The organism is Pseudomonas sp. BF-R-19 (genome assembly GCF_019956445.1).
GTDB classification, from domain to species: domain Bacteria; phylum Pseudomonadota; class Gammaproteobacteria; order Pseudomonadales; family Pseudomonadaceae; genus Aquipseudomonas; species Aquipseudomonas fluorescens_BH.
This window is the reverse complement of sequence record NZ_JAHBDN010000081.1, coordinates 1-56,083: the sequence shown is the minus strand read 5'-3', so window position 1 is coordinate 56,083 and position 56,083 is coordinate 1. Positions and strand designations below refer to the sequence as shown.

Below are 56,083 nucleotides of genomic sequence, written 5' to 3'. Positions count from 1 at the left end.
ATTGGCGGCGGTTTGTGCGTCCATTTTTCCATCGAAGTTATCCGGGCGAAAATGCATCTGGAATGCCCGCACCAACTGTTGAAAACCGCCTTCCGTTGACGCCTCCGAAACATCGTATCCATAGGATTTGAACAACCCCAGCAATTCGCTTCGGGCTGGAGCGCCCGAGGTGGTGTATTGGCGCAGATACTCGTCCCGAGTGGTTTCATCGAACCAGGCGCCGACGCCTTTCAAGTAAAGCGCCTGCCAGGGAAACATCGGACCCGGGTCACTTTTGCGGCCGATTGAAACATCGGAGTGGCCCAAAACCTGCGTCGGTGTGATATCCGGGTAGCGCTTGAGGATGTTCAGCGCCAGTTGTTCAATCGCAGCAATCTGTTCGGGGTGATACGGCGGGAAGGTGAATTCGCCTTTGTTGTCGGTCGCCAGGTTGACGACTTCAATGCCGATGGACGTGTCATTCAGATTGCTGCGGTTACTCCACTGACTGATACCTGCGTGCCACGCGCGATAGGTTTCATCCACCAGGCTGAATACTTCCTGCCCGGTATGGCCGGCTTTCAGGTAACTGGGGTCAGTGATATCTGGAACCAGATAGTGCGCGCTGACATTCGGGCCGGTGAGGGCACTGACAGAACTTGAAAAGTTAGCGGCCGTGTAGTGAAGAATCAGAAAGCGTATTCGACTGTTGAAACTTCGGGTTGAGCGATACTGGTTGTAGATGATGGGTTTCATGGTTGCACTCGCAATAAGTAAGTTTGAAGCCGGACGAAGATAAAAGTCGTTCGCCGACTTGCTGTTCAACTTAATGGCTCGAGTGCTATTGGTGTTTACCTATGCTTGTAGGCGCTTTCTGAAAGAAATGTAGGCATGCGAAGTTTTGCCTGGCAGCTGTTACTCATCAAAAACCTCGCCCATAAAAAAGGCCGCTGCAAACGCAGCGGCCAAGGTAAGACGTTGGATCAGGAGCTACAAATCAACGTCAGTGAACACGGGGCGATGAACCGAATCCTCAATTCATCTGAAATCTTTCAGTCAAGGCGCAGGCCGGTACAGGGTGCCTGCGGTGGTTTACTGTGACAGCGAGGTAAGAATAAGCCCTTGGTGTCGTAGGAAAAATACCAATTACGGACATGCACTGTTGCAGCCGCGGCAACAGTCAGGAATCGGGTGCTCGTCGTCTGTGCCAGTCATCCTTAAGAGGTACACCACGAATACCTCCTTGGTGCGCTTATCGACCCCGATGCCCGGCAGTAGGGTGAGGCCTTCTGTCACTCACCGGGGAAGACGCATGACAAAAACAACAATGCGCGCCATCTTCACACCGCAGGCACTGGCGGCTGCGGTCGCCTTGGGTTGCTGCGCCCAGGCACAGGCCATTTCGTTCAACATCGGGGAACTCGAGGGGACGTTCGACTCCTCGCTGTCGGTCGGCGCGAGCTGGGGCATGCGTGATGCGGATGACGCCCTGGTGGGCACCGTCAATGGCGGTTCCGGCCAGTCTTCGACCGGTGACGACGGGCGACTGAACTTCAAGAAGGGTGAAACCTTCTCGAAGATCTTCAAGGGGATTCATGACCTCGAACTGAAGTACGGCGACACCGGTGTGTTCGTGCGTGGCAAGTATTGGTACGACTTTGAACTGAAGGATGAAAGCCGCCCGTTCAAGGACATCAGCGATCACAATCGCAAAGAAGGCGCCAAGTCTTCAGGCGGGCAAATTCTCGACGCCTTCGTTTATCACAACTATTCCCTCGCCGATTTGCCGGGCACTTTGCGCGCCGGCAAGCAGGTGGTCAGTTGGGGCGAGAGCACCTTCATCGGCAATTCGATCAACAGCATCAATCCGGTCGACGTGTCCGCGTTCCGCCGTCCTGGCGCCGAGATCAAGGAGGGGCTGATCCCGGTCAACATGCTGTTCGCCTCCCAGGGTCTGACGGAGAAGTTGACCGTGGAAGGCTTCTATCAACTTGAATGGGACCAGACGGTCGTCGATAACTGCGGCACGTTCTTTGGTGTCGATGTGGTGGCGGACGGCTGCAACAAGGGCTACACCGTCGCCAACCCGGCCATTGCACCCTTGCAGCCGATTGCGGCTGCCTTTGGCCAGGGCTTCGAAGTCAGCAAGGAGGGGGTGATCGTTCCCCGTGGCGGCGACCGCGATGCCCGGGATTCCGGGCAGTGGGGTACGGCGTTGCGCTGGCTGGGGGACGACACCGAGTACGGCCTGTACTTCATGAACTACCACAGCCGTTCGCCGAATGTCGGGACCACCACCGCCGGCCTCAGTACGCTGGCAAGCATTCCGGGGATCGTTGCCACCGCCAACCGTATCGTGCCCGGCAGCGGTTCGGGCCTGGCCCAAAGCGTGATGCTCGGTCGCGGCCAGTATTACCTCGAATACCCGGAGGACATCCGCCTCTACGGCGCGAGCTTCTCCACCACCTTATCCACCGGCACCGCGTGGAGCGGGGAAATCAGCTACCGCCCCAACCTCCCGGTGCAGGTCAACACCAATGACCTGACCCTGGCCATGCTCAATCCGATTGCGGGCGGTGCGGCATCGCCCATTGCCACGTCACCCGGGGCTGACAACAAAGGTTATCGCCGCAAGGAAGTGACGCAAATCCAGAGCACCCTGACGCACTTCATCGATCAGGTCGCAGGTGCGGATCGCCTGACCCTGGTGGGCGAGGCCGCGGTGGTTCGGGTCGGTGGACTGGAGCCTCGCAGCAAACTGCGCTACGGCCGCGACTCGGTGTATGGCCAGTATGGATTCGGCGGTGATACCGGCGGCTTCGTGACCTCGACTTCATGGGGTTATCGCGGCCGGGCCATCCTCGACTACAACAACCTCATCGCCGGGATCAACGTCAGGCCCAACCTTTCGTGGTCCCACGATGTCTCCGGCTATGGCCCCAACGGTCTGTTCAACGAAGGCGCCAAGGCCGTCAGCCTCGGTGTCGATGCGGACTATCGCAACACCTACACCGCGAGCCTCAGTTACACCGACTTTTTCGGCGGGGACTACAACGTCCTCACTGACCGTGACTTCGTGGCGTTGAGCTTTGGTGTGAACTTCTGATCTGGCTGAAAAGGATGAATTCAATGCGCAAGATGATTCTGCAATTGGGCACCGTTCTGGCCCTGAGTCTGCTGGCCGCCAACGTGATGGCCGCGGTGTCGCCGGAAGAAGCCAACAAACTCGGCACCAGCCTGACCCCACTCGGTGCCGAGAAGGCCGGCAATGCCGATGGCTCGATTCCGGCCTGGACCGGCGGCATCCCGAAAAACGCTGGCGCGGTGGACAGCAAAGGTTTCCTGGCCGATCCCTTCGCCAACGAAAAGCCGTTGTTCGTGATCACCGCGGCGACCGTCGACAAGTACAAGGACAAACTCTCCGATGGCCAGATCGCGATGTTCAAACGCTATCCCGAGACTTACAAGATTCCGGTCTATCCGAGCCACCGCACCGTGGCGTTACCGGCAGAAATCTATGAGTCGGCCAAGCGCAGCGCACTGAACGTAACACCGATCAATGACGGTAACGGTCTGGCCAACTTCACCGGCAATCGCTACTACGCGTTCCCGATTCCGAAGAATGGCGTGGAAGTGATCTGGAACCACGTCACGCGTTACCACGGCGGCAATCTGCGCCGCACCATCACCCAGGCGACACCGCAGTCCAATGGTGACTTCACCGTGATCCGCTTCAAGGACGAGGTCGCCGTGCCGTCGTTGCTCGGTGATCTGAAACCGGGCAGCGACGATAACGTCCTCAACTACTTCAAGCAGGAAGTGACCGCCCCGGCGCGGCTGGCGGGCAACGTGTTGCTGGTTCACGAGACCCTCGACCAGGTCAAGGAGTCGCGCAAGGCCTGGATCTACAACGCAGGCCAACGCCGGGTACGGCGTGCGCCACAGGTCGCTTATGACGGCGTCGGCACCTCATCCGACGGCCTGCGCACCACCGACAACTTCGACATGTTTTCCGGCGCGCCGGATCGCTACGACTGGAAACTGATCGGCAAGAAGGAGATGTACATCCCCTACAACAGCTACAAGCTCGACTCGCCAGACCTCAAGTACACCGATGTGATCAAGGCCGGGCACATCAACCAGGACCTGACCCGCTATGAGTTGCACCGGGTCTGGGAAGTCGTCGCCACGGTCAAGCCGAGCGAGCGGCATGTGTACGCCAAGCGCCACATGTACATCGATGAAGACAGCTGGCAAGTGGCGCTGGCCGACCACTACGACGGGCGTGGCCAGCTCTGGCGCGTCGCCGAAGGGCATGCCCAGTTCTACTACGATCACCAGGTGCCGGCCTACACCGTCGAAGCGCTGTATGACCTGATCGCCGGCCGCTATATCGCCCTGGGAATGAAGAACGAAGAGAAGCGCAGCTTCGAATTCAACATCGATGCAAAAGCGGGGGACTACACGCCGGCAGCCTTGCGTAGCACGGGGGTTAGGTAGGTTTCCTACAGGCTCCTACACAAAGGGGTGACTTTGCGGTCACCTTTTTTATAACGCTCGATCAGTGTGTTGAATACTTCTTCAACAAGCGCTTGGGAGGGGGCTAGGGTGGCGCCAGAATTATAAAAAAGGCGCACCACAAATGACCGCAATGACGCACTGTCTGGACCGCCCTGGCTTCCTGCCCCGACTGTCGTCCCATCATCTGTCCCGCGAGCGGCTGATCGAGCCCATGCTGGTCTCGACCGCGCGGGTGAAGTTGCTTTGCGCACCGGCCGGTAGTGGCAAGAGCGCATTGCTCACCGAATGCCTGCAGCGGGCACCGGAGCACTCCCAGGTGTGTTGGCTGCCGCTGGCGGGGGAGTCGTTGAGTGCAGCCGATTTTCTGTTGCGCCTGACGCAAGCGCTGGGCCTGCCCTCGACGGACGAGCCCGGGCTGCTGGTGCATCTGGCCCGATTACAGGCGCCGACCTGGCTGTTTCTCGATGATTACTGCCGAGTACCCAATCCGGAACTCGACCGGATGCTCGATCGCCTGTTGGCCGTCGCCAGCCCGGCGCTGACCTGGTGGCTGAGCTCCCGTCGACGACCACCCTGCAACTGGCCGCGGCTGCTGCTCGATGATGAGTTGTACGAGTGCGAAGGCCGGGCGCTGGCGTTTACCGAGGTCGAGGTCGGGCAGTTGCTCGGTCATGCCGAGCCGACCCTGGCGGCACAAACCGCCAAAAGGGTAGTTGAGCGCAGCGGTGGCTGGTGCGCTGGCGTGCGGATCGCGTTGCTCAATGGTTGTCCGTGGTCGGGTGAGCAGGGGCGTTCGGCGACATTGCTCGATTATCTGCAGCACGAATTGTTCAACACCTTGCCGCCGGAACTGGTTGAGGTCTGGCAAGTGTTGGTTTATCTGCCACGCTTCAACGCCAGCTTGTGCGAGCATCTTTTTGGTACGGGTGAGGGCGCGCAGTGGCTGCACGCGTTGCAGGACATGGGCTGCTTCATTGAACCCTGGGAAGACTCCGTCGAGTGGTTGCGGATCTTCGAGCCATTGGCCCGGGAGATGCGTGAAGAACCGACCCCGGCCGGGCGATCCTGGCATCGCCGTGCGTGCCAATGGTTCAGCGCCGAAGAAGACTGGCAGGGCGCCTTCGAGCAGGCGTTGCTGGCGCAAGAGCACGAGGTCGCGGTCAGCCTGTTGCAACACTTCAGCATTGAGCATCTGTTCAAGCGTCAGAACGTCAGCTGGTTACTCAAACTGCACGAGCAGCTGGGTGAACAGTTGACCTTGGGCACGCCGCAACGGGTGGGGTTGATTACCGCAGCGTTGCTGTTTGCCGGGCGTTTCGAGCAGGCGGCTGCCTGCATTGGGCAGCTGTCGCGATTTGCCCCACAACCGACGGCATCCTTGCAACGGCAACTGCTGGCGCGTTGGCAGGCGCAACAGGGTTGGTTGTTGCATTTGCAGGGACGCCTGCCGGCGGCACGGGCGCATTTTATCGAGGCACTGGACGATCTGGCGGCCGAGGGGTGGTCCGCGCGGTTGTTGTGTCTGTCCGGGTTGACCCAGCAAGCGCTACTCAACGCCGACCTCGATGCCGCCCAGGCCTTCAATCGTGACGCACTGTGCCTGGCGCGGGCACAAGGCTCGTTGTTGTTTGAAGGCTTGCTCGAACTCGATCATGCGCAGCTGCTGGAGCAGCGTGGTGCACCGCGGCGAGCAAGCCATTTGCTGGCCGACATCCATGAAATGCTCGGACGACAGGCTGATCGACCGACGCCGCTGCTGGGACGAATCGCCCTGCGGCGAGGACGATTGGCCCTCTGTCAGGGGCAAGATGAGTTGGCCGCTGGTTTCCTCCAGACCGGCCTGGAGGACTGCCTGCACAGTCAGGACAAGCACGTGTTGTACGGGTTTCTCGGACAGGCGCAAATGGCGGCCAATCAACGCGAATACGCCCATGCGTTTGATCGTCTGCGCGAGGCCGAACGGTTGATGCAGCAACGGCAGATCCCCGATACGGTTTATCGCGGCGTGCTGCTGCAAATCAGCAGTCATTTCTGGCTGCAACAAGGGCGCCCGGAGTTGGCCCGGGAAGCGCTGACCCGGGTCTTGCGTCATTACCGTGGGGCCCACGCGCGCCAGGCACCGCCAGCCACGCTGCAGCTGATTGCACGTATCGAATACCAGTTGGTGTTGGCCGAGACTCATTTGCAACAGGCGCAACGTCCATTGGATCGGCTCAAGGCGTTACTCGAGCATGCGCAACAACACGCCATGCAGGCGCTGGAAACGGAGTTGCAACTGGCGATCTGCGAAGTGGCGGACCTGACGGGCGAGCCGGAGATGGCCCACGCAGCACTGGAGGCCGGTCTGGCGTTGGTGAAGCGTTGTCAGGGGCAACAGGCATTGCGTGATTTGAACTTGCGCCAGCCGAACCTGATCTGTCGTTTACAAGGCGAGGAGACGGTGACCGCGCTGGCCGTGGATGCCAGCCTGCTGAGCAGTCGGGAGCTGGAAGTGCTCGGCCTGATCGCCCAAGGCAACTCCAATCAGCAAATTGCCGAGCAGCTGTTCATTTCGTTGCATACGGTGAAAACCCATGCCCGGCGCATTCACAGCAAGTTGGGTGTGGAGCGGCGTACGCAGGCAGTTGCCATGGCGAAGAAGTTGGGGTTGATAATGCAGAGTTGGTAGTTGTTTGTTTTTCGTTTTGAAATGAATTAAAACATACTGTTGGGTGCATAAATAACTGTGTCGATTAATATGCTCGTCGGCGCTGATAAACAAGCAATTAGTTGTGTTGTCAGTACATTGGTCGAGAGGTCGAGCAGGATGTTCGGCTCTTTAACGTGACAGGAAGTCTGTATGAGTGAGAGTTTTTTTTCTAACAGTAAGATTGTGCTATTGAAGCGTATTCGTGCGGATTTCGCCGTCGAGGTGCTGTTGGTTGAGCGCTTGGGGAAACTCGGAATCAACCCGTTCACAACCTATCTGAATACGCTGGATGATAGTGTTGGCGCTGACGTCATTGAGTCCAGGACGTTATTCGATGAGACGCTGGAGTGGGTTGAGAAAGAGTCACTGCCTACTTATGTTCGGGGTATCAATGGAATCTTCAATCTGCGGTATTCTTTCAAGCCGGAGCATAAGGTTATAGGGCTGGATCTGATAGAGTTTGAAAGAATAGTAATGGATATCGTCCGTTGGCTGACCGATGCGCCCTCAATCAACCTTTCAAAGCGCTCGATCAAGGTTTCTGGTATCGAGCAGGTCCACGCAGCGTTAAAGTATCAGATCCCGGAAATCAATATTGATAACGTGTACTTGACCAGTTATGTGACGGAAGCGGACGGGCGAAAGATACTTCAATCCCGAAGTCTGGCCGAAGATGTCTTTGCTTATTTTCAACATAATGAAATTCCTTATTATCACGGCGAAGGACAGGGCGTTTATTCGATCGCCTACAGTTCCCGGGAATCTGATTTGCACCCGCAACTCACGATCAAGGACATCAGTGACCTAGTGATCGAAATTGCTCCGGATTTCCTGATCTGATATTCAGGGACTTTCGTAGCCCATTCAATTATGGAGTTTTAAGATATGGAACAACTGACAAAGGAATTGGTGCGGGCCAAGCTGCACGCAAGGCTCGGTGGTCGCGGTATTGATGTCGATAAGGTATATATCAATGCAATTGCGTCGGCTAACGATTCGACGGTTATTTACTCTCAGTCACTGGTATGGGCATTTTTCCTTAAGTTGCAGGATGGTGAAGTTCCAAAATTCGTCAGTGAGAATTTGGGGATCTTTTCCGAGCCGTACACGTTTGACCAGAAATATCGTTTCGATGGTGTAAAACTTGATGAACTCAATGAAATGGGGGCAGCAATTGCCCGGGATTTACTGAGCTGATTGGTGGTTCTATCAAAGTAGTTGTGCCAACCCCTTGGTTGGCACGGCTGCCGCAATCAGGTTGCGGATACGGCGGGTTCAAAACCCATGCGCCAGCTGACTGCATGGCTGGCGGATAACAGGCGCTGCGCCGCCGGACCGTTTTCATCGGCATGGAACAACGATGTCGGCCCCACCACCGTCAGCACGGCAACCACTCTGCCCATCGCGTTGAACACCGGTGCCGACAAGGCATCGACCCCTGGCAGCAGCAAACCATGTACATGGTGCAAACCGCGTGCGCGGATTTGTTCGCACTGGGCCGCATAGGCCTGATCGTCTGCCAGCGCGTGGGCTGCGTGGGACTGCAACTCCTGCACGCGCAGATCCTCGGTTTCGCGTTTCGGCAGGTAGGCGCCAAACACCAGTCCCGTCGAAGAACTGAGCAATGGCAACACCGAGCCCAGTTGGGTCACCACCGTCACAGCACGCACCGCCGGTTCGATATGCACCACGGTCGCGCCCTGATTGCCCCACACCGCCAGAAAACAGGTTTCGTTCAAGTCATCGCGCAATTCGGCCAGGGGCAGGGCGGCGACTTTCAGCACGTCCATACTGTTGAGTGCCGCCAACCCTACGCGCAAGGCTTCGCGGCCCAGGCCGTAATGGTTGGTGGCGGCGTTCTGTTCGGCGAATCCGCTGGCGATCAGGGCCTGTAAATAGCGGTGAACCTTACTCGCCGGCATCTGCACGTGTTCGGCCAGGCGCGACAGCGAAGTCGAAGGCGACAACTCGGCCAGAGCCTTGAGGATGTCGGTGCCAACCTCGGCCGAGCGGACTTTCTGTTTACCGTTGTTGTCGCTGGTTTTTTCCATGGTGGCTGGGCTCCCGGGACGAATGGGCGTCTTTATAGCTTGACGGTCAATACCAATCAAATTACGTTATGCGTAATCAAATTACGATAAAAACAACCCGGACGTGCCTCGACCTCTGCAACAGAGCGAGCGGCCACTGTCGACTCCCTGTTCAGGAGGCTCCATGAACCTCGATTCAACGACGCCAGCGCTGGCCTACCTGTCAGGCTTCGGCAACGAATTCAGCAGCGAAGCGTTGCCCGGCGCACTGCCTGTCGGCCAGAACTCCCCGCAAAAAGCCCCGTACGGCCTTTACACCGAACTGTTCTCCGGCACGGCATTCACCATGGCGCGCAGCGAGGCGCGGCGAACCTGGATGTACCGCATTCAGCCGTCGGCCAATCATCCGGCATTCATCAAACTGGACCGGCAACTGGCCGGCGGCCCGCTGGGTGACGTGACCCCCAACCGCCTGCGCTGGAACCCGCTGGAAGTTCCCGCCGAGCCGACCGATTTCATTGACGGCCTGGTAAGCATGGCCGCCAACTCGGGAGCAGAAAAACCGGCCGGGATCAGCATCTACAACTACCGCGCCAACCGTTCCATGGAGCGCGTGTTCTTCAATGCTGACGGCGAAATGTTGCTGGTGCCTGAACTGGGGCGCCTGCGCATTGCCACCGAACTGGGCATGCTTGAACTGGAACCGCTGGAAATTGCCGTACTGCCTCGCGGCCTTAAATTCCGCATTGAACTGCTCGACCCGCAAGCCCGCGGTTACGTCGCCGAAAACCATGGTGCGCCGCTGCGTCTGCCGGACCTGGGGCCGATTGGCAGCAATGGCCTGGCCAATCCGCGGGACTTCCTGAGCCCGGTGGCGGCCTACGAAAACCTGCAACAACCCACCACGCTGGTGCAGAAGTTCCTCGGCGAGTTGTGGGCCTGCGAGCTCAATCATTCGCCGCTCAACGTGGTTGCCTGGCACGGTAACAACGTGCCGTACAAATATGACCTGCGCCGTTTCAACACCATCGGCACCGTCAGTTTCGATCACCCCGATCCGTCGATCTTCACCGTGCTGACCTCGCCGACCAGCGTTCATGGCCTGGCCAACCTCGACTTCGTGATCTTCCCGCCGCGCTGGATGGTGGCCGAGAAAACCTTCCGTCCACCTTGGTTCCATCGCAACCTGATGAACGAATTCATGGGTTTGATCCAGGGCGAATACGACGCCAAGGCCGAAGGCTTTGTGCCCGGCGGTGCTTCGTTGCACAGTTGCATGAGCGCCCACGGTCCCGACGGAGAGACTTGCACCAAAGCGATCAACGCTGACCTCAAGCCGGCGAAAATCGACAACACCATGGCGTTCATGTTCGAGACCAGCCAAGTGTTGCGCCCAAGCCGTTTCGCCCTCGATTGCCCGCAACTGCAAAACACTTACGACACCTGCTGGGCTACGCTGCCCGCCACTTTCGACCCGACCCGGAGATAACCCATGACGCAGACTTCCATCACTCGCAGCTGGGTTGCATCCGCCAACGAGCACGCGGATTTCCCCCTGCAAAACCTGCCGCTGGGCGTGTTCAGCCTCAACGGCTCGGCACCGCGCAGTGGCGTTGCCATTGGCGAACATGTCTTTGACCTGCAAGCCGCCCTTGAGGCCGGATTGTTCGATGGCGCCGCGAAGGCTGCCGTCGAGGCCACCCGTGGCGGTCAGCTGAACGCGTTCTTCGAGCTGGGCCGCGAGGCTCGCGTCGCTTTGCGCGAGCGTTTGCTGGAACTGTTCGCCGAGGGCAGCACCCTGCACGGCAAGATCGAGGCCCAGGGCGCAAAACTGCTGCCGCTGGCGGCGGATTGCCAGATGCACCTGCCGGCGAAAATCAACGATTACACAGACTTCTACGTCGGCATCGAGCACGCACAGAACGTCGGCAAACTGTTCCGACCGGACAACCCGTTGTTGCCGAACTACAAGTACGTGCCAATCGGCTACCACGGTCGCGCGTCGACCATTCGCCCGTCCGGTACCGATGTACGCCGTCCGAAAGGCCAGACGCTGCCGGCCGGTCAGAGCGAACCGACGTTCGGCCCTTGCGCTCGCCTGGACTACGAACTGGAGCTGGGCATCTGGATCGGCCAGGGCAACGACATGGGCGACTCGATTGCCATTGGCGACGCCGCCGACCACATCGCCGGTTTCTGCCTGCTCAACGACTGGTCGGCACGGGACATCCAGGCCTGGGAATACCAGCCGCTGGGGCCGTTCCTGTCGAAAAGCTTCATCACCAGCATCTCCCCGTGGGTGGTCACCGCCGAAGCGCTGGAGCCGTTCCGTCGTGCCCAGCCTGCGCGTCCCCAAGGCGATCCGCAGCCGCTGCCGTACCTGCTCGACAAACGCGACCAGGCCGCTGGCGCGTTCGACATCGAACTGGAAGTGTTGCTGCTCACCGAGGCCATGCGCGAACAGAACCTGCCAGCCCATCGCCTGACCCTGAGCAACACCGGGCACATGTACTGGACCGTGGCGCAAATGGTCGCGCACCACAGCGTCAATGGTTGCCAATTGCAGGCCGGTGACTTGTTCGGCTCGGGCACGTTGTCGGGGCCGGAGAACGGTCAGTTCGGCAGCCTGCTGGAAATTACCGAGGGTGGTAAAAAGCCGATCGAACTGGCCTCGGGCGAGGTGCGTAAATTCCTCGAGGACGGTGACGAAATCATCCTGCGCGGCCGTTGCCGCCGCGACGGTTTCGCTTCCATCGGTTTCGGCGAATGCCGCGGCAAAGTGCTGCCGGCGCGCTAACAGGAGCGGGGCATGGAACTCTATACCTACTACCGTTCGACATCTTCGTACCGGGTGCGTATCGCGTTGGCGCTCAAGGGCCTGGATTATCAATCCTTGCCAGTCAACCTGATCGCCCCGCAGGGCGGCGAGCATCGACAGCCGCCTTATCTGGGCATCAACCCGCAGGGCCGCGTGCCGGCCTTGCGCACCGATGAAGGCGAATTGCTGATCCAGTCTCCCGCGATCATCGAGTACCTGGAGGAACGTTATCCACAGGTGCCACTGCTGTCCGGGGACCTGGCTGCCCGTGCTCACGAGCGCGGCGTGGCGGCCGTGATCGGCTGCGATGTGCACCCGCTGCACAACGTCAGCGTGCTCAATCGGCTGCGCCAGTCGGGTCACGACGAACCGCAGGTGGTGGAGTGGATCGGTCACTGGATCGGCCAGGGGCTGGCCACGGTGGAGCAGTTGATCGGTGATGACGGTTACTGCTTTGGTCCCGAGCCTGGGCTGGCGGACGTCTACCTGATCCCGCAGCTGTACGCGGCCGAGCGGTTCAATGTTTCTCTTGAGGCTTATCCGCGAATCCGGCGAGTGGCGGCATTGGCGGATAAGCACCCGGCGTTCATCAAGGCGCATCCGGCGAATCAGCCAGACACGCCTTGAGGCCTCACACCGCTCCCACAGGTTTCAGTGGTGCACACAAATACTCGTCACAGCGCAAAATAAAGGTGGGAGCGGGCTTGCTCGCGAAGAGGGCGTGCCAGTCAACAATTATGTGGCTGACACACCGCTTTCGCGAGCAAGCCCGCTCCCACAAGGTTTTTGTGATCAGTGAACGATGGAGTTCGGCGGCAGGTGCCCCAGCCGTTCCGTCAGGCGAATCCGCTGGATCGGATCGTCGCTGAGCAGCAGTGCGTGCTCCAGGTCAAAACGCTCGGCGTTCGGGCAGTCCAACCGTTGGTACAGGCTGGCCCGGGCCAGATAGTCGGCGGCAGTGGCATTGCCCAGTTCCAGGACGCGCTCGGCGTCGATCAGGGCATTGATGACATCGTCGTGGGACAGGTACAACTGGCGCAGGTTGCGCGACAGCCGTTGCAGCATCTGCAGCGGCTCGGCGGTTACCAGGTGCTCGGCGCTGAGCTTCATGTTCGGGCCAAACTGGCGGTGCAGCAGTTCCCGACAATCGTTCGGGTAAAGGCGACGGCCGCCGCAGGGGTCGAGCAAATGATCGGCGCCCGGCACCCGCAGCAGGAAATGCCCGGGGAAGTTGACCCCGACCATGGGAATCTCCAGGCCCCTGGCCAATTCCAGCGCAATCAGCCCCAGCGTCAAGGGCTGCCCTCGTCGGCGCTCCAGAACCTTATCAAGCAGTGCCACTTGCGGGCGCAAGGGTGTGAAGTCGTCCTGGGCATAGCCAAGGTCGTTCATGCGGCGCAGCAGCGGCTGGGCCAGTTCACTGACCGGCAGCATCGGCAAGCCGCCGCTGACCCGTTGTTGCAACAACTGAAAATCGGCCAACAGCGCTTGCGGCTCCACCTCGTTGTCGTGCTCGGCTGCAATCCACAGTGCCGCCTCGAACAGCGCGGGCGGTGAACGTTGCAGGCAAGCGAAGAACGATTGGCGCGGGGTCATCAAAATCTCCGGGCAATGCCTCGTTTTAGCCCCCTCTCCGGCATTCGTCCAGTGCTGCACAAGGGCGATCACAGGTTATTTCCGAAAGCCTGCATTGGGGCCGTTCTTATTCCGGTGCGCTTCTGCAATTTTTGGGCGCAAGCCTATACTGGCGACTACAAGAAGTGATTCGGGAGCCTTACGATGTTCGCTCTCATGCAAAGCACTCGCCTTGAATCGCTGCATCTGAGCGTTGACTCGGTCACCGGGTTGAAGGCGGTCATTGCCATTCATAACAGCCGGCTGGGGCCTGCCCTGGGCGGTTGTCGTTACCTTGCCTACCCCAATGACGAATCGGCGGTCGAGGATGCTGTGCGCCTGGCCCAGGGCATGAGCTACAAGGCTGCGCTGGCCGGCCTGGCCCAGGGCGGCGGCGTGGCGGTGATCGTGCGCCCGGCCCATGTGGAAAACCGTGCGGCGCTGTTCGAAGCCTTCGGGCGCTGCATCGAACAGCTTGAAGGCCGTTACATCACTGCCATCGACAGCGGCACTTCAGTGGCGGACATGGATTGCATCGCCCAGCAAACCCAGCACGTCACCAGCACCACCTCGGCGGGCGACCCTGCGCCACACGCGGCGATGGGGGTGTTTACCGGCATCCGCAGCACCGCCATGGCCCGGCTCGGCAGCGACAACCTCGAAGGCTTGCGCGTGGCCATTCAGGGCCTGGGCAATGTCGGGTATGCATTGGCAGAACAGTTGCACGCTGCCGGTGCCGAACTGCTGGTCAGCGACATCGATCACGGCAAGGTGCAACTGGCCATGGAGCAACTCGGCGCGCACCCGATTGCCAACGAGGCGCTGCTCAGCACACCTTGCGACATCCTCGCACCCTGCGGGCTGGGCGGTGTGCTCAACAGCCATACCGTGTCGCAATTGCGCTGCTCGGCGGTGGCCGGTTCAGCAAACAATCAGCTGACGCATCTGGATGTCGCCGACCAACTGGAGCGCCGCGGCATCCTGTACGCACCAGATTATGTGATCAACGCCGGTGGGCTGATTTACGTGTCGCTCAAGCACCGCGGCGAAGAACTGTCGACCATCACCGCGCACCTGTCGAAAATCAGCTCGCGCCTGACCGAAGTGTTCGCCCACGCCCAGGCGGAAAAACGCTCCCCCGCACGGGTGGCGGACGAGTTGGCGGAGAAGGTGTTGTACCGGTGAATCAGATGAGTTCTCCACAGGCATGAAAAAGGCCCTGGGTCATTCGACTCAGGGCCTGTTCAATTCGGGCTTTGTTTACTTGGCGGCTTTGGGGGCCTTGGCAGGCTTGGCCGGGGTGACTGGCTCAGCGGCCTCAACGACCTCGACCGCTGCAACAGGTTGTGCGACTTCAACCGGTGCGCTGAGCAGTTCGGACAGGGCGTCCGGCTGGCTCTTGAACGCCTTGGCGAACACGTCGCGATTTTTCGCCATATAAATCCCGGCTTCTTCCACTTGCTGCTCGGTCAGGGACGGAACGGCTTTTTGCAACACTTCAGCCAGCAACTCGGCCAGTTCGAGCATTTTGTCATGACGGTCAGCTTCGGCTTTATCCATGAACAAGCGCTCCAGATCTCGGCTGCTGCGGTATACCACTTCGACGGCCATTCACCACCTCACATGCCTTCACATTGGTTGTCGATTTCGACTACTGTATCTATATACAGCGAAAGGATAAGCGAAACCCTGTCTTTTGGATAGTGGCTTTTCAATATAGACCGGATTCGAGATTTGTCAGGCGAGGCGCTGCACGGGTGCGACCAAACGCCACGGCGCGCGATCCGGAGCGGCTCGCCATCATGGGCTGGCCTTTTTTCTGCATGCAGAAAAACCGTCACGTCCAACCCGCATCATCCGGTCGAACCGACCTAAGGAAGCAGCATCGTGAAAATCAACTGGGCCGAAAAACTGCGGCAGAACGTGCATGAACTGGCCGAGTCCCTGGGCAATCTGTTCGTCGAAACCTTTCACTACCTGGCGCTGTTCGCCATTGGTGCGGTGACCGCGTGGGCGGCGGTGATGGAGTTTCTCGGGATGATCGAAGAGGGGCACATCAAGATCGATGACATCTTGCTGCTGTTCATCTACCTGGAATTGGGGGCGATGGTCGGGATTTACTTCAAGACCAACCACATGCCCGTGCGCTTCCTGATCTACGTGGCGATCACCGCGCTGACGCGGTTGCTGATTTCCAACGTTTCGCACCACAACCCGCCGGACCTGGGGATCATCTACCTGTGCGGCGGAATTCTGCTGTTGGCGTTTGCGATTCTGGTGGTGCGTTACGCTTCGTCGCAATTTCCTTCGGTGAAGATCGAGAACCCACACCGCAAGTCAGGTGCGGGCTCCAGTGAACATCCAGAAGTAGAAAAGGGCGAGCTTTAAAGCCCCATGGAGGGTCGGGGACGGCCATTGGCGGGTGGCGGCAGGCTGTGCGTGCCGCCATCGGTCATGGATTCGAGGATGGCCACGGCACTGTGGCCCTGCTCGATGGCAATGCCGAACTGAATGCTCTGCACCAGTCGTTTCAGGCGCTCGGGGTCATTGCGTTGTTCGGCGCTGATCATGCGCTTGGCCACCACGCGGCCACTGTTGGACAGGGTCAGCATGATGCTGCCGTCCAGACCCTGAATGCTCAGGTTGATCTGGTAATCCGCTGCAAAGGCATCGGTAATGAGCTGGAAAGGGTTGTCCATGATGCGTCACCGCCTGATTGAACGTGCAGTTGTTGACCGGCCGTGATCGGGTTTGTTCGCAATGCCTGACCACCGGCCATCTCGTCATCATTGTTCCAACCAGGATGTAGCAAGGGGCATGCCGACAAAATTGTCGGACAAAAAAACAAGTTCTGTAGGAGCGAGCTTGCTCGCGATGGTCGTGAACGATAACGCGTCAAACCAGATGGTTTGCGGCGCCTGAGGGTTTTTCGCGAGCAAGCTCGCTCCTACAGGGGCCGCGTTTTCTGCCCGTTTCAGGGCAATAACGGCTGGCGTGCAACCAAAATGGTCAACATTCCACCCAGTTCACCGCCAGTCCGCCCCGTGACGTTTCTTTGTACTTGTCGTGCATGTCGGCGCCTGTGTCGCGCATGGTGCGGATCACCCGGTCCAGGGAAATGAAGTGTTTGCCGTCGCCGCGCAGGGCCATTTGCGTGGCGTTGATGGCTTTCACTGCGGCGATCGCATTGCGCTCTATGCACGGTACTTGCACCAGTCCGCCAACCGGGTCGCAGGTGAGGCCGAGGTTGTGTTCCAGGCCGATTTCGGCGGCATTTTCCAGCTGCTCCGGGGTGGCGCCAAGCACCTCTGCCAGGCCTGCGGCGGCCATGGCGCAGGCGGAGCCGACTTCACCCTGGCAGCCGACTTCGGCCCCGGAGATCGAGGCGTTTTTCTTGCACAGGATGCCGACGGCAGCTGCACCCAGGAAGAACGCGACCACGTCGTCGTCAGACGCATCGGCATTGAATTTCATGTAGTAGTGCAGCACCGCCGGAATGATCCCCGCCGCGCCGTTGGTCGGTGCCGTGACCATGCGCCCGCCAGCGGCGTTTTCTTCGTTCACGGCAAGGGCGTACAGGTTGACCCATTCCATTGCCGACAAGGTGGACGTAATGACATTCGGCTTGCCGATTTCCTGCAGGCTGCGATGCAGTTTCGCCGCTCGACGTGGAACACTCAGGCCGCCGGGCAAGATGCCTTCGTGGCGCAAGCCCTGTTCGACGCATTCGCGCATCACCGACCAGATATGCAACAGGCCCTGGCGAATGTCAGCGTCACTGCGCCAGGCCCGTTCGTTGGCCATCATCAGTTCGCTCACCCGCAGCCCGTGTTGGTTGCAGAGCCTGAGCAGTTCGGCTGCGCTGGAGAAGTCGTAAGGCAGCACCACATCGCCAGCCGGTGCGATCCCGGATTCGGCTTCGGCCGCTTCGATGATGAAACCGCCGCCCACCGAGTAATAGGTTTGCTCGAACAGTTCGCCGGTTTCACCGAAGGCTGTCAGGGACATGGCATTGGGGTGGTAGGGCAGGCTCTCGTTGAGCAGCAGGAGATCGCGTTGCCAGTCGAAGGCAATTTCCATAGCGCCTGCCAGACACAATTTGCCGGTTTCACGCAGGGTGTGAATACGCCTGTCGATGGTGGTGGGATCGATGCGGTCGGGCCATTCGCCCATCAGGCCCATGACGCAGGCGCGGTCCGTTGCGTGGCCGACGCCGGTCGCTGAAAGAGAACCATAGAGGCGGATTTCCACGCGTCGCACGTCAACCAGAAAACCCTGATCGACCAGCACTTGGGCAAAGGTTGCGGCAGCGCGCATCGGACCGACGGTATGGGAACTGGACGGGCCGATGCCGACTTTGAATAGATCGAAAACACTGATAGCCATGCTAAAGCCTGTACATGCAATGGAAGGGAAATCGCTGCCATTTATGTAGGACAAGCGCAATTTGGGCGATACTGCCTGTCACGGTCCTGCGTGACCAACGAAAATTCCTAAGACATCCTTTAGCAGGACTAAACGATGAGTCGTCAATTACACGCCCAGACGTATGTCTGGCTGAACGTGTTTGCCTGTGCCGCGCGGCACCTGTCGTTCACCCGCTGCGCCGAAGAACTGCACATCACACCGGGGGCCGTCAGCCAGCAGATCCGCCAGCTGGAAGAACGCCTGGGTTTTCGCCTGTTTCACCGCCGCGCCCGCGGGGTGGAGCTGAGCGCAGAAGGCCAGCGCCTGGCCATTACCGTCAACGAGGCCTTTGGCAGCATCGACGCGGAATTGCGACGACTGGATGCGGGCATGATCAGCGGGATTCTGCGGGTGCGTTCGATTCCGTCGTTCCTGAGCAAATGGCTGACGCCGCGACTGCCGCGTTTGCAGCAGCGTTTTCCGGACATTCAGTTGCGCCTGGTGGCCGAGGACAGCAGCGTGCCGTTGCATGAAGGCGACTTCGACCTGGCGATCGACCTGAACGACGGCAGCTATCCGGGCCTGTTATCCACAGCCTTGCTGGATGAACAGATTTTTCCGGTGTGCGCGCCGAGCCTGTTGCGTGGTCGTCCGCCGCTGCACGGTCCGGCAGACCTGATGCACTTTCCCTTGCTGCACGACATCACCGCCTGGCGCGGCAGCTACGAGTACGCGGAATGGGAGTTTTACCTCAATGCCATCGGCTTCGAGGGGGCGGATGTGCGACGTGGCCATACCTTCAATCGCAATCACCTGACCATCGAAGCGGCCATCGCCGGCATGGGCGTGGCGATTGCGCGACGAACGTTGCTCAATGATGAGTTGGAGCGTGGTGCGTTGATCGTGCCGTTTGGCCTGGCGGTGCCCAATCACAAGCGCTACATGCTGCTTTACGCACCGGGGGCGTTGAGCCATCCGGGTGTGCGCGCGGTGCACGATTGGTTGGTGGAGGAGGCGGGTGCTTTTCGCAGCCTGCACCCGTTGGGGGAGCGGCAAATGTGAGCAATTATTACGCAAGAGCAGGGCGACCCAACTCCCGACCTTAACAGCGCTTTTACCGGTTGTCCGGCTTTTTTTGCGATTGAAAATTTATCTTTTTTAGGGGCTTGAATTGTTCAGCGTACAGACCGATTGTGTAAGTAAGAGGTCACGGTGATGACGCCCAAGGGCTTAGCTGACCGGCCTCTCGCGAGCTAGCTGAAATAAGGGATGAACTATGCAAATCCAAGTCAATAGCGATAACCATATTCAAGGCAGTAAACGACTGGAGGAGTGGGTACGTACGACCATTGAGAGCACGCTCGAACGCTACGAAGAGGACCTGACACGAGTCGAGGTTCACTTGCGGGACGAGAACGGCGACAAGCCGGGTCCCCACGACATGCGCTGCCAGCTGGAGGCGCGGCCAAAAGGCCATCAACCGGTTTCCGTCACCCATAAAGCCTCCACCATGGAGCAGGCGATCGACGGAGCGGCCACAAAACTTGAACATGCGCTGGAGCATATGTTCGGCAAATTACGCGGCAAACGAGCCAATGTGGTGCCCATCGAGAGTGGCGCCCATGCCGACCAGCTGCTGGAAGAAGAGTTTCTTGAGAACGAACAGGCAGCGCTTAACGGCTGACACCTGATTCACTTTTTTACCTTCCCATGAAAACGGGCCTGCATTGCAGGCCCGTTTTGTTTTGGGTGGCTTTTGGATTCCATGGCGATTGGCTTGCGCTGTGGAGACAGCCGAGTTTGCGCCGCAACCAACCGGCGTAATAGAGGGGTTCACCCGCTCCCTTTGCGTATGAGAATATTTATCATTAATATTGCGTCCTTGCCGGCCCCCTGACGCTGTCGTGGCCTCATCCGGTTTCCAGGTCCAGACATGAACGCCAAACCCCGCACACTTCCCGTTTCCTACCGATTGGCGGTCGCTTCGCGGGTGCTTGCGGCCGTCTTCGGCGGTTACCTCGTCGCATCGCTGGCCAGTGTCAGCCTCAGCCTTTGGCTGCCTGTCGCTCGCGCCGAAGCGGTGGTGATCGGGATGATGACCTCGTTTCTGGTGTACCTGCTGGCCGTGATCTGGTGCTTTGCCTGCGGCAGTGCGTGGCGAGCCTGGTTCGGCGTGATGGTGCCGGGCTTGATGCTGGCAGCGGTGCTCGGGTTGGCGTACGGGCTGGGCCGTTCATGAAAGAGGGCTTTCGCCAGTCGATGGCCTGGTTGCACACCTGGGCCGGGTTGATTTTCGGCTGGTTGCTGTTTGCGATTTTCCTGACTGGCACGCTGGCCTATTTCAAAAGTGAAACCAGCCACTGGATGCAGCCGGAAATCCCGGTTCGTTCCGTGTCCGCCGAAACCAGTTTGACCGTGGCTCAACACTATCTTGAGCAACACGCCGCAGGCGCCTCACGTTGGTTGATCGAGTTGCCCAGCGCCCGGCGGCCGGGTTTATCAGTGCACTGGGAACCGGCAGCGGACAAGCCTGGCCAACACCGCGAACAATTGCTCGACCCGCTAACCGGCACCGAAGTGCACCCCCGCGAGACAATGGGCGGCGAGTTCTTCTATCGCTTCCACTTCGAGTTGCAAATGCCCTATCCGTGGGGGCGCTGGTTGGCGACTGTCGCTGCCATGTTGATGTTTGTGGCACTGATCAGCGGCATCATCATCCACAAGAAAATCTTCAAGGACTTCTTCACCTTCCGCCCGCGCAAGGGGCGGCGTTCCTGGCTCGACGGGCACTACTCGGTAGGCGTGCTGGTGTTGCCGTTTCACCTGACGATCACCTACAGCAGCCTGGTGATGTTCATGATGATGGTGATGCCGGCGGGGATTGAGGCCAGGTACAAGGGCGATGCCCAGACGTTTTATCATGAGGCGATTCCTGAGTCCGAAGTCCCGTCAGCCGTGGGCAGTTCCGGTCTGTTGATGCCTTTGGCGCCGTTGCTGGAGCAGGCCAACCGACTTCGGCCAAGCGGCCGGATTGCCGAGGTGACGGTGAACCACCCTGGCGACGCCAATGCTTCGGTGGTGATGCAGTTCGACGGGGCCGACCGTGTGGGCCACGATTTCGGCCGCACCGTGTCCTTCAATGGCGTAACGGGTAAGCAGCTGGAGGCGATGCCGGAGCGCTCGTTGCCTGTTGCAATCGCCGGCGGGTTCTTCGGTCTGCACATGGGCCATTTCGCCAGCCCGGTGTTGCGCTGGATGTACTTCATGTGTGGTCTGGCCGGTACGGCCATGATCGGTACCGGGCTGGTGATCTGGCTCGGCAAACGTCAACTCAAGCATGCCAAAAGCGCTGTGATGCCTTTCGAGCTAAGGCTGGTGGACGTGCTGAACATCGCCAGCATGTCGGGGCTGATACTCGCAGTGGCGGCGTTCTTCTGGGCCAATCGATTGTTGCCGGTGACCATGGCCGGACGCTCGGATTGGGAGGTCAACGGCTTCTTCATCGTCTGGGGCTTGAGCCTGCTACATGCCATGCTCCGCCGAGGCCGGGCGGCCTGGGTCGAGCAACTCGCGTTGGCGGCGTTGCTGTTTGGTGCAGTGCCGCTGTTGAACGCCCTGACGACACCGTATCACCTGGGTGTGTCGTTGGCGCAGGGCGATTGGGCCATGGCCGGGTTCGATCTGGCATGCCTGGTCAGCGGCCTGTTTTTCGCCTGGGCAGCCTGGAAAATACGCAACTCGGAAATGGCTCAAGTCGTCGGCACAAAACGCCCGCGATCGATGGCGCTCGAACGGGAGGCGAACTGAATGTTGCTCGCCGCGTTGCTTTGTTATGCCGGTTTTACCGCGCTGTGTTTATCGATGGACCGGCATCACGCCGAACTGCTGGGGCATAAACCGACACAGCGTCGGCGTCTGGGCCTGAAACTGCTTGGCTGGCTTTCGCTGAGCCTGTCGTTGTGGGCGGCAGGTTGGGGATTGGGCCTGGTTCAGTGGTTCGGCCTGTTGATGCTCAGTGCATTGTTGCTGGTTTTGCTGATTCCCTACCGTCCGCGTCTGGCCTTGTCTCTGGCCGGGTTGAGCCTGCTGGCCAGTCCGATTGCCGTGTTTGCGCAGTGTTGAATCGATGATCACTCTCCCCCCCGAACCCCGCGATATCGAGGGTGATCAACAGCGCGGAGACCGTGCGCATTTTCTCCAGGTGTTTCTCTCCCAGCGTTCGCAAATGGAAGCGCTGGTGAGTCGGCGCGTCGGTTGCCGGGCGACGGCGGCCGACCTGGTACAGGATTTGTTCCTGCGTTTCTGGCGGCGGCCGCTGGTGCAAGTCGAGGAACTCAGCACCTACCTGTTGCGCTGCGCCGGCAACATCGCCATCGACCACTTGCGCAGTGAAGGCACGCGGGTCCGAGCCAGCGAAGGCTTGATGGTGGAGCCACCGGACAGCCATGGCTGCGGACCGCAAGCGGCGCTGGAGGCGGGCAACGATTTGCGCCACGTCGAAGCCGCGTTGCGCGCCTTGCCGGAGCGTACGCGGCAGATCTTTTTGCTCAACCGCATTCACGGCCGCAAATACGCCGAGATCGCCAAGGCCATGGGCTTGTCCCAAAGTGCCGTGGAAAAACATATGATGCGCGCCCTCGAAGCCTGCAAGGCCAGCCTTCGGGAACCCGAATCGCGTACGCCAGGGAAAGCACCGTGAACCACTTCGAACGCGTCACCCCGACGCCCGCACAGGAGCAGGCCGCGCTGGCCTGGCTGAGCCTGTTGCATGACCAGCCCAGCAGCGCTGACCAGGCGACGTTCAGCCAATGGTTGCAGGCCGACTCCGCCCATGCCGAGGCGTATGCCCAGGTGCAGGTCTTGTGGGAGTTGAGCGAAGGGCCGGCGCGCACGCTCGCCGATGAAGACGCTTTTGCCTTGCAGGGCTATCTCAACGCCATGGACAAGCCGCGGCGCAGCACGGTCGGGCGCTGGTCCGGTGTGCTGGCGATGGCCGCATGCCTGCTGTTGATGATCAGTCTCGGCACAGGTTGGCAGCCGATGCGCTGGATCGATGACCTGGGGGCGGATTACGTCTCGGCACCGGGGGAAATCCGCACCGTCACCCTGGCCGATCAGTCGCAGGTGACACTGGATGCCGACAGCGCCATCGCCGTGGATTTCAGTCGCGGTGAGCGGCATGTGCAACTGCGTCGCGGCGCCGGTTTTTTCAGTGTCACCCACACCGGCGAGCCGTTTGTGGTGGACGCCGAGAAAGGCCAGGCGCGGGTCCTGGGCACGCAGTTCGAAGTCCGTTTGCAGCCCCACGGTGCACAGGTCACGGTGCTGTCGGGACGGGTTGGCGTGACGGCGGACCAGAACGCCGATCAGCAAGTTCTCACCGCCGGCCAGCAAGTGACCTACGGCGAAGGCTCGGCGCAAACACTCCACGCGGTGGACAGCGAAGCGCAGTTGGCATGGCGCCAGGGCTGGCTCAATTACTACAAGGCGACGTTGGCCGATGTGGTGCAGGATTTGGCGCGCTATTACCCCGGTCGGATCGTGATACTCAACGATGAACTGGCGACGCGGCGGGTCAGTGGCAGCTTTCCGAGCAGGAACCCGCAGGCGGTGTTGAGTTCGTTGCAGGGCGTGTTGGGGTTTGAGCAGCATCAGGTTTTGGGGCAGCTGATTATTTTGCGTTGAGGCGACTGACCTCTTCGCGAGCAAGCCCGCTCCCACAGGTATTGAGTCGGCCACCAAATTGGGGCAACACATAACCCTGTGGGAGCGAGCTTGCTCCGGGCGGCGATCCGACGATGGGGCCAGTTCAAACACTACATCACCCTGAATAAAAATATTTTCATTTTTTTGCTGAGGTAAACCCGATTGCCATCCGTGTAGTGACTGAAACTGCGAGTCATTCGCATCCGTTGCGGTTCTACACAGGTCATGAGTCATGAAGTCCAGGGCAAAATCGGGTTCGGTCAAACAATGGTTGGGTGTGTCTGCGTTGAGCTTTTCGGCATTGGCGTTGTTGCCGCTGAGCGTGGCGCTGGCCGCAGAGGCGGGCAGCAGTCAGCCCCGTGGGCAATTCAATTTCGCGCTGGCCGCCAAACCGCTGCCCCAGGCCCTGAGTGATTTCAGTCGAGTGACCGGCATCAGCGTGGTCTACACCGATGAAGCGCCGTATGGTCTCAATGCGCCGGCCATCAATGGCCAGATGAGCGCCGAACAGGCTCTGCAGCGACTGCTCACTGGTTCGGGCTTGACGTTCCGTCGCACTGACGGCCACACCATTGCACTGGAACCACGGCCGACTGAAGGCGCGTTGAACCTGGGCGCGACCTCCATCACCTCGGTGATGGATGACTCCATGAGCTACCAGCCGCCCCCCACCACTTCAGTGATGCGCTCCTCGGCCCCGGTTCAGGAGATCCCGCAGACGATCAACGTCGTCCCGGCCCAGGTCATCCGCGACCAGGCGCCGCGCAATCTCGATGACGCCCTGGCCAATGTCAGCGGTATCACCCAGGCCAACACTTTGGGCAGCACCCAGGACTCAGTGATGGTCCGCGGCTTTGGCGACAACCGTAACGGCTCGATCATGCGCGACGGCATGCCGATTGTGCAGGGGCGTGGCCTCAACGCCAGCGTGGACCGGGTCGAAGTGCTCAAAGGGCCGGCCTCGTTGCTCTATGGCATTCAGGATCCGGGCGGCGTGGTCAACATGGTCAGCAAGAAGCCTGAGCTTGAGCAGTACAACGCACTGACCGCGCGCGGTTCGAGCTATGGCGACGGCAAGAACGGCAGCGGCGGCGGTCTCGACAGCACCGGAGCCCTCGGCGATTCCGGACTGGCCTACCGCATGGTGCTGGACTACGAAGATGAAGATTACTGGCGCAACTTCGGTGTGCATCGCGAGAGCCTGATCGCGCCATCCCTGGCCTGGTACGGCGAAAGCACCAAGCTGCTGTTCTCCTATGAACACCGCGAATTCCTCACACCGTTCGACCGCGGCACGCTGATCGATCCACGCACCAACCATCCGCTGGACATCTCGCGCAACGAGCGTCTCGACGAGCCGTTCAATAACATGGAAGGGCGTTCGGACCTCTATCACTTCGAGGCCGACCACGAACTCAACGACAACTGGAAAGCCCATTTCGGCTACAGCTGGAACCGCGAAACCTACGATGCCAGCCAGGTGCGCGTGACCGCCATCGACACCAAAAAGGGCACCCTGACCCGCAGCATGGACGGCACCCAGAATGCGATCAGCACCGACCGGTTCACTACCGCCAGCCTCGAAGGCAACGTGAACGTGCTCGGCATGCAGCACGACCTGCTCTTCGGCGTCGATGACGAGTACCGCAAGATCTACCGTGAAGACCTGATCCGCCAGAAAAGCCTGACCACATTCAGTTACGTCAATCCGGTCTATGGTCAGGAAGTGGCGGGCACCACCGTCAGTGCGCCTGACAGCGCGCAGACCGATGAACTGCGCAGCGATTCGATCTTCCTGCAGGACTCCATCCACCTCACCGATAAGTGGATCCTGGTGGCCGGCGCGCGTTTCCAGGCGTACGACCAGTACGCCGGCAAAGGCGTGCCGTTTCACGCCAACACCGACAGCAACGGGCAGAAATGGGTGCCGCGCGCGGGCCTTGTGTACAAGTACACCGATGCCTTGTCGTTCTACGGCAGTTACACCGAGTCGTTCAAACCCAACTCCACCATCGCGCCACTGAGCGGTAGCAGTACCGTGCTTGACGGCGGTATGGCGCCGGAAGAAGCCAAGTCCTGGGAGCTGGGTGCCAAGCTTGATCTGCCGGGTCGCGTCACTGGCAATATCGCGCTGTTCGACATCAAGAAACGCAATGTGCTGGTGGCCAACGCCGAAGGCCCGACCACGATTTACAGTGCCGCCGGTGAAGTGCGTTCCCGTGGCCTGGAAGTGGACCTGAGCGGTCAACTGACAGATCGCTGGAGCATGATCGGCAGCTACGCCTACACCGATGCCGAGGTTACCGAAGACCCGGTTTACAAAGGCAATCAGTTGCAGAACGTGGCGAAGAACAGCGGCTCGTTGTCAGCCGTCTATGACTTCGGCAGCGTCATTGGCGGCGATCAGCTGCGGGTCGGCGCCGGAGCGCGTTATGTGGGCGAGCGCGCGGGCAACGCGGTGAACGATTTCGATCTGCCGAGCTACACCGTGGCCGATGCGTTCGCCACCTACGACACCAGGGTGGAGGGGCAGAAGGTCAAGTTCCAGCTCAACGTGAAGAACCTGTTCGACCGTACCTACTACACCTCGGCGGCGAGTCGGTTCTTTGTGTCGATGGGCGATTCGCGGCAGATTTCGCTGTCCAGCACGCTGGAGTTCTGATGACAGACCGCGTCATCGTTCTTCGCGAGCAAGCCCGCTCCCACAGAGGAATAGGGTAGCCACAAAACCGGTGAGCACCGCCAATTCCTGTGGGAGCGGGCTTGCCCGCGAAGGCGGCAATTGAGGCGCCGAAGATCCCAGGCCTAGCGCAAAAACGCCTGCCGATATTCACCTGGCGTCCCGCCAAGTGACTGGCGAAACCGGTTGGTGAAATGGCTGGCACTGGAAAAACCGCAAGCCAGTGCAATCTCTCCCAGCGGCTGCGAGGTCGTGCGCAGCAACTCCCGCGCCCGGTCAAGGCGCCGCGCCAGCACGTACTGGTGGGGTGGCAAGCCGAAGCTTTCGCGGAACATCCGCGCGAAGTGGTATTCCGACAACGCGCACAACGCCGCCAATTGACCGAGGCTGATGGCCTCGTCCAGGTGGCTGTCGATGAACTCCACCAGATGCCGACGCTGATGCGCGGCCAAGCCGCCTTTAAGGCGCAAACCCTGACGCACGTTGACCTGGCTGAGCAGGGCGTGGCTGAGCAATTCGTGAGCCAGGCTGCTGGTGAGCAGGCGCTCGCCCGGCTCGTCCCAGTTCAAGGTGATCAACTGCCGAAAGCGCAGCGCCTGCTGTGGATCATCGAGAAAGGTCTGCTCGCGCAGCTGCATTTGCCGTGGTTCGCGATCGAGCAGGGTGACGCAGCCGAGGGCAAACTGTTCGGGGCTGAAATACAGGTGAGCCAGGCGAATATCGCCATTGATCACCCAGCCTGACTGGTGATCGGCCGGGAGGATGCACAGTTTGTCCGGCCCCCCCTTGTTGCCGGGCTGGTCGCGGCGAAAGGTGCCGGTGCCGCCGGCGAGGTAACAGGACAACGTGTGGTGGCTGGGCGCTTCGTATTCCTGGGCGTCGTGGTGATTGCTCCACAAGGCTGCAGACAAGCCGTCACCGAGCTCGGCGCTGTGCTCGAGGCGAGCATTGGGCGAGCGGTTGAGGGCTTGAAAGACTTGTAGGGTATCCAGTGCCGCCATGATCGTTGCTCTCTAACACCTGCATCCAACGCCTTGCATCCTACTCCGTAGACGCGCGCCTGCCAGCGTGTCGCCAGACAAAAGCGCAAGTTTATGCAAGTGCGCCAGGGCGTAGCGCCGGACACTGGGCACCTATCGAGGAGCCTTAGTCATGAACCTTTCTTTGTACCTGCTGACCGTGCTGATCTGGGGCACCACCTGGATTGCCTTGAAATGGCAACTGGGTGTGGTGGCCATTCCCGTGTCGATCGTCTATCGCTTCGGCCTCGCCGCGCTGGTGCTGTTCTTGATCCTGCTGCTCAGCCGGCGCCTGCAAGTGATGAACCGACGCGGGCACCTGATCTGCCTGGCTCAGGGCTTGTGCCTGTTCTGCGTCAACTTCATGTGCTTCCTCACCGCGAGCCAGTGGATTCCCAGCGGTCTGGTGGCCGTGGTGTTTTCCACCGCCACCCTGTGGAATGCCCTCAACGCGCGGGTGTTCTTCGGTCAGAAAATCGCCCGCAATGTGCTGATGGGCGGTGCGTTGGGCCTGCTGGGGCTGGGACTGCTGTTCTGGCCGGAGCTGGCCGGGCACACCGCGAGCCCGGAAACCTTGCTCGGTCTCGGTCTGGCCCTGTGCGGCACCTTGTGTTTCTCGGCGGGCAACATGCTTTCGAGCCTGCAACAGAAGGCCGGTCTCAAGCCGCTGACCACTAATGCCTGGGGCATGGCTTACGGGGCGGCGATGCTCACGGTGTGGTGCCTGATCAAAGGCATTCCCTTCGATGTGGAGATGAGCGCGCGTTACATCGGGTCACTGTTGTACCTGGTGATCCCGGGATCGGTGATCGGTTTCACTGCCTACCTGACGCTGGTCGGGCGCATGGGGCCTGAGCGGGCTGCGTACTGCACGGTGCTGTTCCCGGTGGTGGCGCTCAACGTATCAGCGTTCGCCGAGGGTTATCAGTGGACGATGCCGGCGCTGTTAGGGCTGGTGTTGGTGATGTTGGGGAACGTACTGGTGTTTCGCAAACCCAAAGCTCCATTAGAGCTGGGCAGCGGAAAATTGGCCTGACAGGGTGACGTCGAGTGCCGATGTTCTCAGCGCTCGACTTTCATTGCGATGAAAATCAATAGCGGAAAGAGGAAGCCGACAATGTGCCGGGCCCAGTCCTTGTAGTTCCATGTTTCCGACCTGTCCATGTTGAACCATTCTGTGCCTATCACTTGAAAGCCGAAGTAATAGAGGAAAAGTGCGATCAGTAATCCGATTAATGCAGGTTTTTTGGCATCGTGAAAAATCTTCGGGCTAGCGTTGATGTTTTTAAAAAGGTAATAGGTTCCGATTAGGCAGAAGAGGGTGTAGACCACTTCAAGTGTAATGATCAGCCAGTAGATACGGTGTTGCAATAGGGTTGAAGTAATGGCCCTGTCAGGGTATTTGTGGCCATCACTGGTGGTGTCCATGCTCAGGATATGGGCGAGGTATTCAAAGTTTGTCGTGTAGTCGGTGAGGTTGCTGTATAGCATAAGCAAACCAAAGAAACTGAAGGATAACATTAGTATGGCTTTGCTGAATCGAATAATTTGGCTTGTTGTTAGTGGGTTCAAGTTGTTGATCTCCGTTATTGTTCCCGTTGTGTTCGGGTAAGTAGGGAGAGTCTATCGCGTGGTTTTATTATTTGTTTATTGACTGAATTGCAGGGTGTGTATTCAGTGAATTGCTTAACAGGATACAAACGACTTTTTGTTGTTTGTTCTAAACGGGCAGGCGCCTGCAACGCCTGCCAGCTTTACATTAACCCTTCCAGACTTGCGGGTTGACCAGGTCCTGCGGTCGTTCCCCCAACAGCGCACTGCGCAAGTTGGCCAGGGCACGGTTGGCCATGGCATCGCGGGTCTCATGGGTGGCCGAGCCGATGTGCGGCAAGGTCACGGCATTTTTCAGCTGGAACAGTGGCGACTCGGTCAGCGGTTCTTTTTCGTATACGTCCAGCCCGGCACCACGAATGCGGTTGTTTTGCAGCGCTTCGATCAGTGCTGGCTCATCCACCACCGGACCACGGGAAATGTTCACCAGAATGGCACTTGGCTTCATCAGCGCCAGCTCGCGATGGCTGATGAGGTGTTTGGTCTTCTCGCTGAGCGGTACCACCAGGCAGACGAAATCAGCTTCGGCCAGCAATTGATCGAGGCTGCGGTACTGTGCGCCGAGTTCCTGTTCCAACTCGGTCTTGCGGCTGTTGCCGCTGTAGATGACCGGCATGTTGAACCCCAGGCGACCGCGTCGGGCGATGGCCGCACCGATATTGCCCATGCCGACAATGCCCAACGTCTTGCCATGCACATCGCCACCGAACAGCTGCGCACCGACAGTGGCCTGCCATTGTCCGGCCTTGGTCCAGGCATCCAGTTCGGCGACGCGGCGCGCGCTGCTCATCAACAGGGCAAACGCCAGGTCGGCGGTGCTTTCGGTGAGCACATCCGGCGTGTTGGTCAGCATGATCCCGCGCTCGTTGAAATAGGCCAGGTCATAGTTGTCGTAGCCCACCGAGACGCTGGACACCACTTCCAGGCTGGCGGCGTTCTCCAGCTGCGCACGACCGAGTTTGCGACCGACGCCGATCAGGCCGTGGGCGTGGGGCAGGGCTTCGTTGAATTGGGCGTTGATGTCGCCGTTTTTCGGATTCGGCACGATGACGTCGAAATCCTGTTGCAGGCGTTCAACCATTTGTGGGGTGACGCGGCTGAACGCAAGGACGGTCTTTTTCATGGGGGGGCGGGCTCGTCGGGCGGTGAAGAATGATGAGCACGCTAACATTCTTCACGGGATTTGTGCGAGTCGTCAGGCGGTCAATGCAAGCTTGCAGCTTGCGCTGCTCCATCCAGTTATACTGCCGCACTTCTTATACTGTGGCATCCGGCCCACTCACCGGGCCCGACATTTCATGCACCACCCGGAGCTTTCATGACTTCCCCGAAACAACCGCCAGTCGCCGACGCCCTGAGCGACGCACAGGCAGAGCTGCCAGACAGCGTCGACTCCAGCGCCGACAGCGAGACCAAAGCCGAAATCCCGGCATTCAAGTTCCCGTTCAAGCCGGGTGATCTGGCGGCCGCCAAGGGCTCCAACCAGCCGTGGTACAAGAACGGCGCCAAGAATGGCCACACCAAGACGCCGGGCATGGCACCGCCGGGGACTCGGCGGTCGATGGGTAAGCGCTGAGTTCTTAAGTCTGCGGTGCCTGATCTGCCGTCTTCGCGAGCAAGCCCGCTCCCACATTTGGAATGCATTCCTCCTGTGGGAGCGGGCTTGCTCGCGAAGGGGCCAGCACAAACACTGCAAATTCCGAATCAAACCGCCCGCAACGAAATAAACGAGTAATTCGTCGGCGCATCCGCCGCCACTTGCGCACCGGCGGCCAGCACTTGCTCCGCAATATCATCCCCCGACACATGAAACCGCCATTCGCTGCCCCACTGCGGCAACGTTTGCCCGGCCAGGTCGTCGATGATCGCGGCGAACTCCGCCATATCCGGAAGATAAGCGGTAAACCCGTCGCCCTTCAGGGCCGTCGTGCGAATCCCCAGCAACGCACAAATCGCGTCCTTCATCAGAATGTCATTACGATCCGCCTGACGGGAGCGCTGGATCAGTTCCGACAATTCCCGGTCGACCAACTCACCACCGACAATCAGGTCCGGTCCATTTTCCCACGACTCAGGCGGACATTCCTTCACGGCGGTGTTCAAAGGTAGGTGCGGATTGATTTCCATCGGATAGATACGGCACACCAACGGCCGGCGTTCGTAGATGCGGCATAGGTTGTCTTCGTCAAGATTTCGGCAGGGGCCGACATTGTAGGCGGCGACAGTGATGGCCACGTACGCATCGGATTCTCCGCTGCGCACCGCCGCCGAACGGCGTTCGGCGTGTTCCCGTTGTTGCACCGGCAGACCCAGGCCATTACCCAGAAACGCTTCCACCAGCACGATCACCTGACCACCTTCGGCTGCCCACATCCGGGCTTCGCTCAGGGTCAGGGGCACATGGTGGTCATTGCAGCATTTGCCGCAGCCTACACAGGAAAACGTTGTATTCATCGAGCGTTCGTTCGCATCACAGGGCATGACACGGCGACAGAATGCCGCCGCAAAAGCCGCTATCGAAGCAAATTATGCGCCACTCAGTTTGCCTTGCCGGCCGGGCGGATGGAGTCCCATTCGGTGACGTACGCGGTTTTGCTCTTTTTGTTGTACAGGCACAACCCGGTGCCTTGTGCGCCTTTCATGTGCTTTTGCGGGTACTGGCCCTGGAGCAGGAGCGCGGTGTAGCCGACCCGGTCATCGAACTGCGCGACGGTGCCGACCGGTTTGCTGTCCTTCAGGCCGCTGGCCTTGGTGCAGCTGGTGAGTACGGCTTTATCGTAGGTGGCCCAGGCGTCGGGGCTGGAGGCGTGGGCTTGGGTGGTGAGGGCGGTGAGGGCGGTGAGGCAGAGAATAGTCAGGGTTGCTGCTTTCATGGTTCAGGCATCCTTGGTGCTGTGACTGAAAGGTGAGTATGCCTGAAGGTTTTGAGGTGGTTGTGCCGGCCTCTTCGCGGGCAAGTCGGAACGCCGCACCGCCGCTCCCACAGTAGTCGAGTGTGGCCACAGATTTTGTGTACGACGGGTAACCTGTGGGAGCGGGCTTGCTCGCGAAGGCGGTACATCAGTCGGGAACCGGCTCCCGGCGGACCGCACGCATTCCGACGCTTTCATACAAGCGCCGCGCCCGAAGGTTGTCTTCACGTACCTTCAGGTCCACGAAACCTTCACGTCGCTGCTGGAACACCTTGAACGCCTGCAACAACAGTGCACGCCCCAACCCCCGGCCCTGAAACCGCGGATGCACCACCAGGTTCTTGATATAGGCACTGGTCCAGCACTGGCAAACGCCCACCACTTCTCCGGCATCCAGGGCAATCAAACACAGGGCCGGATCATATTCCGGGTCGGTTTCGAACTGCCGTTGCCACATGTCCAGCGCGGCTACGCGACCGCCGCCTTCTATATAACCGAACTCCATCAACCGGTGCACGGCGGCGCCCAGTTCGGGGCGGTACTCACTCAATTGCAGGCCGGCTGGCCAATCGGGGGCCGGCACGACGACAGAGAGGTCGCGCCGCATCAGCCAGCAGAATTCTTCGTTCAACACTCAATAACCCTGTTCGGCGACAGCCTTGGCCGCGGTGATCAGGCACTGGGTCAATTCCGGCGAAGAGAATTTGGTCAGCACCGCGTTCGCCCCCGCCAGTCGTGCTTTCTCGGCGTTCATCGCACTGTCCAGCGACGTGTGCAGCAGGACATAAAGATGCGCGAAATCCGGGGTTTCCCGCAGGGTGCGGGTGAAGGCGTAGCCATCCATCTCCGACATTTCGATGTCCGAGACGATCAGGTTGATCTGCTGCGCGGTGCCTTGCAGGTCCAGCAGGCAGTCGATGGCTTCCTTGGCGCTGCGGGCCGTATGGCATTGCAGGCCAAGGTTACGCAGGGTGTGCACCGATTGCTGCAAGGCGACCTGGCTGTCATCGACCACCAGGATGCGCGCGTTGCCGAGCAGTTCGGCGTCTTCCATGCTCAGTTCGGTTGGCGCCATCTCGATTTGCGCCGGGGCGATGCCGTGGATGACTTTTTCAATGTCCAGCACTTGCACCAGGGTGCCATCGACCGACGTCACGCCGGTGATGTAGGCGCGCAACCCACCGGAGCCGAAGGGCGGCGGGCGGATGTCGGTGGTCAGGCAATGGACGATCTTGCTCACGGCCTGCACATGCAGGCCCTGCTTGGAGCGGCTGACGTCGGTGACGATCAGGCAGCCGCCGTTGGGGTCTTCCAGCGGACGCTCGCCAATGGCCCGGCTGAGGTCGATCACCGACAGCGAGGCACCGCGCAGGGTGGCGATGCCTTTGACGTGGGGGTGCGACTCCGGCAGTTTGGTCAGCGGCGGGCAGGGAATGATTTCACTGACCTTGAGCAGGTTGATCGCCATCAGCTTGCCACTGCGCAAGGTAAACAGCAGAAGCGAAAGTGAGTCTGCGCGGGCTTTGGTGGAGGACATAGGAACCTTCTCTGGAAAAAGGTGACGGGCAATCCCGGGATCGCCAATGACATCGATGCCGGGTTATCGACTTGTTTGGAGCAGGCTTTAACAATTGCGGTGAACAGTAAGACGCCATCGCGAGCAGGCTCGCTCCCACATTAGATCGTCGTCGTTCACACATCCTGTGGGAGCGAGCCTGCTCGCGAAGGGGCCTTCACTTCATGCCGAGCCTTTTAGCCATCCGCCCCAGGTTCGCCCGATCCAGGCCTAGCTCACGGGCCGCGCTTGCCCAATTGTTGTTGTGCCGCTCCAGGCAGGCACCGATCAATTGGCGCTGATAATGCTCGGTGGCCTCGCGCAAATCGCCGGTCAGCGCTTGCGTGATGGTAGCGACGGGTTGCTCGGCGACGGCTTCAACGCTGGCATTGGGCAAGTCGAGGTCGGCGGCGCTCAAGCTGAGAATCTTTGGCCGCTCCTTGCAATTGCCCAGGGCTTTCAAGGCGCTGCGGCCGATCAAGTGTTCAAGCTCGCGCACGTTGCCGGGCCAGTCGTAAGCCAATAGCGCGGCTTGGGCGTCACTGTTCAGGCGCAGGCTGTTGAGGCCCATGCGCGAGCGGTTCTGCTCCAGGAAGTAGCCGCTGAGCAGCAACACATCACGCCCGCGATCGCGCAGGGCCGGCACCAGTAGCGGATAAACGCTGAGGCGATGGTAGAAATCGGCGCGGTAACGGCCGCTGCGCACTTCTTCGGCGAGATCGCGGTTGGTCGCCGCGATCAGACGCACGTCGACCTGATGCTCCTGGTCCGAGCCCAGTCGCTGCAGTTGACCGCTCTGCAGCACCCGCAGCAACTTGGCCTGCACGGTCAGCGACAACTCACCGACCTCATCGAGAAACAGCGTGCCGCCATTGGCCAGTTCGAACTTGCCGCGGCGGTCGTTCATCGCCCCGGTGAAGGCGCCGCGGACATGGCCGAACAACTCGCTTTCCACCAACGTGTCGGGCAACGCGGCGCAGTTGAGGCTGATGATCGGTTTGTCGGCGCGGGGCGAGGCGGCATGGATGGCCTGGGCCACCAACTCCTTGCCGACCCCGGTTTCGCCGGTGATCAACACGGTCAGGTCGCTGCCGCCCACCAGGCTGATTTCTTCGACCAGACGCTTGTGGGCCTTGCTCTGGCCAATCATCTCGCGATTCTGCTGGCCGCTGGCCTGGCGGTAGACCTCGGCGCGTTGATGTTCATCTTCGACCCGGTTGTTCAAGCGCTCGATGCGCTCGGCGGCGTTGACCGTGGCGGCCGCGAGGCTGGCGAAGGCTTGCAGGGCATCCAGTTCGATCGGTTCGAAGCGCTCCGGGTCGAGAGCATCGAGGGTCAGCAGGCCCCATGGGCGCTCGTCGATGAACAATGGGCAACCCATGCAGTCGTGGACTTCCAGATGATCATCCAGGCCATCGACCAGGCCGTCATAGGGGTCGGGCAAGTCGCTGTCGGCAGCGAAACGGGTCGGGCCGGGGCCGTTGAGCAGCACTTCGAAACGCGGGTGCTCGCTGACCTTGAAGCGCCGACCGAGGGTGTCGGTACTCAAGCCGTCGACGGCCAGCGGCACCAGCCATTCACCATCGAGGCGCAGCAGGGCGGCGGCGTCACACGGGAGCAGGGCGCGCATGGCTTCCAGCAGGCGGCGATAACGCTCGCCCTCGGGCAGTTCGCGGGACAGGTCGGAGACCAGGGGTAGCAGGGCGGTGAGCAGAGATTTTGCAGTCATAGTGACTCCGTGTAGTCGGTATGACTATAAAACAGGCAGTGTCGAAATGACTATTACGTTTTTAACTTATTGATTTTTAACGATTAAATAGTTGGCATGAAAACTGATAAGCATAGGGTAATCCGTTAGCAACCCAAGAAGACCAGGAGTCACCTTATGCTGAGCGCTCAAGACCGTGCCATCGTCAAATCCACCGTGCCGCTGCTCGAAAGCGGTGGTGAGGCGCTGATTACGCACTTCTACCGCATGATGCTCTCCGAATACCCGGAAGTCCGCCCGCTGTTCAACCAGGCCCACCAGTCCAGCGGTGATCAGCCGCGTGCGTTGGCCAACGGCGTATTGATGTATGCGCGCCATATCGACCAACTCGACCAGTTGGGCGACCTGGTGGCCAAGATCATCAACAAGCATGTGGCCCTGCAGATTCTGCCTGAGCACTATCCGATTGTCGGCAGCTGCCTGCTGCGGGCCATCGCCGAAGTGCTGGGCGAAGAGATCGCCACCCCGGAAGTGATCGCGGCCTGGGGCGCGGCCTACGGCCAACTGGCAGACATCCTGATCGGTGCCGAAGCCAGCATCTACGACCAGAAAGAACAGGCACCGGGCGGCTGGCGCGGGGCGCGGGAATTCATCGTGGTGGACAAGGTCGAGGAGAGCGCCGAGATCACCTCGTTCTACTTCGAACCAGCGGACAAAGGCCCGATCCTGGAGGCAGAACCCGGCCAGTACATCGGCATGAAACTGGTCCTCGACGGTGAAGAGATCCGTCGTAACTACTCGCTGTCGGCGCTGGCGAACAAAGGCCAGTACCGCATCAGCGTCAAGCGTGAAGCCGGTGGCCGCGCTTCCAACTACTTGCATGACCAGTTGCATGTCGGCGCCAGCATCCAGTTGTTCCCGCCATCGGGCGAGTTCATCCTGACCGCCAGCGACAAACCGCTGGTGCTGATCAGCGGCGGCGTCGGCATCACCCCGACCCTGGCGATGCTCGAAGCGGCGCTGGAGACTCAGCGGCCGGTGCATTTCATCCACTGCGCGCGCAACGGTAGCGTCCATGCCTTCCGCGACTGGATCGACGGCCTGGCTGAGCGTCACCCGCAACTGAAGCGCTTTTATTGCTATTCCGAGGACGACGGCGTGAGCCCGGCGGCGCACAAGGTCGGTTTGTTGAGCCAGCAGCAGTTGCATGCATGGCTGCCGGAGCAGCGTGATCTGGATGTTTACTTCCTGGGGCCGAAAGGTTTCATGGCGTCCATCAAGCGCCATCTCAAAGCTTTGGGTGTGCCGGAGAAGCAAAGCCGTTATGAGTTCTTCGGGCCGGCAGCGGCGCTGGAGTAAGCGGTTGCGGCGGCTCGGGAGACCGAGTCGCCTGCTTCGCGAGCAAGCCCGCTCCCACAATTTGATCTGCGTACGACGCGGACCAATGTGGGAGCGGGCTTGCTCCGGGCGGCGCTCCGACGAATGCCACACCTCGGCCCTGAACTGAATAAAGTCAGAAAGTTAATCCCTTCTTAACCGCCTTATCGTCTATTCCCCCCGAATCCCCCTCACATGCTCCAGACTCTCAAAGGTCCGGGCCAGCGTGTAGACTGGCGGGCAATCGATATCTTGAAGGGAAACGCGATGAGCGATGAATCCATGCGGTTGGGGCGTGAACGGCGCTACCTGGTGTTGTTGGGCATCATTTGCCTGGCGCTGATCGGCGGTGCGCTGTACATGCAAATTGTTCTGGGCGAGGCCCCTTGCCCGCTGTGCATCCTGCAACGTTACGCGTTGCTGCTGATCGCGATCTTCGCCTTCATCGGCGCGGCCATGCGCGGCCGTCGCAGCATCACGGTGTTTGAAACCCTGGTGGTGATCTGTGCCGTGGCAGGTGCAGGCGTTGCCGGGCATCACGTCTATACGCAGTTCTATCCGGCGGTCAGCTGTGGCATCGATGTGCTGCAACCGATTGTCGATGACTTGCCGCTGGCGAAGATCTTCCCGCTGGGTTTCCAGGTCGACGGTTTCTGCTCCACGCCATACCCGCCGATCCTCGGTCTGTCGCTGGCGCAGTGGGCGCTGGTCGCCTTCGTGCTGATCGTGGTGCTGGTGCCGCTGCTGACGTCGCGTAACCGCAAGGCGTTGCGCTGAGGTCATTTGCCGCCACGCATTGTCGGACAAAAAAGCCCCGTTCCTTGAAGAGAGGACCGGGGCTTTTTTTGTCTTGCAGAGCGCATTTCAGAGGCGGGGTAAAAAGACCGTGACGGGTGGCAATCAAGGGTGTGACATGTGTGCGACATGTTGTCACAGAGCGAGTGTCGCAGGGCGTTCGAGGAGGCCGGATTGGTGCATGGAAACGTAACGAAATCGGGTAGTTTTTCAGGCTTGCGGTTTTTTCCATTGCGGGCCCGAACAGGCAGTTTTAACAGGCTCGGGCGAATGGCCGGAGCCCCCGTCATATCGGGCCTTGGGCAAGGTCAAGGGCAGAGAGGAAAGACCCGATACTGTCTGAACCGTGGGTGGAAGACCTACTTATTTTGGTGTTTTTGTTGAGAATGAATTTCGATAAGATGCGCCACTTTTGCGAAAACGGGTAATGATTGTTGCCGGTTCGGATAAAAATTATTTCGGGATGAGACATGGTTTATAAAACGCTACATATCTACAATCGCCCGCACTGAATTCCCGGCACTGCTCAAATCTTAATCAGGGGTGAGCAGAAACAGGGTGTCGAGAGGTCTGGTGGCTTCATGCGATGCCCAGGTGTCGGAGCCTCCAACTACCCGCACCAAATGGAATTGGTCTGTAACAAGGCCTTTGACCACGTATTCGAATAAGAACTCACCGCAGGCCCGGGATTTGTCGTACAGCGTCTGACGCACGACGGGCATGCCCTTATTCAATCCAAGAAAAATGCCAACCCTTGGCAGGGTGAAGTGTTGGCGATCAAAACCCAACTGCATTGCGCAAGCTGCTTTAGAGGTCGTGAGATGAGTAAAAACAGGTACCCCAGACTACTAGGCTTATTGCCGCTGATCGGCACGTTGTTGCTGTCAGGCTGCAACATGACCTTGCTCAATCCCAAGGGCCAGGTTGGTCTGGACGAGCGAAACCTGATCATCACCGCAACGCTGCTGATGCTGTTGGTCGTGGTGCCGGTCATCGTCATGACCTTCCTGTTCGCCTGGAAATACCGCGCGTCCAACACCAATGCCACCTACACCCCGAAATGGAACCACTCCACCAAGATCGAGATCGCGGTGTGGGCTGTTCCTGTGCTCATCATCGTTGCCCTGGGTTACGTCACCTACAAGTCGACCCACGCCCTTGACCCGTACAAGCCGCTGGAATCCGACGTCAAGCCTGTGACCATCGAAGTGGTCGCGCTGGACTGGAAGTGGCTGTTCATCTACCCGGAACAAGGCATCGCCACGGTCAACAAGATCGTGTTCCCGGCGCACACCCCGATCAACTTCCGGATCACTTCCGACGCCGTGATGAACTCGTTCTTCATCCCTGCGCTGGGCGGCCAGATCTACGCGATGGCGGGCATGCAGACCAAGCTGCACCTGATCGCCAACGAAAACGCCGAGATGGACGGTATCTCCGCCAACTACAGCGGCGCGGGTTTCACCGGTATGAAATTCAAGGCGATCGCCACTTCCCAGGAAGATTTCGACGCTTGGGTAAGTGAAGTCAAAAAGGCACCTAAACAGCTTGAACAAGCTGAATACGCAGCCCTTGCCAAGCAGAGCCAGAACAACCCAGTCGAGCTCTACTCCTCGGTGACGCCGAACCTGTTCCAGACCATCGTCGACAAGTACGAAGGCATGAAACCGGGTCCGAAAGTGAAGCACGAGAAAGAAGAGAAAGAAGTGGCCGCTACGCAAGGAATGGACATGAACGCGCATTCAGCTGCCGGGGCAGAGGAGTAAACGATGTTTGGTAAATTAAGTTGGGAAGCGGTCCCGTTCCACGAGCCGATCGTAATGGTGACCATCGCCATGATCGCGCTCGGCGGTCTGGCACTGTTCGCGGGTATCACTTACTTCAAGAAGTGGACCTACCTGTGGACCGAGTGGCTGACGTCGGTCGACCACAAGAAAATCGGCGTGATGTACATCATCGTCGCCATGGTCATGCTGCTGCGCGGCTTTGCCGACGCCATCATGATGCGTACCCAGCTGGCCATGGCCACCGAGGGTTCGCCTGGCTACCTGCCACCTGAACACTATGACCAGATCTTCACCGCCCACGGTGTGATCATGATCATCTTCATGGCGATGCCATTCTTCACCGGCCTGATGAACCTTGCAGTGCCGCTGCAGATCGGCGCGCGTGACGTTGCCTACCCGTTCCTGAACTCCCTGAGCTTCTGGCTGCTGGTTTCCGGCGTGGTGCTGATCAACCTGTCCCTGGGCGTCGGCGAATTCGCCAAGACCGGCTGGGTTGCCTATCCGCCGCTGTCGGGCCTGCAATACAGCCCTGGCGTGGGGATGGACTACTACATCTGGGCGCTACAGCTATCGGGTCTGGGTACAACGCTGACGGGGGTCAACTTCCTGGCCACCGTGCTGAAGATGCGTACCCCTGGCATGAAACTGATGGACATGCCGATCTTCACCTGGACCTGCACCTGGGCCAACGTCCTGATCGTGGCTTCGTTCCCGATCCTGACCGCTACCCTGGCACTGCTGACGCTTGACCGTTACATGGATTTCCACATTTTCACCAACGAACTTGGTGGCAATCCGATGATGTACGTGAACCTGTTCTGGGCGTGGGGTCACCCTGAGGTGTACATCCTGATCCTGCCAGCGTTCGGTATCTTCTCCGAAGTCATCTCGACCTTCACCGGCAAGAAACTGTTCGGCCACCACTCGATGGTCTACGCATCGGGCGCAATCTCGATCCTGGGCTTCATGGTTTGGCTGCACCACTTCTTCACCATGGGTTCGGGTGCCAGCGTCAACGCCTTCTTCGGTCTGGCGACGATGCTGATTTCCATCCCGACGGGTGTGAAGCTGTTCAACTGGCTGTTCACCATCTACCAGGGCCGTCTGCGTTTCACCAGCCAGGTGCTGTGGACCCTGGGCTTCATGGTGACCTTCGCCATCGGCGGCATGACCGGCGTACTGCTGGCCATCCCGGGTGCTGACTTCGTTCTGCACAACAGCCTGTTCGTGATCGCGCACTTCCATAACGTGATCATCGGCGGTGCGGTATTCGGTTACATCGCAGGTTTCGCGTTCTACTTCCCTAAAGCGTTCGGCTTCAAGCTGCACGAAGGCTGGGGCAAGGCAGCGTTCTGGTTCTGGATCAGCGGTTTCTTCGTCGCGTTCATGCCGCTCTACGCTCTGGGCTTCATGGGCATGACCCGTCGCCTGAACGCCACCACCAACCCTGAGTGGGTGCCGTACCTGTACGTCGCCATGTTCGGTGCGGTGATGATCGCCGTGGGTATCGCTTGCCAGCTGATCCAGCTGTACGTCAGCGTGCGTGACCGCAACAAGCCGGAAAACATGTGCGAACACGGCGACCCGTGGAATGCACACACCCTGGAATGGTCGACCTCGTCGCCACCTCCGTTCTACAACTTCGCCGTGCTGCCGAAAGCCGACTGCATCGACCCGTTCACCGAAGCCAAGGAAAACGGCACCGCGTACAAGGCTCCGGCCAAGTACCAGCCGATCCACATGCCTAACAACACCGCCACCGGTGTGGTCATGGGCGCGCTGTTGACCGTGTTCGGTTTCGCGATGATCTGGCACATCTGGTGGCTGGCAATCGCTAGCCTGGCCGGCACCGTGATCTACTTCGTGATCCACGCGGCCCGTGATGATCAAGGCTATATGGTGCCGGTCGACGTGATCGAGCGCATCGAAGCCGAGCAGCACAAGCGTCTGGTTGCGGCAGGGAAAATCCCGGCCACCGCCACCCGTGTTGAAACCTCGTTGGAACAGGCTTAAACCATGTCGAATTTAGTGACCAATGCTGGACACGCCCATGGTGACCATGGGCACGATGACCACCACCACGACTCGGGCGAGATGACCGTATACGGTTTCTGGCTCTACCTGATGACCGACTGTATTCTGTTTGCGTCGATCTTCGCGGTGTACGCGGTACTGGTTAACAACGTAGCGGGTGGCCCGTCGGGCCACGACATCTTCGAACTGCCATACGTGCTGGGCGAAACCGCTCTGCTGTTGTTCAGTTCGATCACCTACGGCTTCGCCATGCTGGCGTTCTACCGGGGCAACAAGAAGCAGGTCCTGGGGTGGTTGGCCATGACCTTCCTGTTCGGCCTGGGCTTCATCGGCATGGAGATCAACGAGTTCCACATCTTGATCTCCGAAGGCTACGGCCCTAGCCGTTCCGGCTTCCTGTCCGGGTTCTTCACCCTGGTCGGTACCCACGGTCTGCACGTGACCAGCGGTCTGATCTGGATGGCGATCATGATGTATCAGGTCAACAAGCATGGCCTGACCTCGACCAACAAGACCCGTCTGAGCTGCCTGAGCCTGTTCTGGCACTTCCTGGACGTCGTCTGGATCTGCGTATTCACCGTTGTTTATCTGATGGGGACTATGTAAATGGCTAACCCAGCTCATTCCCACCATGGCCACGACGACGCCGGTCACGGCAGCTACAAGTCGTACGCCATCGGCTTCATCCTGTCGGTGATCCTGACCGTCATTCCATTCGGTCTGGTGATGTACCCGACGCTGCCGAAGTCGATCACCCTGTTGATCGTCCTCGCGTTCGCGATCGTCCAGGTGCTGGTGCACCTGGTGTACTTCCTGCACCTGGACCGTTCGGCCGCGCAGCGAAACAACGTGATTGCGTTTGTCTTCGCCGCGATCGTGATCGTCCTGCTGGTTGGCCTGTCGCTGTGGATCATGTTCAGCATCCACACGTTCATGATGGCGAAGTGAGGTAAGTCCGCATGTCCCTCAAGCACTTTATCCAAATCACCAAACCGGGGATCATTTTCGGTAACGTGCTTTCTGTGGCAGGCGGATTTTTCCTGGCCTCCAAAGGGCATGTCGATCTGGCCATCTTCCTGGCCGCCATGATCGGCACGTCCCTGGTGGTTGCCTCCGGTTGCGTGTTCAACAACTGCATCGACCGCGACATCGACATCAAGATGGAACGCACCAAGAACCGCGTGCTGGTCCAGGGTTTGATCTCCCTGAAACTGGCCCTGATCTATGCGACCGTCCTGGGTGTCGCCGGCGTTGCGCTGTTGTACAAGGTGGCCAACCCGTTGGCCGCCTTGTTCGCGGTGATCGGCTTCGTGATCTACGTCGGCTTCTACAGCCTGTACCTCAAGCGCAAGTCGGTTCACGGCACGCTGGTGGGCAGTCTGTCGGGCGCCATGCCGCCAGTGATCGGTTATGTCGCAGTCAGCAACACCTTCGACATGGCCGCGCTGACCCTGCTGGTGATGTTCAGCCTGTGGCAGATGCCGCATTCCTACGCCATCGCGATCTTCCGCTTCAACGATTACCTGGCCGCATCGATTCCGGTGCTGCCAGTGAAGCGCGGCATCCAGGTGGCCAAGAAGCACATCCTGATCTACATCCTGGCGTTCCTCGTGGCGACCTTGATGCTGACCTTCAGCGGCTACGCCGGCATGAGCTACCTCGCCGTCGCCGCGGCCATGGGCATGTACTGGTTGTACATGGCCTGGACCGGCTACAAGGCAGTGGATGACACGGTCTGGGCACGCAAGCTGTTCGTGTTCTCGATCTTCACCATTACTGCGTTGAGCGTGATGATGTCCCTGGACTTCAAAGTGCCGGCCGAGTTGTTGCTGACGTACGCGCCTTAAGCGTCGGATGCTGTAAAGAAAAGCCCCGCCTTCGAGAGAAGAGCGGGGCTTTTTGTTGGGGTAAGTCGCAAGGGCTGCTCGTCAGGAAGATGTTTCGATGGTTGCCTGACTATAGGCAATTTGCTTATAGTTGGCTAATGCGAACCGTATTCTTCGAAACCACATCTTTCACTGCTACCGTTGGTAATTATCTGACGGATGATGAATATCGTGCGTTGCAGTCGCACATGCAGCTGAACCCACAAGCGGGTGATGTCATGCCTCGAACGGGCGGTTTCCGAAAGCTGCGTTGGGCAGATGGACGCCGCGGTAAAGGTAGGCGAGGTGGCTTGCGGGTTATCTATTATTGGCTTATGAATGATGGCCAGTTCTGGATGTTTGCAATTTATGACAAAGATGAGCTTGAGAATTTGACCGCCGACCAAGAGAAGGTGCTCAAGAAAGCCATAGAGACAGAGTTGAAAAAACGAGGTACCCCATGAAAAAACGCGACCTGTTTGCAGAGTTGATGCAGGGCGTTGATGAGATGGCGGCTCAACGCGAAGGCAAGATTACATTGCGCAATACGGTTGTGGAGGACATCCCTGCACCAGAGGTAGGGGCGCAAGAAATCGTTGCGCTACGGGAAAAGCTACACATGTCCCAGGCTGTTTTCGCCAAGCGAATTCGAACCAGTCCCAGCACCCTGAGAAACTGGGAGCAGGAAAAGTCGAAGCCCAATGCTCAGGCCGCCTTGCTGATCAGGTTGGTTGAGAAGTTTCCGGATATGGTTGATCGACTGGCAGTCGTCTGATCACATCGTCGAATATCTGAAAAGCCCCGCGTTTCAAACGAAACGCGGGGCTTTTTCATTCAGGCGCGGTTGTTACAGGGTGCATCGAGCACTTTCACCACGTCATCGATGATTGCTTTGCTCATGTCCTGCAAAAAATGCGAGGCCCAGGCGTGTCGGTCGGAGTCGCGGACCATGGCGGCGTCTGAGGCGAGCAATTTGGCTACGTGGAGCAGGTCGGAAGCGTGGTAGAGGGCTTCGACCACCGGGACGCCGGCGTTGATGCGAAACAGTGGTTCGTTGGCGTGGTAGGAGAAGGGGGTGAGGCCGATGGTTTTGAGGTCTTGGGGATTGGTCATTGGGCTTCACCTCCTGTTGGTTGGTAGGTGGTGAATGACGTTTGAAGCAGACAGACCAATAGCATTCATGAGTAAAGCTCCCGAATCAAGTTGAGAGCTACCACGTTCGTTATCAGGCGAATGGGTGGCAGCTGTGCGCAGGCTGATAAACCGGAGATACGGGATTCCGGCAGACCCGAAGGTCTCCCACGCACAGCCGCCATTGCACGAATGTGCGGGCATAAAAAAACGCCGGCAATCGTGATTGGTGGCGCTTGTGCGCCCGTATCTTACCCGGGTTATCAGGCCCGGTCGCTGAATTGGCAGCGACCGGGCGAAGTTAGCCGGCGAGGATGAGGTCGGCAATCGTAGCGATCTGGTGGCCGGGGATCTCATTGGATACCACAACCCCTGTGGGAGCGGGCTTGCTCGCGAAGGCGGTGTGTCAGGCGACATTGATGCTGGATGTGACGGCCTCATCGCGAGCAGGCTCGCTCCCACATTGGACTAGCGTCATCGCTGATATCGAGCATGACGCTGACCCCTGTGGGAGCGAGCCTGCTCGCGATGGCGGCGTGTCAGGCAATATCAATTTTGAATGTGATGGCCCCTTCGCGGGCAAGCCCGCTCCCACAGGGTCGAGGGCAGCCAGCTATTTTTGGGGTTTATCAAGCAACCGGAAAAACCGCTCCCGCACCTGCAAGCTGTCACTGTGCGCCACATTGAATCGCAGGAACTGACTGGCATCCGGCCCTTTGCTCAGCAAGGTACCCGGCGCCAATACCATATTGTTCTCCAGCCCTTGGCGAGCCAGGTTCTCGGCGTGCAAGCCGTCCGGCAATCTTGCCCAGATAAACACGCCTTCGCCTGGCAATGAAGACAGCGAACACCCAGCCTCCGCCAGCCAACTCGCCACACGACTATTGGACTCATACAACCGATCCACCGTGCGCCGCGCATGTTTGGCATAGCTGCCATCGCTGAGCATGGTGCAGGTGATCTGCTCTGCCAGCTCCGACGTTACCCCGCCGCAAGCCATTTTCAGCGCGACCATGCGTGCCGCCAATTGTGGCGAGAGCACGGTGTAGCTGACGCGGCTGTTGGCGGTCAGGGTCTTGGAGAAACCGGAGATGTAACTCACGTTGTCCAACCCGCTCGCGGCCAGACGCGGGGTGCGGCGTTGCTGGATATCGCAGTACAGATCGTCTTCGACAATGTGGAAGCCATGGCGATGGCTCAGTTCCAGCAAACGGTAAACCTGAGTCGGCGTAAACGAATGCCCGGTAGGGTTATGCAGCGTGCTGTTGGTCATGTACAGCACGGGTTTGTGGGCGATCAGCAGTTGCTCGAAGGCGTCGAGGTCCATGCCGTCGCAATCCCGGGCGATGGTGATGACTTTGGCCCCGTGCAACGCCAGGTTGGCGTGCATGTTGAAGTAGCAGGGGTCGTCGAGCAGCACGGTGTCGCCGGGTTTGACCAGCAGGCGCATCAGCAGGTCGATGGCCTGCATGGTGTTGGCAGTGGTGATGATCTGGTCCACCGGCGCTTCGATGCCGAAGGTCGCCAGTTTGACCCGCAGGGCCTGGCGCAACGGCAAGTAACCGCCGGCTACGCCGTACTCGCCCATGCGCAACGACGTTGCTCGCAGGGTACTGCGCACGGCTTTCTGCAATTCTTCGGCGGGTAGCCACGAGGTCGGCAGAAAGCCGCAGCCTGGGCGCAGCGTGCCGTTGTCCAGCAGCAAGGCGCGACGAATCACGCTGAGGGTGTCCTGGGGTTGCAGGTCCGGGCCGGTGCCACTTTTCAGCGCTGCTTCGGAGCGATGCACGTAATGCCCTGAGCCCTGGCGAGACACCACCAGCCCCTTGGCCCGCATGCGGTCCAGGGCATCGACCACCGTGGATTTACCCACGTTCATCAAGTCGGAGAGTTCGCGAATCGGCGGCAGCTTGGCGCCGTGGGGCAGGCCACCGGTGCTGATCGCCTGGGTCAACTGATCGACGATCTGCTGTACCAGCGGCACGCCGGGCTGGAATTCAATGGCGGCAATGACTGCACGTTGAACCTGCATTTTACTGGTCTCTCCGGCAGTAAAGTTCGTTGGATTCTATACGAACTTGCACTGATCAGGACAAGCCTCTCTCTCTACCATGCCCTTACAGACTTTTCTGAATGTCGGCCTTTGTCGGCGGGCATTCACCAGGCTCCTGAGGTGCTGCATGAGTGTCGAAACAACGGTCGCGGTGGCTAAACCGGTCATTAACCTGCGGTTATTCACGATCCGGATCATCACCGCCGTCTCGCTGTTCGCGGTGCTGGGCAAGGCCAACGTCTGGCTCGACACGGCCACCAACAGCATCCTGGCCTTGGGATATCGCGCCTTGTTGCTGCTGTTGCCCCTGACTTTACTGGTGCTTGGCCGCCGTTCCCTGAGCGTCACGCTGCTGTGTGCCGGCCTTGGCCTGGTGCTGCTGGCGCTGACCAGCAATCAAGGCATGGTGATGTTTGCTGCCGCGCTGTTTGCCTACGGCATTGCCATTGCCGGTTACCTGATCAAGAGCGAAGCGGCCCAGACCATGGAAGGCGCGGCCTACAACCGCGTGGCCATGAACATGGGCAGCCTGGTGGCCGGTTTGATCCTGCTGTCGCCACTGCTCACTCCAACCATGTTTTTCCTCGGCGCGGCGGCGTTCGTGTTGCTGTGCCTGCCGATCGCCCTCGGTGCGACCTTCACCTCCGAACCGCTGGTAGCCCGCCCGGCCACTCAGGTCGGCAGCGACTGGGGCAACAAACTGCCCTGGGTGATCGCCGGGATCATCATGGGCATCAAGCTGTTCGGGGTGTTCTCGATCCTGCCACAGGCGATCCTGCTCAAGACCGGCGAGCTGCCGGCCTGGTACGGCCTGATGCTGATCCTCAACAGCGCCGTGGTGGTCTTCGCCCAGGTGCCGGTGATGAAGTTGATCGAGCGCACCGGGCGTTTCAAGGTCGTGGCGGTGATCGGGATCATCGTCGGCGGTTTTGCGGTGCTGTCTTCGCCCGCCGCGTTCCACGTCGAAACCCTCGCCGGGGCGCTGGTCTGGGTGGCGCTGCTGTCCATCGCCGAATGCGCCTTCAGCTACCTCGATTACTTCTCGGTCAAGCAGAACAACATGTTCGTCAAGGAAGTGTCCCTGGGGGTGGGAGCCGGGCTGACTGTGTTGATCATGCGGGTGGTACCGGCGCCGTACAACGCGCTGGTGCTGGCCGCCATCGGTGCCGCAGGGATCCTGGCCTGGTATTGGCTCAACCGTAAATCCAATGCGTCGTTGCATGACTGAGTCATCGCCGTTGCGGATTTCACCTTGCAGGTCGGGGGCATTATGAATACGACTTCATGCGTAGTAGTGGTCGGTTACAACGGTAATCGGGTGCACGACATCCAGAAACTGCGCGAGCTGTGCAAGTCGCTCTACAACGCCAGGCTCATCCTGCTGGTCGAGAAGATTCAGCCCGATGACGACCAGGTGGCCGATCACGTCTGCAGCACTTCACTGGCCGAAGAAGATGTGGCGGCGTCCCTTGAACTGGTGGTGGGGTGCCTGAATGCCGACAGCTGGAAGCTGATCGGCGTACTGCCGTTCTCCGATCGCGGCGTGCTGCTCGGTGCGGCGCTGGCCAGTCATTTCGACCTGCCAGGCATTACCCCAGGCGAAGCGCGGGCGGGTCTGGACAAGCAGATCTTCCGCCAACTCGAAGCGGCGGCCAGCACCGCCCCCGAAGAATACCGGCCGGTGTTTTCCGCGCGGGTCGCAAGCCTGTCGGAACTGCGCCAGCGCGTCGTCGAGCTGGGCGGAAAAGCCTTCATCAAGCCGGCCTGCGAAGGCGCAAGCCGGGGCTGTCGTGTCATCCATCATCCTTCGGAATGCGAGGATGCCTGGCTCGCCCTGAAGCCTTACCGCGAAGGCGGCATCGTTCTTGAAGAACTGGTGCAGGACGCCCGCGAATACAGTTGGGACTGCGTGGCCGGCAGCACCTGGGTGACTGAAAAAACCACCACCGAAGGCGCCTACCGCGCAGAGATCCAGCAAGTCGTGCCCGCACCGCTTGCGGCTGAGGTACAGGCGCGTTTGATGGCAGCCGGTCGGCATATGGCGGGCCTGGTGTCCCGGGACAATGGGGCCTGGCACAACGAAGTGTTCTTGCGCCGCGACAACCTGACCTCGGCCGTGGAAACCAACATGCGCCCCGGCGGCATGCACATCTGGGACCTGGCCAAACGCGCCTTCGTCAATTTCGATCCGTGGGAACGCTGGGTGCGCTGGGCGGTGGAAGGCCAGACTGAACAGCACGAGCCAGTGGCCCGCGGCTACTGCGGTATTCGCCTGCTCAGGGCGTCGGCCGGCGGCATCCTGCGCGCGATGCCTGACATCGAGGCCCTGGCCCGCGCCCTGCGTATCGACCTGGTGGAGGGCCAGTACGCCAAGCGTATCGGCGACTCCGTCAGCGCGTTAGTGAAAGACAACTTCTCATTCATCGGCCACATCGTGTTGTTCAACGAACACTACGGGCAACTGAGCAACGACCTGTTGCGTCTGGCCGAGGTGATTGAGTCACGCATTGAGGTGACTTGCCTGGCACCGGCTACCCGCGCCGTGTGTTGAGCCTGCAAGCACCCGTTTTTTGCATTACTGACTAAGAGGGTTCGATCAATGATCCAGCACATGACCTGCGATGAACGCTTCATCGCCCTGGCCAAAGAGTTTGGTTATGACATCTACGGCGAAAACACCGCAGGCGGGCATTACGCACCGCTGATCCGCCATCACGATGAGTTGTACATCAGCGGTCTGGTGCCGCGCATGAACGGCAAGATCCATTACCCCGGCCGCGTCGGGCTGGACCTCAGCTTGGCCGATGCGCAAGCGGCCGCCAGCATCAGCGCGATGCGCGGGCTGGCGTTGATCGTCGATGCCATTGGTTCGCTGGACAAGATCAAGTCATTGATCCGGGTAACGGTCTATGTGAAGTCCACGGCGGATTTTGTCGATTTGAGCGAAGTGGCCAACGGCGCCTCGGATGTGTTCAGCCATGTGCTGGGCGATGCCGGTAAACATACCCGCACCACGGTGGGTGTTTATCAGTTACCCAAGAATGCCGCGATAGAAGTGGACATGATTGCCGCCTTGCGTCCGTCGGTTTTGTAAGTTGTTTCCCGGGTTTACAGCGCTGAACCCTTAACTTAAGGTTTAGCGCTAAAGTATGGGAAACAAAAAGAAAGGACGTACGAATGGATAACTTTCAAGGTGCGTTTTTTTCATATAAGGACTTTCGTCAGAGCCTGCACCATCGAACGCCAAGTCCCAAGGTATGGAAAGGCACTGAACTGACGGGTATGCGTCAGACCCTTGAAGCCAGCGACGTTGATATTGTCGCGTTGGCTCACGACAAGAGCATTGAAGGCTGTGAAGTGACGCCTGGCATGGCGATCGCCATGCAATGGCTGAACCCCGGTGTGACGCTCAACGGCCATGCCCATTCCTGGTGGCATCTGTTTGTCATCCAGTGCGGCAGCGGCGTGTTGACCCTCGGCGATGCCGACGGGGTCAACGTCAGCAGCGGCGACGTGTTGCTGGTGCCGGCCTGGACCAGGCACGGCTTCGTCAACACCAGCAGACACGAGCCTCTGGCGATGCTGAACATGAGCAACATGCCGCAAATGGCACTGCTTTCAAACTTCGCCGACAGCCATGGCCTGATCACCACCCAGCCGTAATTTCCCACCGCATAAACCTAGGGAGCCCACCTTCGTCGGCTCCCTTTTTTGTTTTTCAGACCTGCCCCGGTATCGCCTTTTGCAGCGTTATTGCTGGGGTTTCGGCTGCGTTCCTGTCGCTGGAAAATAACTTTCTGTATCGATTGAAACGGACAAATTCTGTATCTATTCAGCCTTAATCCAACTAACTACGATCACTTCCAATGCTCGTTGATCCCTGCAGTCAGTGAATGGAGTGTTCTATGGAAAACAGGAAGCTAAAACTGTATGTCGGTGCCGATCATGTCAGCGCTTTTGCGATGTCGGCTTTTGTGGCACTCAAGGAAAAGCAACTTTCATTTGAACTTGTTACCGTCGATCTAAAGGCGCGCGAAAACTATCTGGCGAGTTATCGCGATCTTTCACTGACCTGCAAGATTCCAACGTTAGTTCACGACGATTTTGCCTTGTCGGAATCATCGGCGATTGCCGAATACCTCGATGAGCTCTCCCCGGGGCATAAAAAACTCTACCCGCAAGACCTCCGCCAGCGCGCCCGTGCCCGTCAATTGCAGGCCTGGTTGCGCAGTGACTTGCTGGTGGTGCGCAAGGAGCGCCCGTTTGACCTGGTGTACTTCGGCAAGAAAAACACCGCGCTGTCCGATGAGGCACAAGCTGCCGTCGAGCGCCTGTTCTTCGTCGCCGGGCATTTGCTGGAGGAGGGCGCCGAGCATCTGTTCGGCGACTGGAGCATTGCCGACACCGACCTGGCAATCATGCTCAACCGACTGGTTGCCAACGGCGATCCGGTGCCGATACGGCTCGCTGCGTATGTGCGTCGCCAGTGGGATCGCGACAGCGTCCGGGCGTGGATGGACATAGAACGCAAAGCGCCGGCCATCGCATAACAACACTCAGGGCAATCACCAGGAGCGCGGCCATGCAAGGACTGTCGGAGCACGAACGCTACAAACCCTATAACTCACGCACCATCCGCGATTCACCGTACTGGCACAAGCTGACGCCGGTATTGCAGGAGGCCATGACCGTGGTGGCGCGGGTCATGCCGTTTCGCACCAACGAATACGTGCTGGGCACGCTGATCGACTGGAACAACATTCCGGACGATCCGGTTTTCCGCATGACCTTCCCCCACAAGGACATGTTGCTGGCGGAGGAATATGCCTCGCTCAAACAATTGATCGAGCTGGATGACAGCGCGGCGATCAAGCGTCGGATCGAGGCGATCTGGCGCCGCATGAACCCGCATCCGGCCGGGCAGTTGACCCACAACGGAGTCACCCTCAACGGCAAAGTCCTGCCGGGCATCCAGCACAAGTACCGCGAAACCGTGCTGTTTTTCCCCGGCGCCGGCCAGACCTGTCACGCGTACTGCACCTTCTGTTTCCGCTGGGCGCAGTTCATCGGCGAGGAAGAACTCAAGTTCAATGCCCGCGAGTCCCAGGAGCTGGTCAGTTACTTGAGGGTGCACAGCGAAGTGACCGACGTGCTGATTACCGGAGGCGACCCGATGATCATGAACACCCGCTCGCTGGCCGGTTACATCGAGCCGCTGCTGGCATTGCCACACCTGAAGAACATCCGCATCGGCACCAAGTCCGTGGCGTACTGGCCGCAGCGTTTTGTCAGCGACAAGGATGCGCCCGAGCTGCTGGAGCTGTTCCGGCGCATCGTTGCGGCGGGGAAAAACCTGTCGATCATGGGCCACTACAACCACCCGGTGGAGATCCGCCAGGCCATCGCCCGCCAGGCCATCGAGCGTATTCGCTCGACGGGCGCGACGGTACGCATGCAGGCGCCGCTGATCCGCCACATCAACGAAAACCCCGCGGATTGGGCCGCGCTGTGGACCGAAGGGGTGCGGCTCGGGGCCGTGCCTTATTACATGTTCGTCGAGCGCGATACCGGTCCCAGCCACTACTTCGCGATGCCGCTGGCCAGGGCCTTCGAGATCTTCCAGGCGGCGTACCGCACGGTGTCGGGGCTGGCGCGCACGGTGCGCGGGCCGTCCATGAGCACTTTCTACGGCAAGGTGTTGATCAACGGCATCGAGACTGTCGCCGGGGAAAAGGTCTTCGTCTTGCAGTTCCTCCAGGCACGCAATCCGCAATGGGTGTTGCGCACGTTCTATGCGCGCTTCGATCCACAAGTGACCTGGTTCGACGACTTGCTACCGGCCTTTGGCGAGCGTGCGTTCTTCTTTCAGACCGAGCTCACCGCCGTGCCGGAATTGATACCCGTGTTGCTGGAAACGGCGTAGGAAATTTCATGAACAATGGGGAGATATGGATATGAGCAGTATCCCGTTTGATCAGCGCGAGGGCGTTATCTGGCTCGACGGCGAGTTCGTCGAGTGGTCCCGGGCGCAGTTGCATGTGCTGACCCATGGCCTGCATTACGCGAGCACCGTGTATGAAGGCGAGCGGGTCTACAACGGCAAGATCTTCAAGTTGCGCGAACACGGCGAGCGCTTGTATCGCTCGGCGCAACTGATGGACTTTGCCATCCCCTTTGAGCTGGCTGAACTGGAGGCGGCCAGCCACGAACTGCTGCAACGCAACCAGGTCGTCGACGGCTACCTGCGCCCGGTGGCCTGGCGCGGCAGCGAGATGATTTCCACCTCGGCGCGTTTCAACCGTGTGCACGTGGCCATCGCGTGCTGGCAGTGGCCGAGCTATTTCGACCCGGCCGCGCGCATGGCCGGCATCCGCTTGAAAACCGCGACCTGGCGTCGTCCGCCACCGAGCAGCAGCCCGTTCGAAGCCAAGGCATCCGGGCATTACCAGATCGCCACGCTGAGCAAGCACGACGCCGAGAACACGGGTTACCACGATGCGCTGATGCTCGACTGGCGCGGCCACGTGGCCGAAGCCACCAGCGCCAATGTGTTCTTCGTCAAAGGCAGGACGTTGCACACCCCGGCACCGGATTGTTTCCTCAATGGCATCACCCGCCAGACCGTGATCGAACTGGCCAAGGCGCTGGACTACCAGGTGGTCGAACGCACGATTTTGCCTACAGAGCTTGGCGACTTCGATGAGTGTTTTCTCACCGGTACCGCCGCCGAAATCACCCCGGTGCAGTGCATCGATGAGCAGCACTATCGACCGGGTGACGCCTGCCGCGACTTCATCGCCGCGTACACCTCAACCGTCAACGCCGGATAACCCGCCAGGAATCTCACCATGTCAGACCAAGGGATTGTTGCGTCTCAACCTCGCATTTCGCTCGGCCATCGTCACGAAGAGCTGTCGACGTTGGGCTGGACAGTGCTGACCCCGGACGAATTTGCCGATGATGTCGTAGGCACCTTGCGTGAGTTCGGCCCGATCATTCCGCAATTCAACGGCCAGATGGCCTTTCCCATTACCCGCAAGCCGGGTTACGAAGACTTGCCGTATTCCCAGAGCATGAACGGCATCGGCCCGCACACCGAAGCACCGGTGTACGGCCCGCCGCCACGTTATCTGGCGTTGCATTGCCATAAACAGGCCACGTGCGGTGGCGGGCACACCGGTTTGGTGGACGGTTACGAATTTCTCAAGTCCCTGGAGCGCAGTGAACCAGAACTGCGTGAGTGGCTGGATGACACGCCGGTAGAATTTGTCGCCACCGCCAAACCGGGGGAGCCGGGACAGCGGCAGGTCAAGGAGTACATCCTCACGCCTACAGAAGACGGGGATATTTTCCGCTTCAGCTACAACCAGTTTCACTACGGCGACGTGAACCCGTCGAAGGAAGCGTTGCAGCAGTCACTGGTGAACAACAGCACTTCGCCACTGGCCAGGTTTGCCGTGCTCGGCGAAGCGTACTTCGTCGAGCACAACGTTCCGGTGCTGATTCCCGACGGATGCCTGCTGATTTGGGATAACTGGCGAATGATCCACGCCCGCAGTCGTTACACTGACCCGGCGCGCAACCTGACCCGCTATTGGCTGGCCTGATTTTTCCGGCGCCCTTCATTCTTTTTGGCGTACCCCTTGGCGGGTACGCGCCTTACAGGTATCGCGTCATGCAAACAGTAATCGAGATCGCCCAGGTCGATCATCAACTGATCGTGCGGCTCAACCAGGCCTGGACCAAGCGCGCCACGGTGTGTTCGCCGGACAGGGCCCAGGTCAATGAAGAATTCGACCCGGCGCGCCCGGATTACCCGGAGTGCATGGTGCCGTTCTTCCATCATCCGAAATTCCAGGCCTTGAGCGACGAGCTCAAGAGCAGCGTGGTGACCTGGGGCTGGATCGGCTACAACCTGCGCACCGTCACCGCCGAGGAACATGTGGTCAATCCGGCGCTGAGCGTCATCGCCAATCAGTACCTGGGCAAGGATGACTGGCATTTTCGCGAGGCCATGCAACAGACCCTGATCGACGAGCACTACCACACGCTGATGCACCTGCGCGCCATCGAACGGACCAAACTCGACCGAATGCTGGATCAGGATCTGGACTTGCCACCCTCCGTCACGTACCTGCGCCTGAAAGCCCAGCGTGAAGCACTGCCCGAGCAATGGCAGCGGGATCTGGCGGCGATCACTTTTGCGGTGGTGGCCGAGATCAGCGTCAACGCCTATCTGGACTTGCTGGCGGACGACCAGACCATCCAGCCGCAAAACCGCCGGGTGGCCGAGCTGCACAACCGTGACGAGTACGCCCACAGCAAGGTGCTGGCCGAAGTGTCCAAGGTCATGTACGCGAACATGCAGCCGGCCCAGCGGGAATTTTTCGCACGCAACCTGTCGGTGGCGCTGAGTGCTTTTATCGCTCAGGACTACTCGATGTGGGAGGCGATACTGACGCAACTCGGGGTCGAGGATGCGGCGCTGATCATTGCCGACACCCGCGAGAGCAACAAGAACGCGACCATCATGCGCGACTACAGTGGCCTGCATAAGCTGGCTCAGGACCTGGGCATCAGCGACCAGATCGATTTCGATTTCCGCCCGGCCCTCAAAACCACGGCGGTCGCCTGAACCCGGAGGTGTCCATGTCTGCTCCTGTGTACGAAGTGTTCGCTATTCGTGTCGGCGCAAACGCCCAGCGCACCGCCAGGGAGAACTTTCTCTACGACGCTTGCTGCGGTGATCCGAATGCGCCGATGCCGCTGGACTACTACTTCTGGGTCATCCGCAACGAGCAGCAGGTGATCGTGGTCGACACCTGTTTCCAACCGGCCACGGCGGACCGGCGCAATCGCCAGATGTACCGCCTGCCGGAAGAATCCCTGCGGCAACTGGACATCGATCCGGCCCGGGTCGAGCACCTGGTCTTGACCCATTTGCACTGGGATCATGCCGGCAACCTCGGGCTGTTCCCGAAGGCGACCGTGCATTTGCAGGAAGCGGAACTGCGTTTCTGCACCGGGCCGAAAATGGCCCATCGCACGGTGAACAAAACCTACGAGGTCGAGGACGTGATGTCGGCGCTGCCGCCGCTGTTCGAAGGGCGGATGCGCTTGCACAACGGTGTTGTCGAGGTCGTTCCCGGCGTGACCCTGCACCCGGTGGGCGGGCATACGCCGGGCAGCCAGGTGGTGCGGGTCAATACTGGACGCGGCTGGATTGTGCTGGCCTCGGATGCCGCGCATTTGTGGGTCAACATTCGTCAGCGCAGTCCGTTTCCGATTCTCGATGACCTGGCGCAAACCCTCGAAGCCTTCACCGAGATCGACCGCCTGGCCGACAGCGAAGACCACGTCATCCCCGGCCACGACCCGCTGATCGCCGAGCGCTTCCCGCACTGGAATGACGACCCGCATATCATTTGCCTGCACCAGAATCCGCTCTGAAGTTCACCTTCAACCCTGTGGGAGCGAGCCTGCTCGCGAAGACGGCAGCACATTCAACATTGATGTGTCTGATACACCGCTATCGCGAGCAGGCTCGCTCCCACAGTTGATTGCTGTCGTTCACCGATGGCGTGTTCACCGAAAATCCCCTGTGGGAGCGGGCTTGCTCGCGATGACGGCAGCACATTCAGCATTGATGTGTCTGACACACCGCGATCGCGAGCAGGCTCGCTCCCACAGTTGATTGCTGTCGTTCACTGATGTTGTGTTCACCGAAAATCCCTTGTGGGAGCGAGCCTGCTCGCGATGACGGCAGCACATTCAGCATTGATGTGCCTGACA

General features: G+C 59.6%; 56 protein-coding genes and 1 pseudogene (1 of these 57 cut by a window edge). 40 read left to right on the top strand and 17 right to left on the bottom strand.

Annotated features, from left to right (window positions below):
- On the bottom strand, positions 1-735 hold the 5' portion of the coding sequence (locus KGB28_RS23275) for an N-acetylmuramoyl-L-alanine amidase (protein WP_223448068.1). It extends 36 nt beyond the left edge of the window; only the first 735 of its 771 coding nucleotides appear in the window; the start codon lies at positions 733-735; its stop codon lies off the left edge, out of view.
- Between the two features lie 135 nt (positions 736-870).
- Between KGB28_RS23275 and KGB28_RS23270 the strand changes: the two genes are divergently transcribed.
- The 6 genes from KGB28_RS23270 to KGB28_RS23245 all read left to right on the top strand — a co-directional run bounded on the left by KGB28_RS23270 (position 871) and on the right by KGB28_RS23245 (position 8,386).
- Positions 871-1,080 carry a hypothetical protein gene (locus KGB28_RS23270; RefSeq protein ID WP_223448067.1) on the top strand — a complete coding sequence of 70 codons (210 nt, stop codon included), beginning with the start codon at positions 871-873 and terminating at the stop codon, positions 1,078-1,080.
- Between the two features lie 211 nt (positions 1,081-1,291).
- Positions 1,292-3,085, top strand: coding sequence for a DUF1302 domain-containing protein (locus KGB28_RS23265; RefSeq protein ID WP_223448066.1), 1,794 nt, complete (start codon positions 1,292-1,294; stop codon positions 3,083-3,085).
- Between the two features lie 23 nt (positions 3,086-3,108).
- Complete coding sequence (locus KGB28_RS23260; protein ID WP_223448065.1) at positions 3,109-4,479, top strand: DUF1329 domain-containing protein; 1,371 nt, start codon at positions 3,109-3,111, stop codon at positions 4,477-4,479.
- 142 nt (positions 4,480-4,621) lie between these two features.
- On the top strand, positions 4,622-7,168 hold the full coding sequence (locus KGB28_RS23255) for a LuxR C-terminal-related transcriptional regulator (RefSeq protein ID WP_223448064.1): 2,547 nt from the start codon (positions 4,622-4,624) through the stop codon (positions 7,166-7,168).
- A gap of 171 nt (positions 7,169-7,339) precedes the next feature.
- Positions 7,340-8,029: a hypothetical protein gene (locus tag KGB28_RS23250; protein ID WP_223448063.1), complete on the top strand. Its 690-nt coding sequence runs from the start codon at positions 7,340-7,342 to the stop codon at positions 8,027-8,029.
- 45 nt (positions 8,030-8,074) lie between these two features.
- Positions 8,075-8,386, top strand: coding sequence for a hypothetical protein (locus KGB28_RS23245; RefSeq protein ID WP_223448062.1), 312 nt, complete (start codon positions 8,075-8,077; stop codon positions 8,384-8,386).
- A gap of 56 nt (positions 8,387-8,442) precedes the next feature.
- Here the strand turns inward: KGB28_RS23245 and KGB28_RS23240 are convergent, their stop codons facing one another.
- Positions 8,443-9,240: an IclR family transcriptional regulator gene (locus KGB28_RS23240; protein WP_223448061.1), complete on the bottom strand. Its 798-nt coding sequence runs from the start codon at positions 9,238-9,240 to the stop codon at positions 8,443-8,445.
- Positions 9,241-9,403: 163 nt separating this feature from the next.
- Between KGB28_RS23240 and hmgA the strand changes: the two genes are divergently transcribed.
- The 3 genes from hmgA to maiA are packed head-to-tail and all read left to right on the top strand — an operon-like array spanning position 9,404 to position 12,664.
- Positions 9,404-10,708, top strand: a complete 1,305-nt coding sequence (gene hmgA / locus KGB28_RS23235; protein ID WP_223448060.1) for a homogentisate 1,2-dioxygenase — start codon at positions 9,404-9,406, stop codon at positions 10,706-10,708.
- Positions 10,709-10,711: 3 nt separating this feature from the next.
- The gene (gene fahA, locus KGB28_RS23230; RefSeq protein ID WP_223448059.1) at positions 10,712-12,016 is read left to right on the top strand and encodes a fumarylacetoacetase; all 1,305 of its coding nucleotides are present in this window, start codon (positions 10,712-10,714) and stop codon (positions 12,014-12,016) included.
- Between the two features lie 12 nt (positions 12,017-12,028).
- Complete coding sequence (gene maiA / locus KGB28_RS23225) at positions 12,029-12,664, top strand: maleylacetoacetate isomerase (protein ID WP_223448058.1); 636 nt, start codon at positions 12,029-12,031, stop codon at positions 12,662-12,664.
- A 165-nt stretch (positions 12,665-12,829) separates the two neighbouring features.
- Here maiA and KGB28_RS23220 read toward each other — a convergent pair whose 3' ends face one another.
- Positions 12,830-13,633, bottom strand: coding sequence for a SirB1 family protein (locus tag KGB28_RS23220; protein ID WP_223448057.1), 804 nt, complete (start codon positions 13,631-13,633; stop codon positions 12,830-12,832).
- 183 nt (positions 13,634-13,816) lie between these two features.
- Between KGB28_RS23220 and KGB28_RS23215 the strand changes: the two genes are divergently transcribed.
- Complete coding sequence (locus KGB28_RS23215; protein WP_150727387.1) at positions 13,817-14,836, top strand: Glu/Leu/Phe/Val dehydrogenase family protein; 1,020 nt, start codon at positions 13,817-13,819, stop codon at positions 14,834-14,836.
- Positions 14,837-15,022: 186 nt separating this feature from the next.
- On the opposite strand, the pseudogene KGB28_RS23210 reads toward KGB28_RS23215, so the two are convergent.
- Positions 15,023-15,262, bottom strand: a pseudogene (locus tag KGB28_RS23210) (YebG family protein); the annotation flags it as partial.
- 276 nt (positions 15,263-15,538) lie between these two features.
- On the opposite strand from KGB28_RS23210, the gene KGB28_RS23205 reads away from it, so the two are divergent.
- On the top strand, positions 15,539-16,039 hold the full coding sequence (locus KGB28_RS23205) for a phosphate-starvation-inducible protein PsiE (protein ID WP_150718070.1): 501 nt from the start codon (positions 15,539-15,541) through the stop codon (positions 16,037-16,039).
- Here KGB28_RS23205 and KGB28_RS23200 read toward each other — a convergent pair.
- A complete protein-coding gene (locus KGB28_RS23200; protein WP_223448056.1) occupies positions 16,036-16,350 on the bottom strand; it encodes a DUF3509 domain-containing protein in 315 nt (104 codons plus the stop codon). The genes KGB28_RS23205 and KGB28_RS23200 overlap by 4 nt on opposite strands.
- Before the next feature lie 310 nt (positions 16,351-16,660).
- A complete protein-coding gene (locus KGB28_RS23195; protein WP_223448055.1) occupies positions 16,661-18,037 on the bottom strand; it encodes an L-serine ammonia-lyase in 1,377 nt (458 codons plus the stop codon).
- A gap of 135 nt (positions 18,038-18,172) precedes the next feature.
- Between KGB28_RS23195 and KGB28_RS23190 the strand changes: the two genes are divergently transcribed.
- The 8 genes from KGB28_RS23190 to KGB28_RS23155 all read left to right on the top strand — a co-directional run bounded on the left by KGB28_RS23190 (position 18,173) and on the right by KGB28_RS23155 (position 26,426).
- Positions 18,173-19,120, top strand: coding sequence for a LysR substrate-binding domain-containing protein (locus tag KGB28_RS23190; protein ID WP_008046773.1), 948 nt, complete (start codon positions 18,173-18,175; stop codon positions 19,118-19,120).
- Between the two features lie 214 nt (positions 19,121-19,334).
- Complete coding sequence (locus KGB28_RS23185; protein ID WP_007970346.1) at positions 19,335-19,742, top strand: HPF/RaiA family ribosome-associated protein; 408 nt, start codon at positions 19,335-19,337, stop codon at positions 19,740-19,742.
- A 249-nt stretch (positions 19,743-19,991) separates the two neighbouring features.
- Positions 19,992-20,297 carry a DUF3649 domain-containing protein gene (locus KGB28_RS23180; RefSeq protein WP_223448054.1) on the top strand — a complete coding sequence of 102 codons (306 nt, stop codon included), beginning with the start codon at positions 19,992-19,994 and terminating at the stop codon, positions 20,295-20,297.
- Positions 20,294-21,865, top strand: a complete 1,572-nt coding sequence (locus KGB28_RS23175; RefSeq protein ID WP_223448053.1) for a PepSY-associated TM helix domain-containing protein — start codon at positions 20,294-20,296, stop codon at positions 21,863-21,865. Before KGB28_RS23180 ends, KGB28_RS23175 begins: the two co-directional genes overlap by 4 nt.
- Positions 21,866-22,180, top strand: coding sequence for a DUF3325 domain-containing protein (locus KGB28_RS23170; protein WP_223448052.1), 315 nt, complete (start codon positions 21,866-21,868; stop codon positions 22,178-22,180).
- 4 nt (positions 22,181-22,184) lie between these two features.
- Complete coding sequence (locus KGB28_RS23165) at positions 22,185-22,757, top strand: RNA polymerase sigma factor (RefSeq protein ID WP_150727380.1); 573 nt, start codon at positions 22,185-22,187, stop codon at positions 22,755-22,757.
- A complete protein-coding gene (locus KGB28_RS23160) occupies positions 22,754-23,743 on the top strand; it encodes a FecR family protein (RefSeq protein ID WP_223448051.1) in 990 nt (329 codons plus the stop codon). Before KGB28_RS23165 ends, KGB28_RS23160 begins: the two co-directional genes overlap by 4 nt.
- 253 nt (positions 23,744-23,996) lie before the next feature.
- A complete protein-coding gene (locus tag KGB28_RS23155; protein WP_223448050.1) occupies positions 23,997-26,426 on the top strand; it encodes a TonB-dependent siderophore receptor in 2,430 nt (809 codons plus the stop codon).
- A gap of 143 nt (positions 26,427-26,569) precedes the next feature.
- On the opposite strand, the gene KGB28_RS23150 is transcribed toward KGB28_RS23155, so the two are convergent.
- Positions 26,570-27,445 carry a helix-turn-helix domain-containing protein gene (locus KGB28_RS23150; protein WP_223448049.1) on the bottom strand — a complete coding sequence of 292 codons (876 nt, stop codon included), beginning with the start codon at positions 27,443-27,445 and terminating at the stop codon, positions 26,570-26,572.
- 151 nt (positions 27,446-27,596) lie between these two features.
- Here KGB28_RS23150 and KGB28_RS23145 point away from each other — a divergent pair, with 151 nt between their 5' ends.
- Positions 27,597-28,499, top strand: a complete 903-nt coding sequence (locus KGB28_RS23145; protein ID WP_223448048.1) for a DMT family transporter — start codon at positions 27,597-27,599, stop codon at positions 28,497-28,499.
- A gap of 26 nt (positions 28,500-28,525) precedes the next feature.
- Here KGB28_RS23145 and KGB28_RS23140 read toward each other — a convergent pair whose 3' ends face one another.
- Complete coding sequence (locus tag KGB28_RS23140) at positions 28,526-29,035, bottom strand: DUF2165 domain-containing protein (protein WP_223448047.1); 510 nt, start codon at positions 29,033-29,035, stop codon at positions 28,526-28,528.
- 187 nt (positions 29,036-29,222) lie between these two features.
- Positions 29,223-30,197: a 2-hydroxyacid dehydrogenase gene (locus tag KGB28_RS23135; protein WP_223448046.1), complete on the bottom strand. Its 975-nt coding sequence runs from the start codon at positions 30,195-30,197 to the stop codon at positions 29,223-29,225.
- Between the two features lie 195 nt (positions 30,198-30,392).
- Here KGB28_RS23135 and KGB28_RS23130 point away from each other — a divergent pair, with 195 nt between their 5' ends.
- Positions 30,393-30,650, top strand: coding sequence for a hypothetical protein (locus KGB28_RS23130; protein ID WP_150727373.1), 258 nt, complete (start codon positions 30,393-30,395; stop codon positions 30,648-30,650).
- Between the two features lie 128 nt (positions 30,651-30,778).
- Here the strand turns inward: KGB28_RS23130 and KGB28_RS23125 are convergent, their stop codons facing one another.
- From KGB28_RS23125 to norR, 5 genes are all read right to left on the bottom strand, one after another.
- Positions 30,779-31,528 carry a YkgJ family cysteine cluster protein gene (locus KGB28_RS23125; RefSeq protein WP_223448045.1) on the bottom strand — a complete coding sequence of 250 codons (750 nt, stop codon included), beginning with the start codon at positions 31,526-31,528 and terminating at the stop codon, positions 30,779-30,781.
- 83 nt (positions 31,529-31,611) lie between these two features.
- Positions 31,612-31,947: a hypothetical protein gene (locus tag KGB28_RS23120; protein ID WP_223448044.1), complete on the bottom strand. Its 336-nt coding sequence runs from the start codon at positions 31,945-31,947 to the stop codon at positions 31,612-31,614.
- 187 nt (positions 31,948-32,134) lie between these two features.
- Positions 32,135-32,593 carry a GNAT family N-acetyltransferase gene (locus tag KGB28_RS23115; RefSeq protein ID WP_223448204.1) on the bottom strand — a complete coding sequence of 153 codons (459 nt, stop codon included), beginning with the start codon at positions 32,591-32,593 and terminating at the stop codon, positions 32,135-32,137.
- A gap of 27 nt (positions 32,594-32,620) precedes the next feature.
- Positions 32,621-33,523, bottom strand: coding sequence for a chemotaxis protein CheV (locus KGB28_RS23110; protein ID WP_008046758.1), 903 nt, complete (start codon positions 33,521-33,523; stop codon positions 32,621-32,623).
- Between the two features lie 196 nt (positions 33,524-33,719).
- Positions 33,720-35,270, bottom strand: coding sequence for a nitric oxide reductase transcriptional regulator NorR (gene norR / locus KGB28_RS23105; RefSeq protein WP_223448043.1), 1,551 nt, complete (start codon positions 35,268-35,270; stop codon positions 33,720-33,722).
- Between the two features lie 156 nt (positions 35,271-35,426).
- On the opposite strand from norR, the gene hmpA reads away from it, so the two are divergent.
- Positions 35,427-36,608, top strand: a complete 1,182-nt coding sequence (hmpA, locus tag KGB28_RS23100) for an NO-inducible flavohemoprotein (RefSeq protein ID WP_223448042.1) — start codon at positions 35,427-35,429, stop codon at positions 36,606-36,608.
- A gap of 285 nt (positions 36,609-36,893) precedes the next feature.
- The gene (locus KGB28_RS23095) at positions 36,894-37,403 is read left to right on the top strand and encodes a disulfide bond formation protein B (RefSeq protein WP_056728475.1); all 510 of its coding nucleotides are present in this window, start codon (positions 36,894-36,896) and stop codon (positions 37,401-37,403) included.
- A gap of 551 nt (positions 37,404-37,954) precedes the next feature.
- Here KGB28_RS23095 and KGB28_RS23090 read toward each other — a convergent pair.
- Entirely contained in the window at positions 37,955-38,215 is a 261-nt protein-coding gene (locus KGB28_RS23090; protein WP_150754932.1) for a hypothetical protein, read from the bottom strand.
- A 27-nt stretch (positions 38,216-38,242) separates the two neighbouring features.
- On the opposite strand from KGB28_RS23090, the gene cyoA reads away from it, so the two are divergent.
- From cyoA to KGB28_RS23055, 7 genes are all read left to right on the top strand, one after another.
- On the top strand, positions 38,243-39,187 hold the full coding sequence (gene cyoA / locus KGB28_RS23085) for a ubiquinol oxidase subunit II (protein WP_223448041.1): 945 nt from the start codon (positions 38,243-38,245) through the stop codon (positions 39,185-39,187).
- A 3-nt stretch (positions 39,188-39,190) separates the two neighbouring features.
- Positions 39,191-41,221: a cytochrome o ubiquinol oxidase subunit I gene (gene cyoB, locus KGB28_RS23080; RefSeq protein ID WP_223448040.1), complete on the top strand. Its 2,031-nt coding sequence runs from the start codon at positions 39,191-39,193 to the stop codon at positions 41,219-41,221.
- Between the two features lie 3 nt (positions 41,222-41,224).
- The gene (locus tag KGB28_RS23075; protein ID WP_150727363.1) at positions 41,225-41,848 is read left to right on the top strand and encodes a cytochrome o ubiquinol oxidase subunit III; all 624 of its coding nucleotides are present in this window, start codon (positions 41,225-41,227) and stop codon (positions 41,846-41,848) included.
- On the top strand, positions 41,849-42,190 hold the full coding sequence (gene cyoD, locus KGB28_RS23070; RefSeq protein WP_030128696.1) for a cytochrome o ubiquinol oxidase subunit IV: 342 nt from the start codon (positions 41,849-41,851) through the stop codon (positions 42,188-42,190). It begins immediately after the preceding gene.
- Between the two features lie 11 nt (positions 42,191-42,201).
- The gene (gene cyoE, locus KGB28_RS23065) at positions 42,202-43,089 is read left to right on the top strand and encodes a heme o synthase (RefSeq protein WP_150754930.1); all 888 of its coding nucleotides are present in this window, start codon (positions 42,202-42,204) and stop codon (positions 43,087-43,089) included.
- 137 nt (positions 43,090-43,226) lie between these two features.
- The gene (locus tag KGB28_RS23060; protein WP_033047368.1) at positions 43,227-43,571 is read left to right on the top strand and encodes a hypothetical protein; all 345 of its coding nucleotides are present in this window, start codon (positions 43,227-43,229) and stop codon (positions 43,569-43,571) included.
- A complete protein-coding gene (locus KGB28_RS23055) occupies positions 43,568-43,882 on the top strand; it encodes a helix-turn-helix domain-containing protein (protein WP_007970375.1) in 315 nt (104 codons plus the stop codon). The genes KGB28_RS23060 and KGB28_RS23055 overlap by 4 nt, the downstream gene beginning before the upstream one ends.
- Before the next feature lie 59 nt (positions 43,883-43,941).
- On the opposite strand, the gene KGB28_RS23050 is transcribed toward KGB28_RS23055, so the two are convergent.
- Together KGB28_RS23050 and KGB28_RS23045 are read right to left on the bottom strand one after the other, a co-directional pair.
- A complete protein-coding gene (locus KGB28_RS23050) occupies positions 43,942-44,220 on the bottom strand; it encodes a DUF3077 domain-containing protein (RefSeq protein ID WP_223448039.1) in 279 nt (92 codons plus the stop codon).
- A 631-nt stretch (positions 44,221-44,851) separates the two neighbouring features.
- Positions 44,852-46,270, bottom strand: coding sequence for a PLP-dependent aminotransferase family protein (locus KGB28_RS23045; RefSeq protein ID WP_223448038.1), 1,419 nt, complete (start codon positions 46,268-46,270; stop codon positions 44,852-44,854).
- 148 nt (positions 46,271-46,418) lie between these two features.
- Here KGB28_RS23045 and KGB28_RS23040 point away from each other — a divergent pair, with 148 nt between their 5' ends.
- From KGB28_RS23040 to KGB28_RS22995, 10 genes are all read left to right on the top strand, one after another.
- Positions 46,419-47,519, top strand: coding sequence for a hypothetical protein (locus tag KGB28_RS23040; RefSeq protein ID WP_223448037.1), 1,101 nt, complete (start codon positions 46,419-46,421; stop codon positions 47,517-47,519).
- Between the two features lie 42 nt (positions 47,520-47,561).
- Positions 47,562-48,842 carry an acetyl-CoA carboxylase biotin carboxylase subunit family protein gene (locus KGB28_RS23035; protein ID WP_223448036.1) on the top strand — a complete coding sequence of 427 codons (1,281 nt, stop codon included), beginning with the start codon at positions 47,562-47,564 and terminating at the stop codon, positions 48,840-48,842.
- A gap of 48 nt (positions 48,843-48,890) precedes the next feature.
- Positions 48,891-49,385, top strand: coding sequence for a RidA family protein (locus tag KGB28_RS23030; RefSeq protein WP_150727357.1), 495 nt, complete (start codon positions 48,891-48,893; stop codon positions 49,383-49,385).
- 83 nt (positions 49,386-49,468) lie between these two features.
- Entirely contained in the window at positions 49,469-49,954 is a 486-nt protein-coding gene (locus tag KGB28_RS23025; RefSeq protein WP_223448035.1) for a cupin domain-containing protein, read from the top strand.
- Positions 49,955-50,196: 242 nt separating this feature from the next.
- Entirely contained in the window at positions 50,197-50,841 is a 645-nt protein-coding gene (gene yfcF / locus KGB28_RS23020; protein WP_223448034.1) for a glutathione transferase, read from the top strand.
- A 32-nt stretch (positions 50,842-50,873) separates the two neighbouring features.
- Positions 50,874-52,214, top strand: coding sequence for a KamA family radical SAM protein (locus tag KGB28_RS23015; RefSeq protein WP_223448033.1), 1,341 nt, complete (start codon positions 50,874-50,876; stop codon positions 52,212-52,214).
- 31 nt (positions 52,215-52,245) lie between these two features.
- On the top strand, positions 52,246-53,121 hold the full coding sequence (locus KGB28_RS23010; protein WP_223448032.1) for a branched-chain amino acid aminotransferase: 876 nt from the start codon (positions 52,246-52,248) through the stop codon (positions 53,119-53,121).
- Positions 53,122-53,139: 18 nt separating this feature from the next.
- Positions 53,140-53,898, top strand: coding sequence for a TauD/TfdA family dioxygenase (locus KGB28_RS23005; protein ID WP_223448031.1), 759 nt, complete (start codon positions 53,140-53,142; stop codon positions 53,896-53,898).
- 68 nt (positions 53,899-53,966) lie between these two features.
- Positions 53,967-54,926 (top strand): diiron oxygenase, encoded by a 960-nt coding sequence (locus tag KGB28_RS23000; protein ID WP_223448030.1) that lies wholly within the window; start codon positions 53,967-53,969, stop codon positions 54,924-54,926.
- Between the two features lie 14 nt (positions 54,927-54,940).
- A complete protein-coding gene (locus tag KGB28_RS22995) occupies positions 54,941-55,741 on the top strand; it encodes an N-acyl homoserine lactonase family protein (protein ID WP_223448029.1) in 801 nt (266 codons plus the stop codon).
- Positions 55,742-56,083: the final 342 nt, after the last annotated feature.

Excerpts from the sequence above, each read along its gene's own strand:
- KGB28_RS23255 (WP_223448064.1), top strand. The coding sequence starts at position 4,622 with ATGACCGCAATGACGCACTGTCTGGACCGCCCTGGCTTCCTGCCCCGA.
- KGB28_RS23130 (WP_150727373.1), top strand. The coding sequence starts at position 30,393 with ATGACTTCCCCGAAACAACCGCCAGTCGCCGACGCCCTGAGCGACGCA.
- KGB28_RS23245 (WP_223448062.1), top strand. The coding sequence starts at position 8,075 with ATGGAACAACTGACAAAGGAATTGGTGCGGGCCAAGCTGCACGCAAGG.
- KGB28_RS23090 (WP_150754932.1), bottom strand. The coding sequence starts at position 38,215 with ATGCAGTTGGGTTTTGATCGCCAACACTTCACCCTGCCAAGGGTTGGC.
- maiA (WP_223448058.1), top strand. The coding sequence starts at position 12,029 with ATGGAACTCTATACCTACTACCGTTCGACATCTTCGTACCGGGTGCGT.
- hmpA (WP_223448042.1), top strand. The coding sequence starts at position 35,427 with ATGCTGAGCGCTCAAGACCGTGCCATCGTCAAATCCACCGTGCCGCTG.
- KGB28_RS23215 (WP_150727387.1), top strand. The coding sequence starts at position 13,817 with ATGTTCGCTCTCATGCAAAGCACTCGCCTTGAATCGCTGCATCTGAGC.
- KGB28_RS23220 (WP_223448057.1), bottom strand. The coding sequence starts at position 13,633 with ATGACCCCGCGCCAATCGTTCTTCGCTTGCCTGCAACGTTCACCGCCC.
- KGB28_RS23045 (WP_223448038.1), bottom strand. The coding sequence starts at position 46,270 with ATGCAGGTTCAACGTGCAGTCATTGCCGCCATTGAATTCCAGCCCGGC.
- KGB28_RS23015 (WP_223448033.1), top strand. The coding sequence starts at position 50,874 with ATGCAAGGACTGTCGGAGCACGAACGCTACAAACCCTATAACTCACGC.
- KGB28_RS23240 (WP_223448061.1), bottom strand. The coding sequence starts at position 9,240 with ATGGAAAAAACCAGCGACAACAACGGTAAACAGAAAGTCCGCTCGGCC.
- yfcF (WP_223448034.1), top strand. The coding sequence starts at position 50,197 with ATGGAAAACAGGAAGCTAAAACTGTATGTCGGTGCCGATCATGTCAGC.
- KGB28_RS23270 (WP_223448067.1), top strand. The coding sequence starts at position 871 with ATGCGAAGTTTTGCCTGGCAGCTGTTACTCATCAAAAACCTCGCCCAT.
- KGB28_RS23165 (WP_150727380.1), top strand. The coding sequence starts at position 22,185 with ATGATCACTCTCCCCCCCGAACCCCGCGATATCGAGGGTGATCAACAG.
- KGB28_RS23195 (WP_223448055.1), bottom strand. The coding sequence starts at position 18,037 with ATGGCTATCAGTGTTTTCGATCTATTCAAAGTCGGCATCGGCCCGTCC.
- KGB28_RS23180 (WP_223448054.1), top strand. The coding sequence starts at position 19,992 with ATGAACGCCAAACCCCGCACACTTCCCGTTTCCTACCGATTGGCGGTC.
- KGB28_RS23175 (WP_223448053.1), top strand. The coding sequence starts at position 20,294 with ATGAAAGAGGGCTTTCGCCAGTCGATGGCCTGGTTGCACACCTGGGCC.
- KGB28_RS23060 (WP_033047368.1), top strand. The coding sequence starts at position 43,227 with ATGCGAACCGTATTCTTCGAAACCACATCTTTCACTGCTACCGTTGGT.
- KGB28_RS23025 (WP_223448035.1), top strand. The coding sequence starts at position 49,469 with ATGGATAACTTTCAAGGTGCGTTTTTTTCATATAAGGACTTTCGTCAG.
- KGB28_RS23050 (WP_223448039.1), bottom strand. The coding sequence starts at position 44,220 with ATGACCAATCCCCAAGACCTCAAAACCATCGGCCTCACCCCCTTCTCC.
- KGB28_RS23170 (WP_223448052.1), top strand. The coding sequence starts at position 21,866 with ATGTTGCTCGCCGCGTTGCTTTGTTATGCCGGTTTTACCGCGCTGTGT.
- KGB28_RS23005 (WP_223448031.1), top strand. The coding sequence starts at position 53,140 with ATGTCAGACCAAGGGATTGTTGCGTCTCAACCTCGCATTTCGCTCGGC.
- fahA (WP_223448059.1), top strand. The coding sequence starts at position 10,712 with ATGACGCAGACTTCCATCACTCGCAGCTGGGTTGCATCCGCCAACGAG.
- KGB28_RS23010 (WP_223448032.1), top strand. The coding sequence starts at position 52,246 with ATGAGCAGTATCCCGTTTGATCAGCGCGAGGGCGTTATCTGGCTCGAC.
- KGB28_RS23125 (WP_223448045.1), bottom strand. The coding sequence starts at position 31,528 with ATGAATACAACGTTTTCCTGTGTAGGCTGCGGCAAATGCTGCAATGAC.
- KGB28_RS23260 (WP_223448065.1), top strand. The coding sequence starts at position 3,109 with ATGCGCAAGATGATTCTGCAATTGGGCACCGTTCTGGCCCTGAGTCTG.
- KGB28_RS23075 (WP_150727363.1), top strand. The coding sequence starts at position 41,225 with ATGTCGAATTTAGTGACCAATGCTGGACACGCCCATGGTGACCATGGG.
- KGB28_RS23150 (WP_223448049.1), bottom strand. The coding sequence starts at position 27,445 with ATGGCGGCACTGGATACCCTACAAGTCTTTCAAGCCCTCAACCGCTCG.
- cyoB (WP_223448040.1), top strand. The coding sequence starts at position 39,191 with ATGTTTGGTAAATTAAGTTGGGAAGCGGTCCCGTTCCACGAGCCGATC.
- cyoE (WP_150754930.1), top strand. The coding sequence starts at position 42,202 with ATGTCCCTCAAGCACTTTATCCAAATCACCAAACCGGGGATCATTTTC.
- KGB28_RS23135 (WP_223448046.1), bottom strand. The coding sequence starts at position 30,197 with ATGAAAAAGACCGTCCTTGCGTTCAGCCGCGTCACCCCACAAATGGTT.
- KGB28_RS23145 (WP_223448048.1), top strand. The coding sequence starts at position 27,597 with ATGAACCTTTCTTTGTACCTGCTGACCGTGCTGATCTGGGGCACCACC.
- KGB28_RS23035 (WP_223448036.1), top strand. The coding sequence starts at position 47,562 with ATGAATACGACTTCATGCGTAGTAGTGGTCGGTTACAACGGTAATCGG.
- KGB28_RS23115 (WP_223448204.1), bottom strand. The coding sequence starts at position 32,593 with ATGCGGCGCGACCTCTCTGTCGTCGTGCCGGCCCCCGATTGGCCAGCC.
- KGB28_RS23055 (WP_007970375.1), top strand. The coding sequence starts at position 43,568 with ATGAAAAAACGCGACCTGTTTGCAGAGTTGATGCAGGGCGTTGATGAG.
- hmgA (WP_223448060.1), top strand. The coding sequence starts at position 9,404 with ATGAACCTCGATTCAACGACGCCAGCGCTGGCCTACCTGTCAGGCTTC.
- KGB28_RS23200 (WP_223448056.1), bottom strand. The coding sequence starts at position 16,350 with ATGGACAACCCTTTCCAGCTCATTACCGATGCCTTTGCAGCGGATTAC.
- norR (WP_223448043.1), bottom strand. The coding sequence starts at position 35,270 with ATGACTGCAAAATCTCTGCTCACCGCCCTGCTACCCCTGGTCTCCGAC.
- cyoA (WP_223448041.1), top strand. The coding sequence starts at position 38,243 with ATGAGTAAAAACAGGTACCCCAGACTACTAGGCTTATTGCCGCTGATC.
- KGB28_RS23185 (WP_007970346.1), top strand. The coding sequence starts at position 19,335 with ATGCAAATCCAAGTCAATAGCGATAACCATATTCAAGGCAGTAAACGA.
- KGB28_RS23030 (WP_150727357.1), top strand. The coding sequence starts at position 48,891 with ATGATCCAGCACATGACCTGCGATGAACGCTTCATCGCCCTGGCCAAA.
- KGB28_RS23250 (WP_223448063.1), top strand. The coding sequence starts at position 7,340 with ATGAGTGAGAGTTTTTTTTCTAACAGTAAGATTGTGCTATTGAAGCGT.
- KGB28_RS23110 (WP_008046758.1), bottom strand. The coding sequence starts at position 33,523 with ATGTCCTCCACCAAAGCCCGCGCAGACTCACTTTCGCTTCTGCTGTTT.
- cyoD (WP_030128696.1), top strand. The coding sequence starts at position 41,849 with ATGGCTAACCCAGCTCATTCCCACCATGGCCACGACGACGCCGGTCAC.
- KGB28_RS23120 (WP_223448044.1), bottom strand. The coding sequence starts at position 31,947 with ATGAAAGCAGCAACCCTGACTATTCTCTGCCTCACCGCCCTCACCGCC.
- KGB28_RS23155 (WP_223448050.1), top strand. The coding sequence starts at position 23,997 with ATGAAGTCCAGGGCAAAATCGGGTTCGGTCAAACAATGGTTGGGTGTG.
- KGB28_RS23000 (WP_223448030.1), top strand. The coding sequence starts at position 53,967 with ATGCAAACAGTAATCGAGATCGCCCAGGTCGATCATCAACTGATCGTG.
- KGB28_RS22995 (WP_223448029.1), top strand. The coding sequence starts at position 54,941 with ATGTCTGCTCCTGTGTACGAAGTGTTCGCTATTCGTGTCGGCGCAAAC.
- KGB28_RS23040 (WP_223448037.1), top strand. The coding sequence starts at position 46,419 with ATGAGTGTCGAAACAACGGTCGCGGTGGCTAAACCGGTCATTAACCTG.
- KGB28_RS23265 (WP_223448066.1), top strand. The coding sequence starts at position 1,292 with ATGACAAAAACAACAATGCGCGCCATCTTCACACCGCAGGCACTGGCG.
- KGB28_RS23190 (WP_008046773.1), top strand. The coding sequence starts at position 18,173 with ATGAGTCGTCAATTACACGCCCAGACGTATGTCTGGCTGAACGTGTTT.
- KGB28_RS23095 (WP_056728475.1), top strand. The coding sequence starts at position 36,894 with ATGAGCGATGAATCCATGCGGTTGGGGCGTGAACGGCGCTACCTGGTG.